The following is a 57,238-nucleotide window of genomic DNA, read 5'->3' as shown; positions in this document are numbered from 1 at the left end:
GGACCTTCGGCGGCCGGCGGAGTTCGCGGTCGCGGAGGGGCGGGACGCGGGCTCCGGCGAACGGTTCGACCTGATCGCCTTCACGGGGCGGATCGCGGACCGCGCGGGCACTACGGAGGACGCGGCCCTGCGGGAGGCGGCCGCCGTGCTGGAGGTGCTGGACGCGGCTCTCGCGCCCGAGCTGATGAACAAGATCGCTGCCGCGCTGCCCGTCGACATCGGAGCGCTGCTGCCGGTCGGGCGGACCAGCGGCGACGCGGGGTGACACGTATCCGCGGAGAACGGGGCGGGTGGGGTGGGAACGGGGAGCGGGCTGGAGAACGGGGTCTCAGGAGGACGGAGAGCGGGAGGGCAGAGAGCGGGGCGGGGAGTGCCGGGCGAAAGCGCCGAGCGGAAGAGCCGGGCGGCGGAGCTGAGAGGAAGGGCATGTCGTGGCCGATCGCGAGCGTGAACCCGTGCTGGTGGCGGACGCCGGGTCCTCCAGCGTGCATCTGACCGTCTTCGCGAACGACGGCACGGCGCTCGCCTCGTACGACGACACGTCCGCGCCCGGTGACAACACGGCCGGACAACTCCGTGACCTGCTCCGCTTCGCGCCCGCGCCCACGGCGGTGGGGCATCGCATCGTGCACGGCGGCCCGGAGCTTCGGCATCACACCCTGGTCGACGACAACGTCAGGGACGCCCTCCAGCGCATGTCCGACCTGGCCCCCTCGCATGTCCCGCCGGCCCTGCGCGTACTGGACGCGGCCCGCGAGCTGCTGCCGAACGTGCCGCACATCGCCTGCTTCGACACCGTCTTCCACACCGGTCTGCCCGCGGCGGCCCGGGAGTTCGCCGTACCCGAGACCTGGCGCGGCGAGTTCGGCGTACGGCGCTACGGCTTCCACGGCCTCTCCTACGCCTGGGCGCTGGCCCGCGCCGCCGATCTGCTCGGGCAGCGGCCGAAGGACCTGCGGATCGTCATCGCGCATCTCGGCGGCGGCTGCTCGGCGTGCGCGGTACGGGACGGCACGAGCGTCGACACCACCATGGGTTTCACTCCGCTGGACGGCCTCGTGATGAGTCATCGCAGCGGCGCCGTCGACCCGGGCGCCCTGACCTGGCTCCAGACCCGGCACGGCCTCTCCGCGCGGGACATCGACGACGCCCTCGACCACCGCTCGGGGCTGCTGGCCCTCTCCGGTACGTCGGGCGACACCCGCGACCTGGTGCGCGCCCGCGCGAACGGCGACGAGCGGGCGGTCCTGGCGCTGGACGTCTTCACCCACCACTGCCGCAGCGGTATCGCGGCGATGGCCGCGTCGCTGGACCGGCTCGACGCGCTGGTCTTCACCGGCGAGATCGGCGAGGACCAGCCGGAGGTACGCGAGGAGATCTGCTCCGGGCTGGGCATCCTGGGCGTCACGGGCGGCCTGCTGATCCCGTCGGCGGACGACGACACGCCCGCCCACCTGGTCAGCGCGCCGGACGCGGAGGTCCCGGTGATCGTCGTACCGACGGGTGAGGCGCGCCAGATCGACAAGGAGACACGCACGTTGCTGGGCGCACGGTGAACGGCGCGGTGCCGGGGGCCTCCTGTGCGCGGGGCCGCGCCGGACTTCGTGAACAGCGCCGTGGACCCGGGCGGTTGGCGGCGGTCCTCTTCGGTCGAGTACGTTGACCGGCGATGACTACCGGGACGGCCTCGCGCCACACACGGATCGGTGACCCGGCGCTCCCCTGAGCGCCGTAAGGGCCTTCGCGGGCCCGGGGTCGGAACGAGGGCCCGACGCTGTCGCGCGGGCTCCGCCTCCTGTTCGTGCTGTTCACAGCTCGACACGTCAACCACGACAGGAGAAACGCATGCCCAGCGAGACAGTGCACATCCCCACCGAGGACGGCTCGGCCGACGCCTTCGCCGCCTTCCCCGAGGGTGCCGGGCGGCACCCGGGGGTGCTGATGTACATGGACGGCTTCGGCATCCGTCCCGTACTGCGGGAGATGGCCCTCGAACTGGCCGGCCACGGGTACTACGTACTCGTCCCCAACATCTTCTACCGGCAGGGCCCGGCACCGGTGATCGAGCTTCCCGAGTACATCGGGGCGGAGGCGCGGTCCGAGGTCCTCAGCAGGGTGATGCCCTTGATCAAGGCGCACACCCGCGAGCGGGCCCTCAGCGACGCCGACGCCTATCTCAGGTTCCTCAGCGCCCGCCCCGAGGTCGCCGCCGGGCCGGTCGCGGTGACCGGCTACTGCATCGGCGGCCTTCTGGCGCTGCGCACCGCCGTGGCCCACCCGGGCCAAGTGGCCGCCCTCGCCGCGTTCCACGCCCCCGTGAGTGCCGACGGGTTCGGCGTCTTCGGCAAGTTGAGGGCCCGGGTCCACTTCGGCCACGCCGAAGGCGACCTGACGCCCGAGGCTCTCGGCGAGCTCAACCGGGCCCTGGACGCCGCCGGGCTCGACCACACCTCCGAGATCTACCCCGGCACCGTCCACGGGTTCACCATGTCCGACACCGATGCCTTCGACCCCGCCGGACTGGAGCGCCACTGGGAACGCCTGCTGGGGCTCCTCAGCGACACATTGAGCGGGAGCTGACGCGCCGGCCCGGAACAGGCACCGGCCCAGGCCCAGGGCCCTCGGCCACGCCCTCCTGCCGGGCGGCTGCTTACTGTCGCCGGGGGCTCTCCGGGGTCGGGGCCGATCCGGGGGGAATCGCGGTGCGTCGATGGGAGGCCTGGCTGGGTGTCGCCGTCGGGAGACTGCGGTGGGGACTGGTCCGGGGGTCGCGCACGCTCGGTGAACTCGGGGCACTTGGGGATGGGGAGTTGTCCGGCGCGGTCTTCTCCCGGGGGATGGGGGTGCCGGGTCCTGGCGACGGTGGCGATGGTGGCGATGGTGGCGACGGGGCGGGGTCCGACGAGGAACTGGTCGCGGGCGGTGGGGCGAGGGGGACCGTCGGGGCCGCCGGTCCGTCGGACGTCGTCGCGAGGTGGAACGGCAGGGCGACCAGGCCGAGGGCGGCACACGACAGGCCGACGCCCGCGGCGGCGCGGAGCAGCCGGCGGCGGGCGGCATTGCGGCGGATCGCCTCGTAACGACGGGGCGGTGGGCCGAGAGGGTCGGGTGTGGGCCGCAGGATGACGGAGAGGGGGTCCTCGGGGTCGAACTCCGGCCTGTCGTCAGCGCGTGTGGTCAAGGCTTCTCCTCAAGTGGGCGCGGAGCAGTTCGCGGGCCGCGTGGAGGTCGGCCTTGACGGTTCCTTCCTTGCGTCCGGTCAGCGCGGACACCTCCCGGATCGGCATGTCGGCGTAGTAGTGCAACAGGATCGGCACACGCAGTCGTTCCGGCAGTGACTGTACGAGCAGCCGTACCGAAGGGTCGGCCTGCTCGGTGTACGGGCTGACCGCGGCTTCGGAGGTGACTCGGCGCATGGCCCTGCGTTCGCGCTCAAGTTTGCGCCAGTGGTCCCGTACGAGGTTGGCCGCGGTGACGTAGAGGAAGCCGCGCGGCTCCTGCACGGACGTCCACCGCGCCCAGAGCCGGGTGAACGCCTCGGACGCGATCTCGTGCGCGGTCTCGTCGTCGTCGACCAGCCGACGGCACCAGCCGGCGAGGCGCGGGTAGAGGGCGGCGAACAGGTCGGACGCTTCCTTGTCGCGGGACCGTTTCAACGCTCTCCATGGTCGTGGCCGCAGTGGGGGGTCGGCGGGGCTCGTCGGCCCACAGGGGAGGAGTCCGGACCGAGGGTTTACGTTCCCTCGGTCCGGGATCGGGTGCCGGGTGTAGGTCGTCGGGGGTCGACCGTCAGCCGTTGCCGGGGGGCGTGTGCGTCAGGGGCCGCTCGCAGCGGTCATCGTCGCGAAGACGATCACGTTGTCGAGGTAGCCCTCGTCATCACGCTGGCCACCGCATGTGATGAGCCGCAACTCCGGCCGGTTTACGTCCCCGTACACGTCGTCCGCCGGGAAGTCCGCCTTGGCGACCTTCCGTACGGAGGTGACCGCGAACTCCGCCGCCGCTCCGTTCTCCAGGCGCGCCGTGACCTTGTCGCCCCGGCGCAACCGCGCGAGGTCCCGGAACACCCCGTCGCCGTAGGAACCGACGGTGACATGCCCGACGACCACCGACGGGCCTGCCTGACCGGGCGTCGGCGAGTGGCGGTACCAGCCCGCGCGGTCGTCCGCCGTGACCGGCGGCACCTGCATGGTGCCGTCCGGGGCGAGCCCCAACTCCATGAGTGGGGTGTCGACCCCGATGGCGGGGATCCGCAACCCGACGGGTACGGAGCGGGCGATCGCCTTCGCGCCGCGCTCCCCGTTCACCGTCGCGGCGGGCGGTGGCGTACCGACGGCACGATCCTCTTCCGTGGCCCGGTCGGGACCCGGGCCGCCGCAGCCCACGAGCAGCGACGCGAGCGCGGCGGCGGCGAAGGCGCGCCTGGAGGGCGGGGTCACGCCCCGGTCGCTCGCCGGCGTACGACGAAGACCACCGCACCGCCCGCGACGAGAGCGGCGGCGCCGGTTCCGACCAGCACGGCGTCGTTACCGGACTCGGAGGCCACGGGAGCCACTCCGGTGTTGGGCGCACCCTCCGGTACGACACGGACCTGACCGGGTGTCCTGGCCGGGGCCGGCGCGGCACTCGGCGTCCGCGCGGGCACCGCCTGCGACGGCTCCTCGGCGGGCGCTTCGGACGGACGGGTGCTGGGCACCGGGCTCGGGGTCGCATCGTCCGCGAACGCGGGCACGGCACCGGCCAACACGGCGGTACCGGCGAGTGCCACGGCACTGAGGACAGTTCGTCGCATGAGTCGCTCTCTCTCGTCGTCCGCCCCCCTGGGGTTTCGCGGGGGCGGGGCTACAGATCGGCAGGAGAGACGAGACGGGGAGGGGCCGGGTTGTAAAGGAATGGCAAAGCCGATGGGTGGTCTTGGCGGGGCGCCTGTCACGGGGACGGCGGCCCGGCGGGGGCGGACGGGGGCGGGCCGCCACGCCGGAACGCGGTCGGGACGCCGGTCACGGGCCAACACGCCTGACTGCGCTCGCGGGTCACCACCCGTGACAGCGGGCAGGATGTCCCTCGCGGGAGTCACGCCTGACGGCGGGCGCGGCCCGGTCACGGAGCGCCACGCGCGAGTGAGGGCGCGGCGCCAGCCACGGATCGCCACACCCAACCGCAGTCGGTACGCCAATCCTCGGCGACCACGCCCCACCACATGGGGGACCTCCCTTGCGGGAGCTACACGGACCGCAGGCGCGGTGCGGGCCATGGACCGCCACGCCCGAAGGCATGCGCGACACCTGCCCTTGGCAACCACGCCCATCGCAAGCTGAACGTCCCTCACGGGAGGCACGCCTGCCTCGGACGCGACCCCGATCACAAACCACCACGCCCGAACGCAACCGAAACGCCGGTCGACCGCCACGCATTACCCCAGGCGCGACGCGGGTCCTTGACCATCACGCCCACCGCAAGACGGACCTCCCTCGCGAGCGCAAGGCGCTACCGCAAGTGGGACCTCGCTCACGCGAGCCACACATGACCGCAGGCGCAGACGGGCCTAGGGCCACCACGCCCTGAAGGCAAGCCAAACGCCAGTCACGGACCACCACGCCCCACCGCAGGCGGGACGTCCCTGGCGGGAACCACACGTCACCGCGTGCACGGCCCGCTGCAAGGGACCCGCGCATGACGACAGGTTGGGACGCCGATCACGGCCCGCCATGCACCCCTGTGGTGACGCCAGCCACGGACCGCCACACCCAACCGCAGTCGGTACGCCATTCCTTGGCAACCACGCCCCATCGCAAGCGGAACGTCCCTCACGGGAGCCACGAATGCCTCGGGCGCAGCCCCGATCACGAACCGCCACGCCCATCGTCAGCCGGACCTCCCTCGCGAGCGCAACGCGCCACCGCGAGCGAGACCTCGCTCACGCGAGCCACACATGACCGCAGGCGCGGACGGGCCAAGGGCCACCACGCCCTGAAGGCAAGCGAAACGCCAGTCACGGACCACCACGCCCCGCGACGCCTGCCGCGCCGTCGTGCCGTGCTGGTTGGACCCCGCACCCGGCCTCATCAGGCCATCACCCCCGCAGCGGTATCTTCCCGCCATGCACACCGTCGCCGTCCTCGCGCTCCATCAGGTCGTTCCCTTCGATCTGTCCACGCCGATCGAGGTCTTCAGCCGGACCCGGCTCGCGGACGGCAGCCCCGGCTACCGGATACGGGTGTGTGCCGAGCAACCCGATGTCGACGCAGGGACCTTCGCCCTGCGTGCGCCCTGGGGGCTGGACGGGCTTCGAGGTGCGGAGACGGTCATCGTCCCCGGTACCGCCGAGCCGGAGACGGCTCTCACGCCCGCCGCGCGCGACGCGCTGTGCGCGGCGGCCGGGCGGGGGGTGCGGATCGCATCCATCTGTTCCGGGGCGTTTCCCCTCGCCGCCACCGGTCTCCTCGACGGGCTGCGCGCCACCACGCACTGGATCGCGGCCGGTCAACTGGCCGCGGCCCACCCCCGTATCGAGGTCGATCCGACCGTTCTGTACGTCGACAACGGGCAGATACTCACCTCCGCCGGCGCCGCCGCCGGCCTCGACATGTGTCTGCACATGATCCGCCGCGACTACGGCTCGGCCGTCGCCGCCGACGCGGCGCGTCTGTCCGTGGTTCCCCTCGAACGCGAGGGCGGCCAGGCGCAGTTCATCGTCCACGAACACATCCCCACCCCCCGGGGCTCCGCGCTCGAACCCCTGCTGACCTGGCTCCAGGGCAACCTGGGCCGCGACCTGACGCTCGCCGACATCGCCGCGCAGGCCGGGATGAGCACCCGGACACTGATACGGCGCTTCCGCGAGCAGACCGGGGACACCCCGCTCCAGTGGCTGCACCGCGCCCGGGTCCGCCAGGCCCAGCATCTGCTGGAGAGCACCCACCACTCGGTCGAACACATCGGCGTCCAAGTCGGTTTCGGCTCGCCCACCGCCTTCCGTGACCGTTTCAAGCGCACCACGGGCGTCAGCCCTCTCACCTACCGGCGCTCCTTCAGCTGAGCGCTGGCAATAATCCGGGCCTGACTGTCACTTTCTCCGGTTCTTCCCGCCCCTTCCTTCTGGCAGATTGAGCGACAACTCCGGTGCGCCTACCGGTATCCGTACGAGAAAGCGGAAAGAAGCCCATGCTCGTTGTCGCGCCCATTTTCATCGGCGTTCTCTACGTATGCCTCATGTCTCTCATCCGTGAACCGCACCGCCGTCGGTTCAACGCCGTCATGGTGGCCGGCGCGGGAGCCGCCTACCTCAGCGGAGGTGGATTCGGAGGCTGGGAATTCGTCTTCACCACCGCCGTGACCTACTGCGCCTACCGCGGCCTTGATTCCTGGACATTCATCGGCATCGGATGGCTTCTGCACACCGGTTGGGACATCCTTCACCATCTCAAGGGGAATCCCATCATTCCTTTTGCCGAGCACTCTTCTTTCGGTTGCGCGATATGCGATCCCGTCATCGCGGTGTGGTGCCTGACAGGCGGGCACTCCGTTTTCGATCTGTTGCGTTCGCGTCGGTCCCGTTCCGAAGTGACTCCGGTCTCGCAGCGGCCGTGAACGAGCCGGCTCCGGTCCGCTCCCGGAGCCGGTTCACCCGCGCCGACGCGCCTGCTTCAATTCCCGGTCGACGGCCCACGCGTCACCGACCGGCCCGACATGGCCGAGCTTGTCGGGGTTGAGGACGACGCGGATCGTCTGGACCCGCCCGTCGAGCACGTCCAGGGCCACGATCTGGATCACCTTGCCGTCGCGGTCGCGGAAGATCGCGCCGGGCTGGCCGTTGATCTCGTGCGGCTCGAACGTCACATCGATCCGGATCAGCCAGGGGAAGAACCCGCCCATCACCCGGGCCACCTTGTCCGCGCCCATGAGGGCCCTCGCCAGCTGCGGCGCCTTTCCACCGCCGTCCCCGACCAGCCGCACGTCGGTGGCGAGCAGGTCCCGCAGTCCGTCCACATCACCGTCCTTCAACGCGTCGAAGAACCGGGTCGCCAGCTGCTGCCGCTCACGCCGGTCCGCCTCGAACCGGGGCCGCCCGGCCTCCATGTGCGCCCGTGCCCGCACCAGCAGTTGCCGGCACGCCGCCTCCGACCGCCCCACCGCCTCCGCGATGTCGTCGAACCCGAAGGCGAACACCTCCCGCATCAGGAACACCGCCCGCTCCAGCGGGGTGAGCCGCTCCAACAGCAGCAGCGCCGCCATCGACACCGAGTCGGCCAGCTCCACCGACCGCGCCGGATCCTCGTACGGATCGCTCAGCAGCGGTTCGGGGAACCACGGGCCCACATAACTCTCCCGCCTAACGCGCGCGGAGCGCAGCACATCGATCGAGATCCGGGTGACCACGGCCGACAGGAAAGCCCTGGCCGACGTGGGCCGGGTAGCCGATCCGTCGAAGCGCAGCCATGTCTCCTGCACCGCGTCCTCGGCCTCGCTCACGCTGCCGAGGATCCGGTAGGCGATCGAGAACAGCAGTGGCCGCAGCTCCTCGAACTCCTCGACCTTGCTCACGCCGGCTCCTTCCCTCCGAAGTCCTCCCGACCGACCGAACCATCCGACCGACCGCACCATCCAACTGACCGACCACACCGACCGACCCAACTGACCGCCCCTACCGGCCGACGGTGGAAGCTCCTGCCGTTCAGTCGAGCTGTCCCGCCTTGTAGTCGCCGAGCGGCTGCTGGGTGATGACGTTGAGACGGTTCACCGTGTTCATGAAGGAGACCAGGATCACCAGCGCGGTGAGCTGCTCCTCGTCGTAGTGCTTGGCGGCGTACCCCCACGTCGCGTCGCTGACGCCCTCGGCCGCGTCCGCGACCCGGGTCCCCTCCTCCGCCACCGCGAGCGCGGCCCGCTCGGCGTCGGTGAACACCGGGCCGGCCTCCCGCCACGCCGCGACCAGACCGAGCCGTACGGAGGTCTCGCCGGCGGCGACGGCTTCCTTGACGTGCATGTCGATACAGACGGCGCAGCCGTTGATCTGGCTCACGCGCAGCGCCACCAGTTCCTGTGTCAGGGGCGGCAGCGCCGAAGCCTTGAGCCCTCTGCCCACCGACATGAATGTCTTGGCGAGCTTGCCGGCCGTCGGGCTGGCGAAGAGGTTCAGTCGCGCGTTCATCGTGTACTCCTCCATGGAGTCGTTGTCACTGGTTACACCCCTGAGACGAGACGGCCCGGCGCCCTGTGACACGGCCGCGTGTGACCTGGGTCTCTCACCACCTGACGGGTCACCCCGTCGCGGTCACGGCCGGGACCGCGTCCGGCAAGGGCAAGGGCACCGGCACCGGCAGCGGCACCGGACGACTACGGGAAATGCCCGGGCTCTTGACAGAACCCGCGCCGGATTACAGCCTATGGCAACGTTGTCAGACGGTCTGTGCAGGCCGTTTGCTCTTGAGGGCTCGCCTGAAATGGATCACGTCACTCATGCCGAACCAGTCATCTCACCCCTCCCGCAGGGCAGTTGTCGCCACCGGCTCGACCCTGCTCGCCGGCTTCGGCCTCGGCGTCGCGCTCCCCGGAACGGGTCACGCCGCCGGTCCGGCGCTCACCGCCGACGCCGCCCGGGGCCGGGGCGAACTCGCCGCGTACCGCCCCGTCCAGGTGTCGTCGGTCGACTACGCGCCCAACCCCGCCGAGTTCGTGGTCGACAAGCTCAACTCCCCCGGTGTGAAGGGCAGCGGCTGGCGCGCCGCCGCCGGCGACCCGCAGTGGATCTCCGTCGATCTCCAGGCGGAGTGCACCGTCGACAGTGTCCGGCTCACCTTCGAGGCCACCGCGGACGACCCGGTGTTCACGCCCTCGCCCACCGGCAGCCCGCGTGACAACACGACCGGGCAGGAGATCCTCTCCAGTTGCGCGGTCGCCTTCACCATCGAGACCTCCCGCGACCGCCGTACGTGGACCACGGTCCACCGCACCACCGACGGCGTCGGCGGAGTCGTCGGGATCACGCTGGACAAGGCCACCACCGCGCGCTGGGTGCGGATGACGGTGACGAAGCGCTCGAACGCCAACCCGCTGGGACTCAGCGGTTTCGAGGTGTACGGCACGGCCAAGGGCCACCGCCCCGCCGCGACCGGGTGGACCGACTGGGGCACCCACGACCACCGTGCCCCCGCGCTGAAGGTCGCCGACGACGGCACCGTGCCGCTGGAGTCCGGCTGGACGCTGACCATGGACGACTGGGCGGGCGCCGAGGGCGCCGAGCTGTCCCGTCCGTCCGTCGACACCAGCCGGTGGCTGCCCGCGACCGTCCCCGGCACGGTCCTCGGCTCGCTGGTGGAACAGGGCCATCTGCCCGACCCGGTCTCGGGAATGAACAACCTGCACATCCCGGAGGCGCTGTCCCGCCACTCCTGGTGGTACCGGCGCGGTTTCCGGCTGCCGCACGGTCTGCGCACCGGCTCCGGGCGGCATGTCTGGCTGGAGTTCGACGGGGTGAACCACCAGGCGGACATCTGGCTCAACGGGGAGCGGGTCGGCGGGCTGACGTACCCCTTCGCCCGGTCCTCCCACGACGTGACGCCCCTGCTGGCGGCCGACGGCGAGCAGGCGCTGGCCGTACGGATCACGCCCATGCCCTTCCCCGGCAGCCCCGGTGACAAGAGCGAGGCCGGTCTGGCCTTCGTGGACGCCGGCGCCAACATGATGAACCGCAACTCGCCCACGTATCTGGCCGCTTCGGGCTGGGACTGGATGCCCGCCGTACGCGACCGGGTCTCCGGCATCTGGAACCACGTCCGGCTGCGCTCCACGGGCCACGCCGTCATCGGCGACCCGCGCGTCGACACCACCCTGCCGGATCTGCCGGACACCTCCACCGCCGAGGTGACCGTCGTCGTACCGGTGCGCAACGCCGACACCGCCGAGCAGCGCGTGACCGTCACCGCGTCCTTCGGCGACGTACGGGTCTCCCGCACCGTGACCGTGCCGGGCGGCGGGAGCACCGATGTCGTCTTCGCGCCGGCCGACCACAAGAGCCTGCGGGTGCGCAACCCGAAGCTGTGGTGGCCCAACGGTTACGGCGAGGCCGCCCTGCACGACCTCACGCTCGTCGCCGCGGTCGGCGGCAAGGAGAGCGACCGGCGCTCCGTCCGCTTCGGCATCAGGCAGTTCGGATACGAGTACGCGATTCCGCTGCCGTTCGGCGGCGGGACCGACGCGTACACGCAGTCGGTCCCGGTGGGGGCCAGGACGGCGCGGTACGTACGCGTCCGCTGTCTGACGCGCGCGACCGACTGGGGCTCCTCGCTGTGGGGGCTCTCGGTGGTCGACAGCTCCGCGCCCGGCACCGACCTGGCGCTGCGCAAGAAGGCCACCGCCTCGTCGGTGGACGAGCCGGGTCATGAGCCCGGCAACGTCACCGACGGAGACGCGACGACGCGCTGGGCCTCCGCGTTCGAGGACGACCACTGGATCCAGGTGGACCTCGGCGCGTCGGTCTCCTTCGACCGGGTGGACCTGACGTGGGAGCAGGCGTACGCGAAGACGTACGTCGTCCAGGTCTCCGACGACGGCGAGGCGTGGACGGACGCGGAGTCGGTCGACAACTCGGCGGTGCCGCTGCCGTTCAAGAACGCCAACGCCAGTCTCCAGAGCGTCGACACGGGCGCCCGGGAGGCCCGCTACGTGCGGATCAACGGCGGTGAGCGGGCGACCAGTTGGGGCAACTCGCTCTGGACCCTGTCGGTGATCGACAGTGCGGAGCCGGGCACCGACCTGGCGCTGCGCAAGAAGGCCACCGCCTCCACCGAGGACGGCGACAGCAAGGCGGCCAACGCCACCGACGGCAGGGCCGACACCCGCTGGTCGTCCGCCTACGAGGACAACCAGTGGATCCAGGTGGACCTCGGCGCGTCCGTCTCCTTCGACCGGGTGGTCATCGTCTGGGAGCCCGCGTACCCCAAGACGTATGTCATCCAGATCTCGGACGACGGCGAGACGTGGACGGATGTGAAGTCCGTCGACAACACCCCGGAACCGCTGAAGATCAGTGTGAACGGTGTACGGGTCTTCTGCCGGGGCGGCAACTGGGGCTGGGACGAACTCCTGCGCCGGATGCCCGCCGAGCGGATGGACACGGCGGTGCGGATGCACCGGGACATGAACTTCACCATGATCCGCAACTGGCTCGGCAGCAGCGACCGGGAGGAGTTCTTCGCCAGTTGTGACGAGTACGGGATCCTGGTGTGGAACGACTTCCCGAACGCGTGGGGCATGGACCCGCCGGACCACGACGCGTTCAACAGCCTGGCGCGCGACACCGTACGCCGCTACCGCACGCACCCCAGCGTCGTCCTGTGGTGCGGGGCCAACGAGGGCAACCCGCCGGCGGCGATCGACAACGGCATGCGCGAGGCTGTCATGTCGGAGGCGCCCGGGATCTTCTACCAGAACAACTCGGCTGGCGGCATCATCTCCGGCGGCGGTCCCTACGGCTGGGTGGAGCCGGACCGCTACTTCTCCAAGTCCACCTACGGCGGCGGCCACTTCGGCTTCCACACCGAGATCGGCATGCCGGTGGTCCCCACGGCGGAGAGCATGCGCAACCTGGTCGGCGACGAGCCGGAGTGGCCGATCGGCGAGGCCTGGTACTACCACGACTGGAGCACCCGGGGGAACCAGGCCCCGCAGAACTACCGCGCCGCCATCGAGGCCCGGCTGGACACGGCCGGGAATCTGGAGGACTTCACGCGCAAGGCGCAGTTCGTCAACTACGAGAACGCGCGCGCCATGTTCGAGGCGTGGAACGCCAATCTGTGGAAGGACGCCAGCGGTCTGATGCTCTGGATGTCCCACCCGGCCTGGCACAGCACGGTGTGGCAGACGTACGACTACGACTTCGACGTCAACGGCACGTACTACGGCGCCCGCAAGGCGTGCGAGGCCGTTCATGTCCAGGCGGATCCGCGGAAGTGGGACGTCGTCGCGGCCAATCACACCGGGCGTGAGCTCAGGGGAGTGACGGTGACGGCCCGGCTGTACGACCTGTCCGGCCGGCAGCTCGGCTCGACCCGTCGTACGACGGTGGACGTCCCCGCGTCGGGCACCGCTTCCGCGTTCACGGCCGCTTTCGGGGAGGACCTGCCGGACCTGCATCTGCTGCGGCTCGTCCTGGAGGACGGCAGGGGCAGGCCGCTGTCGGAGAACACCTACTGGCGCTACCGCGAACCGGCGGACATGCGGGCGCTGAACAAGGTCAGGCCGGTCAAGGTGACGGCCGACCTCGGCCATGTCTCCCGGTCGGGCGAGCAGCGCACGATGACGGTGACGGTGCGCAACCGGGGCGCGGCGGTCGCGTCGATGCTCCGGCTGTCGCTGCTGGACGCCAAGGACGGCCGGCGGGTGCTGCCCACGCTGTACGGGGACAACTACCTGTGGCTGCTGCCCGGTGAGTCGCGGACCGTGACCCTTAGCTGGCCCGCGCGGGCGCTGGAGTCGGGGCGCCCGGCGCTGCGCATCGAGGGGTACAACAGCGCGGAGACGGTGGTGCGGGCGTAACTCCCCGGCGGTCGAGGGGTTTTGAGGCGACGGGCTCCGGTCGCGGCGTGTGCCGTGGCCGGGGCCCGCGCGTGTACCGGGAGGGCGGGGGTGTTCAGGCGTCTGCGTCCGGACCGGGCCTCCCCGCGCTCGGAGGGGCCTGGTGGCCCCGCGGGAGGTCGCGGGTCAGGGTGGGGACGGGTCGGGGGATCGTGCCGAAGTCGTGGTCAGGGTCGACGGGGAGACGGTTGATGACCGCTTCCAGCCGGGCCGGGAGGGTCGGGCGGCTGCCGGAGTGGCACTGGGTGAGGAGTTGGTGGCGGATGCTCTCCGGCAGCAGCGGACGGGCGGCCGGTGCGCGCGTGGCGCCGTCCGGGGCGTTCAGCCGCCGGGCCTCCGCGCGCCAATGCCTCGCGTCGCTGAATTCGGCGCGCCGCCCGTGCGCGAGGGAGAGACAGAAGGCCGCGGTCCTGTTGCCTCCGCCGGCGGCGAACTGCCACCAGAACTGGGCCGCGTCATGAGCGCGGGCCAGGTGCAGCAGGGCGGCGAAGACGACCGCGCCCTCCGGGTCGGGCCGGTCGTCGTCGGCGAACCGCTCCAGGGCCGCCGCCGCCTGGGGGGTGTCGACGATGAGGGCGACCGCGAGGTCGAGATCCCGGGCGGCCTGCTCGTGCGCGGCGACGGGGGGCCGCGGGGTGGCCCGGTCGCCGGGATCCGTGCGGTCGGCCCGGGTGCTGACGCGCTGCCGGGCGGCTTCCGTGTCGTAGTCGTCGTAGTCCTCGGCGAGGACCTCCGCCTGGTTCAGCAGGTCGCCGATGGAAGCGTGGTCGTTGGTGCGCACGTCTAGTCTTCCGTCTCGCTCGGGCCGGTGTTCATGTTGAGCTCGCGTGCCAGGCGCCGGCGGGCGTGCCGTACATGGGAGCGTACGGTGGCGAGTTCGATGCCCAGGTACTCCGCGACCTGCTCCTCGTCCATGCCCAGGACGAATCGTAGGACGACGACGTCGTACTGGCGCTCGGGGAGGCCGGCGATGGCCCCGTACAGGCCGAGTTCACCCTCCAGGACGGCGAACTCGTCGCGCAGCTCGTGCAGGAGGAGTTTTCCGATGGCCGCGTGGAAGGCGGCCGTGCCCACCAGGAGCGGTTTGAGACCGCGTTCGTCCAGCCACCGCCGGATCTCCTCCTTCAGCAGCGACCACGCGTACCGGGGCACGGACTCCTGGGCCAGGACGTGCTTCCAGTCGCTCTTCAGGCGTGCGCACGCCGCGTCCACGACGGTCTCGGCCGCGGGACGGCCGCCGACCTGGGTGTGGGCGTAACGCATCCAGAGTTTGCGGTGGTAGTCGTGGAAGGCGTCGAAGGTCAGGCCCAGCACTCCCTGTCGGGTGTCCGGATCGTCCCGGGCGTCGCGGGCGCTCGGTCCGTCACCGCGTGTCTTGGGGGAAGGAGACGCCATTACGCCCCGCTCTCGGTTGCCGGGCCCGGCTCGTCCCGTCTCGAGCGAGCGCCCGACGGCGCACCGGGGGCGCAGTGCCGATGGCAGGGGTGGTGCACCCCGGCGCGTAACGCGGGGGCCGGGAGAGGGCGGGTTCCGGTCCGTATGGCGCCGGGGAAGATCCGGGCCGCGGTTCCCCGAACCACCGGATCCTCCATGTCGAGTTCCACGAGTGTCCTTGCGTGACTGGGCACCGCGCCGCTCCAGGGCGGAGGGCGTCGGTGAAGACGTGGTGTCTCATTGATCAGCCAACCGGAGGAAGGGCTTTCTTGTGCAGCCCCTCCCCAAAGATTTTCACCGACAGCAATAGTATGACTACCCAAGCGTTCGAGTGGTGGTCTCGACCGTGCGTTCTCTGTTCGCTCGAACACGGCGCCGAACGTCCGTACGGAAGGGCCACCGCTCCCGCGATTGTCGCGGGCGGGCGGTGGGAAGTGAACTGCGGTGGTGAAGGGGGGCGTTCGAGTGGCGCGCACCCGGCGCCCGTTCAGACGACGAGGAACCCTGGGGGCGTGGCATGGCGGACGACAGCACGGTGGACCTGAAGCTGGATCAGGCGCATTCGGCCCGTATGTACGACTATTACCTCGGCGGCACCACCAACTTCCCCGCCGACCGGGAAGCCGCCGGCAAGGCCCTCGCCGCCTTCCCCTCCATCCTGGCCACCGCCCGGATCAACCGGCGTTTCATGCGGCGCTCCACCCGGTTCCTCGCCCAGCAGGGCATAACCCAGTTCTTCGACATAGGCACCGGCATCCCGACCTCCCCCAACCTCCACGAGGTCGCCCAGGAGGTCACACCGTCGGCCCGGGTCGTCTACACGGACAACGACCCGATCGTTCTCGCCCACGCCCGGGCGCTGCTCCACAGCCATGCCGAGGGCCACACCGCGTACGCCCACGCCGATGCCACCGACCCGGCCGCGCTCCTGGCGGCACCGGAGATATCGGCCACCCTCGACTTCACCCGGCCGATCGCCCTGAGCCTCAACGCCCTGCTGCACTTCATCACCGACGATCGTGTCGACGGCGGCGCCCAGGGCGTCGTCGAACATCTCAAAGCGGCGCTCCCGTCGGGAAGCACGCTCACCATCACCCATGTCACCCCGGACTTCGACCCGGAGGGAATCGCCCGTCTCACCGGTGCCTACCGCGCCGCCGGGACTCCCGGACAGGCCCGCCCGCACGCGGACATCGCCAAGCTCTTCGACGGCTGGGAGCTTCTCGACCCCGGTGTCGTCCCCACCCAGCGCTGGCGCCCGGCCCCCGAGGACCAGTCCGAGAACGTCACCGACGCGGAAGCCGCCTGCTACGCCGGAGTCGCCCGCAAGCCCTGACCGGCGGGGTGGGCGCGCCGGCGCCGGCTACTCGTCGGCCCCCGGAGTGATGAAGCCCGACTCGTACGCGGCGATCACGGCCTGGACGCGGTCGCGGGCACCCAGCTTCGCAAGCACCCCGCTGACGTGCGTCTTCACCGTCTCCGTGCCCAGATGCAGCCGCGCGGCGATCTCCGCGTTCGTCAGACCGCGGGCGAGCAGGCGCAGCACCTGGCCCTCGCGTTCGGTGAGTGCTGCCCTCTCCAGTGCGCGTCGCGAGGACTCGTCGCCGTGCGCGGCGGCGAGTGAGCGCAGCGCCGGGGGAAAGAGCAGCGACTCGCCCTCGGCGACGATCCGCACGGCGTGCACGATCTCGGTGGGCCGGGCGCGCTTGAGCAGAAACCCGTCGGCCCCGGCGCGCAGCGCCTCGTAGACGTACTCGTCCTCCTCGAACGTGGTGATGACGAGGATCCGCGGAGGGTCGGCCACGGTCCGCAGCACCGCCCGGGTCGCCTCGATGCCGTCCATCAGCGGCATCCGTACGTCCATGGCGACGACATCCGGAGCCAGCTTCCGCACCAGGGGAATGACGGCGGCGCCGTCCGCCGCCTCGCCGACGACCTCGATGTCGGGCTGCGTCTCGAGGATGGCGCGCAGACCGGCCCGGACGAGCGCGTCGTCGTCGACGAGGAGAACGGTGATCGGCATGCCGGTCACCGTAGCGGCAGGGAGACATGGACCCGCCACTCTCCTCCGTCGGGCCCGTACTCGGCCACGCCGCCGAGCAGCCGGGCCCGTTCGCGGAGCCCGCGCAGCCCGGAGCCACCGTCGCGGAAGTCCGGGGACTCGGCGGACAGTTTGTTGCGGACCTCCAGCTCCAGCCGGCCGTCGCGTATCTCGATCCGCACGGTCACCGGGACCGAACCCGCGTGCCGCAGCACATTGGTGAGGCACTCCTGGAGCATTCGGTACCCCTCGCGTGAGACCGGCGCGGGCAGGGCGTCGACGTCCCCTTCCGTCTCCGCGGTCACGGCGGCCCCGGCCCCGCGCGCGGACTCCAGCAGCCGTTCGGCATGGGCGAGCGTGAGCCGCTGCCCCGCCGGGTCGGCGTCCTCGCGCAACAGCCGGAGCACCCGGTCCAGTTCGCTCAGCGCCTCGCGCCCGGTGGACTCGATGGCGGCCAGCGCCCGGTCGGTGAACTCCGGTGTCCCGGCCGCGCGCGCCGCGCCCGCCTGCACCACGGCGATGGTGAGCGCGTGCCCGATGGTGTCGTGCAGCTCGCGGGCGAGCCGCGTACGCTCCTGCAACCGCTCGGTGCGCTCCTCCAGTTCCGCGAAGCGCTCGGCGGGGGACGGACCGAGCAGCCGGGGCGCGAGCGCGGCCATCAGCGCGCCGGCCCCCGAGGTGAGGGCGAGCAACGCGGGCACCGTCACCAGACCGAGCGGGGTGAACCACCACGTCCACCGCCCGGGCAGCAGCGGGGGCGCGTATCCGAACCGCGTCCAGAGATAGGGCGTGAGCATGCCCAGCGCCAGCGCGAGTCCGTTGATGGTGATCGCGGTGACTCCGAAGCCGAGCCACAGCCGCGAGGTCAGCCAGACGAAGACGCGCCACCGGTCGCCCCACGAGGCCGAGGGCGTACGGGATATGCCCAGGTCCGGTCTGTCGTGCGGCCCGCTCGGCCTCGGGAAGACCAGCAGTTGCACCTGCATCGTCTCGGCGACCCGGGTGCCGGGGACGAGCGCGGCGATCGCGAGCAGCGGCAGGGGCGTGACGAGGAGCAGCCACTGGCTTCCGCCGGAACCGTCCAGCCCCGGATAGACCAGCCCCACGACCGGCGCGGCCACCGCGCCGACGAACAGGTGCAGCCACCGGGTGTAGGTGACCGTACGTGTCGCCGTACGGATCGCGGGCCGCACCAGCCGGGGTAGACGCTTCATGGTGTCCATGGTCCCAGCGGCGCGGGGCGGAAAGCCTCCCCTACGTGGGGGAACTCGCTCCCCTCGCCGGGGGAAGTGCTCCGCCCGCTCCGGGCGGCACCGTGGTCCCCATGACAGCCATCGAAGTGAAGGACCTGACCAAGGTCTACGGCCGGGTCCGCGCGGTCGACCGGATCACCTTCTCCGTCCGCCCCGGTCAGGTCACCGGGTTCCTCGGCCCCAACGGCGCGGGCAAGTCCACCACCATGCGCCTCGTGCTCGGCCTGGACCGCCCGAGCTCGGGGACGGCGACGATCGGTGGCCGGCCCTTCTCAGGGCTCAAGGAGCCGCTGCGGCAGGTGGGGGCCCTGCTGGACGCCCAGGCGCCGCACGGGTCCCGCACCGCCCGCGCCCATCTCCTCGCGCTCGCCGCGAGCAATCGCCTTCCGGACCGGCGGGTGGACGAGGTCCTCGAACAGACGGGCATCGCCGGCGTGGCCTCCCGCCGCGTGAAGACGTTCTCGCTCGGCATGCGCCAGCGCCTGGGCATCGCCGCGGCCCTGCTCGGCGACCCGCGGGTGCTGCTCCTCGACGAGCCGTCGAACGGCCTCGACCCGGAGGGCATCATCTGGATGCGCGAGCTGCTGCGCGGTCTCGCGCGGGAGGACCGCACCGTGCTCGTCTCCAGCCATCTGATGGGCGAGACAGCCTCGTTCGCCGACCATCTGATCGTCCTGGGCAGGGGCAGGCTGCTGGCGGACACACCGACGAAGGACTTCATCGCGGCCCGCGTCAAGCCGCGTGTCCGCGTCCGCGCAACTGAGCCGGCACGCCTGCGTGACGTACTGCTGCGGCACGGCCACACACCGGTCGAATCGGACGGCGGGCGGCTGCTGATCGACGACGTCGAGATCGACGCCATCGGGCCCCTGGCCGCGGGGGAAGGCATCACCCTTCTCGAACTCGCGGCCGAGGAGGGCACGTTGGAGCAGGCCTATCTCGACCTCACCTCCGACGCCGATGCCACGGAATTCTCCGCACGAACCCCGCAGGAGGCCTGACCATGTCCACCTCAGCCGTACTCCGCTCCGAGTGGATCAAGACGAGGACTCTGCCCGGCAGCGCGTGGTCGCTCCTCGCCTGCTTCGTCCTGTCGGTGGGCTTCGCCGTCGCGGCCAACGCGGCCTTCGGCGAGGACGAGGCGGACAACGCCGACTTCGACGCCCTCTACTCCGTCTTCATCGGCCTCAACCTCGGCCAGATCGCGCTGATCGCCTTCGGCACGATGGCCATGTCGTCCGAGTACCAGGGCGGCGCCATCCGCGCCTCGCTCGCGGCGGTCCCGAACCGCGGCCTGTTCTACGCGGCGAAGCTCGCGAACGTGGCGGGTCCGGCACTGGTGCTCGGCCTGTTGACCACGCTCGCCTCGTTCCTCGGGGGCAGCGCAGCCATGGGTGACGCGGCGCTGAGCCCCGGCGACGGGGACGCGATACGCGCGGTCCTGGGCGGGGCCGTCTACCTGACACTGATGGCGCTCCTCGCGGCCGGTCTGACGGCGGTGCTGCGCAGCGGAGTCGCCGTCCTGAGCATTCTGATCCCGTTCATCCTCGTTCTCTCCATGGTCCTCGGCCCGGCATCGGGCTCCGTCGCCGACCTCCTCCCCGACCGGGCCGGCCAGCAGGTCCTGTACGTGGACCCGCCGGGCGACCTCGCCCCGCTCACGGGCCTTGCGGTGACTGCGCTGTGGACGGGCGCGGCGCTGCTGGCGGGCTGGTGGTCCCTCCGGCGCAGGGACGCGTAAGGGCTCTCCGGTCCGCGCTCCCCGTCCGGGCGGCGTCGCAGGGACCGGGTCTGCCCGAAAGAGCCACGCTTGAGCGGGACTTGAGCGCCGCGGTGTGTGATGGGGTCCATGGTGACGATGATCAATCAGATGACGGTGCACGGCGACGAGGCGCGGTTCCTGGCCGCCCTGGACGCGATCTGCGCCCATATGCGCGCCCAGCCCGGCTTCCTGGACCTGCGGCTGCACCGCGCGACCGCCCGCCCGGAACGGTGGGCGATGACAGCCAACTGGTCGGACGCGGACGCTCATCGCGCCGCCGCGACGGCGCCCGGGGTCGCGGCCCTCCTCGACCGGCTGCGGGCGGAGGCGACGACGGCCCCCGAGGTGTACGAGACGGTCGAGGTCCGGCACGGGGACCGGGTCCCGCCTCGTCCAGTGTGAGTCGAGCGCGACTCCAGCCGCGCGGGACAGGTTCGTGCCGGAGGTGGTGAACCATGACCGAGCACATCACGACAACGAGCCCTGTCCCGGCGGCCGTTCTCTCCGGTGCGGCGACCGTCGCGGAGGTCGCGGCGGACCGTGCGAAAGCCGGGGAGGAGGATCGGCGGCTCGCCCCCGAGGTGGTCGCGGCCCTGGTCGAAGCGGGCTTCGCCCGTCATTTCGTACCGGCCGTCCACGGGGGCTCCGAAGGCGGTTTCACCGAACTGACGGAGGCGGTGGCCCGCGTGGGCGAGGGCTGCGCCTCCGCCGCCTGGGCCGCTTCGCTCGCCGCGTACGCCGGGCGCTACGCCGCGTATCTGCCGCCGGCCGCCCAGGAGGAGATCTGGGGCGGCGGGCCCGACGTGCTGCTGGCCGGCGCGCTGGTCCCGTCGGGGAAGGTGGAGCGCTCCTCGCGCGGCTGGCGGCTGACGGGTGCCTGGCCGTACATCAGCGGTGTGCACCACGCGGACTGGGTGCTGGCCTGCGCGGCGGTGCGCGGTGACGACACCGGCGAGGACGACGAGGTGCGGTTCTTCGCGGTCCCGCGCGCCGAGCACCGTGTCGAACGCACCTGGTCGACGTCCGGGATGCGGGCCACCGGCAGCGACACGCTCGTGCTGGACGGGGCCGTGGTGCCGGAGCACCGTTCGTTCCCGCGCGCCACGGTGCTGGCCGGCCGCGCCCCGCGGTCGCTCGCCCGCTGCCACACGGTGCGGATGGCGGAGGTCGGGGCGCTGCCGTTCGTCGCTCCGCTGATCGGCGCGGTACGGGGCGCGTTGCGCGCCTGGACCGCGCGCACCTCGCTGCGGGTGGACGCCAGGGGTCGGGCGGTGGCGGCCTCGCCGCTGGTCCGGTCGACGCTGGCGCGGGCGGCCGGGGAGGTGGACGCGGCCGAGTTGCTGGTTCTGCGCGCTGCGGCGGTCGCGGACGGTGACGCGCGGGTGTCCGGGGTGGACGCGGCGGTACGGGGTCCGAGGGACACCGCGCTGGCGGTGGAGTTGCTGGTGGCGGCGGTGGGCCGGATCATGCGGGCGAGCGGTACCTCCGGGCAGACCGAGTCCGATCCGGTGCAGCGCTTCTGGCGGGACGTCAACGCCGCCGCCTCGCATGTGGCGCTCTCCTTCGACACCGCCGGTCCCGCCTACGGCGCCTGGGCTCTGGAGGAGGCACGGTGACGGCCGCGACGACGGGCACGGTGCTCGTGACGGGGGCGACCGGGGCCGTTGGCGGTCGCCTGGTGCGCCGGTTGGTGGCCGGGGGGAGCCAGGTCCGGGCCCTCGTACGCAATCCCGAGCGGGTTCCGGCGCTCGCCGAGGCCGGGGCGGAACCGGTGCTCGGCGATCTGCACGACGTGCCGTCCTTGGAGGCGGCGCTGGCCGGGGTCGACCGGGCCTTCCTGCTGCTGGAGACGGACGCCGGCCGGTCGTTCTCCCAAGCGGCGGCCCGCGCGATCGGGTTGCGGCAGATCGTCGTGCTCTCGGCGACGGCCGCCGCCGACCCGGCGTACGACAACCCGATGTTCCGCAAGCATGTGCTGGGTGAGCGGCATGTGCGGGGGTCGGGCGTGCCGTGGGTCTTCCTGCGGCCGGGGGCCTTCGCCTCCCTCGCGCTGCACTGGGCACCCGCGCTGCTCGGGGACGGGATCGTACGCGTACCGCATCCCGAACTGGCCGTGCCGCTCATCGACCCCCGGGACATCGCCGACGTGGCGGCCGTGGTGCTGACGTCTCCGATACGTGACTGGGTGGGCCGCGCCGTACCGCTGTCGGGTCCCGAGGTGCTGACCCTGCCCCGGCGGGCCGAGATCCTCTCCTCCGAACTGGGCCGTCCGCTACGGGTGGTGGGGGTGCCCGAGGAACAGTGGGTGGCGCTTGCCGCGCGGGGGATCGGGGAGGAGTACGCGCGGGCGCTGGCCGGGGTGGAGCGGTACTTCACCGAGCATCCGCCGAAGGCGCTGCCGACGGTCCAGGAGATCACCGGCAGTCCGGCGCGAGGTTTCCGCACCTGGGTGCGGGACCACGCCGGGGCGTTCGGGATCGGCGAATCGGTACCCGCTCCGAGCTGATACGCCACGGTGCGACGTACGACGGGCGGGCTCCGGTCGAGGGACCGGGGCCCGCCCGCCTTCCCGCGCGCGGTCCCCTCGCGCGCGGCCTTCCCACGCGCGGTCCTCTCAGGCGTGGCAGAGCGGCACGTGCCCTCCGTTGAAGGCGACCATGTCCTCGAAGACACCGATCACGTTCAAGGGCGCGCCCAAGGGACCCGGCTCCAACTCGGCGTAGGCGCGGTGCAGGTTGGCGACGAGACGTTCGGGCTCCCGCCACTGCTCGAACGGTCCCGGGCCCGCCTCCCGGGCCGCTTCCAGAGGGGTCAGTCCGGCCGCGGACGCCTCGGCGGCGACCGATTGGAGCCATCGCAGATACCGCTCGGTCTCCTCGATCACCTCCGGTCCCGCGAGCGGTCCGTGTCCACCGACGACGGTCCGGGGGCCGAGGCGCCGCAGCACCTCAAGGGTGCGCAGGGAGCCCGCCACCGACCCCATCAGTACGAAGGGTGTGCGGCCGGGCAGCAGGATGTCGCCCGCGAACAGGACGCGTTGACCGGGCAGCCAGACCAGGGTGTCGTTGGTGGTGTGGGCGGGACCCGGATGGAACAGCTCCACCTGGAGGTCCCCGTGGTGCAGGGTGAGGCGTCGTCGGTAGGTGAGTTGAGGCAGGGTGACGTCGATCTTCCCCCAGTTCACGTCCGGCCAGAGCCCGGTGAGGCCGAGTCCGGCATCGGCCATCTCGGTCCGGGTGCGTTCGTGGGCGACGATGACGGCGTCGGGACCCACGAGCGCGTTGCCGAAGCTGTGGTCACCGTGGAAATGGGTGTTGACCACGAGGCGGACGGGTTCCGGGCTGAGCGTGTGGACGGTGTCGCGCAGCGCCAGGGAACGGGATTCGGTCGCGGCGGTGTCGATCAGCGCGACCCGGTCGGGGGCGAGCAGGATGCCCGCGTTGCTGAGGCACCAGCCGCCGTCGGGCTGGATGTGGGCGAAGACGTTCTCCGCGATCTCCTCGGTGTGCGGCGCGCCCGCGGTCATCGCGCGTTCACCGCCCCTGCCCCGGCCGTCGCCTCGGTGTGCGCGCGGGCGTGTTCCAGGGTGTGTCTGCTGTTTCCGCCGAGCAGTTCACGGACCTTTTCCCGGGCCGTACGGAGAGTGGCGCCCGGCCCGAAGCGGGCGGCCAGGGCGTCCGGGTCCAGCGCGACACGGTGCCGTGCGGTGACCCGGGTGCCGGAGGCGGTGGGGGTGAGGGTCCAGGCGCCCGCGTGGCCGAGGAGGGGCGGGGGCACGATGGTCTGTTTGTAGACGATCAGCTCGTCGGTGAAGCAGAGACGAATCGAGCGTGTCCGATGACTCGTGCCGTCCGCCGCGCGGGTCTCCATCGCCATCCGCTGGATCTCGGCCCCGGCGGTGGTGGGGCCGGCGGGAGCGCTGTCGAGGTCCAGACCGGCGACGTGCGGCAGCCGCCCGGGCCAGAGATCGGCCCGGTGGAGGAAGGCGTAGACGTCGGCGGCCGGGGCCGCGATGTCCAGGGTGTCGGTGAAGGAGAAGATCAACTCTCCTGCCCCGCCCGCCGCTTCGGCGCGCTGCGCCCAGTCGGTGACGGCGCCGATCTCGGCGGCGCTGTTGCGGTCGAGGGCGTCGGTCACCCAGCGGTGGGCCTCCTCCCCCGGCGACGACATGCTCCAGTCGTGGGCGAGAACGAGTCGGGTGCCGTCGCCGCCGTCGCCGTCGCCGTCGCTCTTCGCCTCGAACCGCCATTCTCCGCCCATGTCGGCGAGCGGCGGCGCGCTGTCCTCCTGCCGGAAACCGATCCGCAGCGAGGCGGGGTCGAGCGTACGGCGTGAGGTCCAGCTGCGGATCTCGTCCCCGGCCAGGGCCCACAGCCGGACGCGTTCGGTGCCCGGTCCCGCCTCCAGCACTTCGGCGTGCAGGCAGGGCGGGAAGAGGAGTGGCCAGCGGCGTACGTCGGCGATCAGGTCGTAGGCGCGTCCGGCCGGCGCGGCGAGACGCGCGGTGTGCTCCGCGTACCGCCGTTCCGCCCCCGTGCCACCCGCCCCGGTGAGCTCGGTCTCGGCGCCCCCGGCCCCGCTGCCGTCCTGTCCTGTCGGCGTCGTCATCAGTAATTCCCCAGTCCACCGCAGACGTTGAGCGCCTGGGCCGTGACGGCCGCCGCCGCGTCGGTGACCAGATACTCGACGAGCGCCGCCACCTCCCGGGGCTGGGTGTAGCGGCCGAGCGGGATCTTCGCCTCGAAACGGCGCAGCACCTCCTCCTCCGGGATGTCCCAGATGTTCGCGTAGTGCTGACGGACGTTGCCGGCCATCGGGGTCTCGACGTAGCCGGGGCAGACCGCGTTGACGGTGATGCCGCTCTTGGCCAGCTCCAGCCCGAGGGCCTTGGTGAAGCCGACCACTCCGTGCTTGGACGCCGAGTACGGGGCGCCGAAGGCGACGCCCTGTTTGCCGCCGGTGGAGGCGATGCTGATGATCCTGCCGTGGCCGCGCGCCGTCATGCCTCCGGTGGTGAGGACCTCCTTCGTCACGAGGAAGACACTGGTGAGGTTGGTGTCGATGACGTCCTGCCAGAGGGATTCGTCGAGCTGGCTCGTGACTCCGCCGCCGCTGCGGCCCGCGTTGTTGACGAGCACCTCGACGGGGCCAAAGCGGTCCACCGCCGTTTCGACGAACGCGCGCACCGAGGCCGTGGACGTGACGTCGCAGACGACGCCGTCGGCGCGGTGGCCGCGCTCGGTCAGCTCCTTGACGGTCTGCCGGACGGCGTCGGCGTCGCGGGCGCAGACCACGACGGGATAGCCGCGTGCGGCCAGGCTCTCGGCGACGGCCAGGCCGATGCCACGGGTACCTCCGGTGATCAGCGCGGGGCCCCGGGCGGTGCCGGTGCCCGGTTCCTGGAGTTCCGGTACGGATGCGGTCATGGTTGCCTTCCTCGTCACTGGGTGGTGCTCGCGCTGCCGTGCCCGGGGTACGGGGTCTCCCGGGCTTCTGCCACCTTCACCGCGCCTGCTTGAGGAGGGCTCAAGGAGGCGTCGAGCCGGTCCATCGAAGCTGAGGCCGCCCGGCCGGCGCGGTCGGCGCACCGTTTGGAGGGGACGCCCATGACCACCACCATCCCGTCGGCCGACGCCGTCGGCACCGGCCTCTACACGGAGGTTCAGCAGTTCTACGCCCGCCAGGCGCACCGTCTCGACTCGGTGCGGGCCGAGGAGTTCGCCGCGACCTTCGCCGAGGACGGTGTGTTCGCCCACTCCCCCGATTCCCCGCCGGCCAGGGGCCGGGCCGCCATCGCCGAGGAGGTGCGCGGTTTCAACGAGCGGCGTTTCGCCGAGGATCCGGTGCAGCGCAGGCACTGGTTCAACATGCTGGACGTGCGCCCGCAGCCGGACGGCAGCGTGCACACCGAGTACTACGCCCTGGTCGTGGTGACCCGGCCGGGGCAGCCGCGGCCCGTCATCGCGCCGAGCTGTGTCGTACGGGACGTACTGGTGCGGGAGAACGGTGAACTGCGCACGCTCTCACGGCAGGTGACGCAGGATCACACGCTGCTGTGACGGCGACGCCGAAGGGCCGGACGGAGACCTCGTGGTCTCCGTCCGGCCCTTCACCGTTGTCCGCCCGGCAACGTTCCCGCCCAGCGAGATCCGGACGACAGGACCCGGGGCCCGATCCAGGCGAGGGACCCTAGGGCCGCAGTACGGCGGTGGGAGCCCGCCGCGCGCCGTTCACCTCGTCGAGCAGGTGCCGGGGTGTCTCCAGCCGGCTCACGGTCTCGTCGGACAGTTCGACGCCGAAGCGCTGGGTGAGGGCCGCCGCCGTCTCCAGGAGGGCGAGCGAGTCGTAACCGAGGTCGGCGAACGACGTGTCCAGCGAACCGTCGAGATCGACGTCCTCGTCCTCCCCCGCGCATTCGGCGAGGATCCGCTTGAGGTCGTCGGGGGTGATCGTGCTCATGATGAGTCCTTGGGGTCGTGGGGAGGGGAGGGTGGTGCGGTCGCGGGTGGGGGTGTCACGTCGCTCAGTCGCGCGGCGCGCGTAGGACGACGGCGGCGTTGAAACCGCCGTGCCCCCGGGCGAGTACCAGGGCGGTACGCACCCGTAGCTCTCTGGGCAGGTCTCTGACCAGGTCGAGCCGGTGTCCGGGCACCGGTCGGTCCAGGTTGGCCGCAGGGGGGACCACGCCGTCCCGTACGGCGAGGAGGGCGGCTGCCACGTCGAGCGCGGGGCTGCCGGAGGAGAGCCGGCCGGTGAGCGTCTTGGGAACGCTGACGGGCACGCCGTAGGGCCCGAACAGGTTCCGCAGGGCGGTCGCTTCCGCGTCGTCGCGGGCGGGTGTCCCGGCGGCGTCGGGGAAGACCACGTCGATGTCCTCGGGGCCGGCGCCCGCGTCGGCCAGGGCGAGCCGGGCGGCCCGTTCCAGGCCGGGAGGGCGCGGGGAGCCGGGCGGCGGGTCGAACGTGGCGGCGTACCCGGCGAGTTCGCCGTAGACCTGCCGGGCTCCGCGCTCCCCGGCGTGCGCGGCGTCCTCCAGGATGAACAGGGCGCCGCCCTCCCCGGGGACGGCCCCCGAGGCCCGGCTGTCGAAGGGCAGGAAGGCCGTGCGGGGATCACTGGAGCGGCTGTGGTCACCGGAGGAGAGGTGCGCCGCGAGCCCCCAGGGGTCGAGGGCCGACTCCAGCGCGCCGGCGACCGCCAGCGAGCCGCCCTTGCGCAGCGTACGGCGGGCGTGGCCGAGTGCGTCGAGACCGCCGGCCTGGTCGCTGACCAGGACGCCGCCCGCGCCGCGCATACCGTGCCGGATGGAGATCTGGCCGGTGTTGACGGCGTAGAACCAGGCGAAGGACTCGTAGACGCTGACCCGTTTCGGTCCCTCGGTCCAGAGTTTGCGGATCTCCCGGTGGGTGAATTCGAAGCCGCCGGTGGCGTTGGAGGTGACGGCGCTCATCGCGTACTCGGGGAGGTCGGCGGGATCGGCCCCCGCGTCGGCCAGCGCCTCCTGGGCGGCGACGAGCGCCAGCCGGGTGACCCGGTCGGTCTGCGGCAGCAGCCGGCCCGGGAGCAGTTTCTCCGGCTCGAAGCCGGGGACGCGGCCGACCAGCACCCCGCCGTGTCCCGAGGCGTCGAAGTCCGTCACGGGCCCGATGCCGCTCTCGCCCCGCAGGGTGGCCGCCCACCACTCCTCGGTACCGAGGGCGCCGGGCGCGGCGACGCCGATCCCGGTGAAGACGGCCCTGGCCCGGGTGCGGGAGGCGGTGCCGGAGGCCGTACGTGTCGTCGTGGTCCCGGTCATCGGCCGCCTCCGGCCGGCGCGCCCGCTCGCACGCAGGGGTCGCGCGTGAGCACCATCGCGCTCTGGAAACCGCCGAATCCGCTGCCGACGCTCAGCACCGTGTCGACGGTGGTCTCCCGGGCCTCGTGCGGCACGTAGTCCAGGTCGCACTCGGGGTCGGGCACGTCCAGGTTCGCGGTCGGCGGTACGGCGCCGTACTCCATGGCCAGTGCGCAGGCCGCGATCTCGAGCGAGCCGATGGCGCCCAGCGAGTGCCCGATCATGGACTTGATGGAGCTGACGGGGACCCGGTAGGCGTGTTCGCCGAGCGTGGTCTTGAAGGCGGCCGTCTCATGGCGGTCGTTCTGTTTGGTGCCCGAGCCGTGGGCGTTGACGTAGTCGACGGTGGCGGGGTCGGTGCGGCTCTCGTCGAGTGCGTGCCGGATCGCCTCGGCCATCTCCCGGCCGTCGGGCTTCAGTCCGGTCATGTGGTAGGCGTTGCAGCGTGTCGCGTAGCCGGACAGCAGGCCGTAGACGTGGGCGCCACGGGCGCGGGCGTGCCCCAGCTCCTCCAGGACCAGCACGGCGGCGCCCTCGGCGAGTACGAAGCCGTCGCGGTCGCGGTCGAAGGGCCGTGAGGCGTGCGCGGGGTCGTGGTTGCTGGGCGACGTGGCCTTGATGGCGTCGAAGCAGGCGACGGCGATGGGGGAGATCGGGGTGTCGGCCCCGCCGGCGATCATCACGTCGGCGCTGCCCTCGGCGATGAGGTCCCGGGCGTGGCCGAGCGAGTCGATGCCGGAGGTGCAGCCGGTGGAGATGACGGTGGCCGGTCCCTCGGCGCCCGCGTCGACCGCCACCTCGCGCGCCAGCGAGCTGGGTACGAAGGCGTCGTAGAGGTGCGGGGAGAGATAGGACAGGTCGAGTTCCCATTGGCGTCCGCTGTCGCTGAGGGCCAGGTACTCGCGCTCCAGCGAGGTGGTGCCGCCGACGGCGCTGCCGATGCTGACGCCGATCCGGTGCGGGTCGAGCTCGGTCGACGCGAGGCCGCTGTCGGCGAGGCTCTCGCGGGCGGCGACGACCGCGAACTGCGCGGCCCGGTCCATCCTGCGGATCTCACGCGGGCTCAGTCCATGGGCGACGGGGTCGAAGTCCACCTCCGCCGCGATGCGTGAGCGGAACGGCGAGGCGTCGAAGAAGGAGATGGCGCGGGTGGCGGTACGGCCTGAGGTCAGGAGTTCCCAGAACGCCTTTCTGCCGACCCCTCCCGGGGCCACCACACCGATGCCGGTGATGGCGACATGTCGGTTCACTGCACAAACCCCCTCGGGCTTCCGGACGACGGAGTGCCGTACACGGTCCTGCCGACGATCCTGGGAGCCGCTGCTCGAAAGGGACTTGAGGATCGGTGGCGCCCCGGTGCCGCCGTGCCCGGGTGCTTCTGGAGCGGGAATCGACCGGTGGTCGAGCGAGGGCCGCGATCGTCGCGGGAGCAGTGGCCCCGACGGACCGAGCCCCGGGGCCCCGGCGGACGGAGGCTGCGGTGCGGAGCACGGTCGAGGTCGGCACAGACGGCGGCGGTGGTGGCGGTGGCGGCCCGGACGCCGTGCCGCGGACGGTCCTGCTGCTTCCTGGGCAGGGCGCCCAGCGGGAGCGGATGGCGGCGGGACTCCATGGCCGGATACCGGAATTCACGGAGGCCGCCGACGAGTTCCTCGGGCTCCTCGGCGCAGAGGGGGAGAGGTTACGGGAGGTGTGGCTGCGCCCCGGTACGGGGCCGGCTCTCGACGGGGCGGCGACGGCGCAGCCGTTGCTCTTCGCGGTGGGGTACGCGCTGGGTCGGGCCGTCGCCGCGCGGGTGCCCGGCGCGCCCGCGGTCCTGCTCGGCCACAGTGTCGGTGAGCTGGCCGCGGCCTGCCTCGCCGGGGTGCTGCCGCTGACGGGAGCCGCGCGGTTGATGGCGGCGCGGGGGCGGGCACTGCGGACGGCGCCGCCCGGCGGCATGCTGGCGGTGGCCGCCTCCGTCGCCGGCGTCGGTCCCTTCCTCGGGGGCGGGGTGACGGTCGGCGCGGTCAACGGGCCCCGGCAGACGGTTCTCTGCGGCCCCCGGGAGCCGTTGGCCCGCGCCGCGGAACGAGCGGGCGCCGCGGGACTGACCGTCCGGCCCCTGCGCTCGGACGTCGGCTTCCACGGCCCCTCCCTGGCGGGGGCCGCGCACGCCCTGCGGGCGGCGCTCGATCCGGAGCGGGCGCGCTGGCGCGCGCCCCGGCTGCCGGTGTACTCGTCGCGTACGGCCCGTCCCGTCACCCCCGCCGAGGCCGTACGGCCCGACTTCTGGTGCGACCAGGTGGCGCTGCCGGTGCTGTACTGGCCGGCCCTGCGCGCGCTGCTCGCCGCCGAGGCGGCGGCCCCGGAGCGGAAGCTGCTGCTGTTGGACGCGTCGCCCGACCGGAGCCTGGGCGCACCGGCCCGGCGCCACCCGGCGGTCCGGGCGGGGCGGGCGGCCGTCGTCGGGCTCCTCCCGCCCCGTACGGCGGGCACGGACGAGGACCCGCGTGTCTTCGAGACGGCCATGGAGAACCTGACCGCCGCACGGGCCGGCGTCCCGTCCCGGGGGCGGGGCGTAGTACGGGGCGCTAGGTACGGGCCCGTGTGATCCGGCCGTCCACGTACGCGATGAGCGCGCCGGGTGTGTCGAGCGCGTCCAGGTCCTCGTCGGGCACGGTCACCCCGTAGTCGTCCTGGATGCGGGTGACGAACTCGTAGACCGTCAGCGAGTCGTAGCCGAGGTCGGTGAACGTGGTGTCCAGGGCGGCGGCGTCGAGTGCGTCGGCGGCCTCGCTCTCGTAACTCAGCCCGACGATCTTCTTGAACTCGGTGAGGGTGAAGGCGCTCATGGTCCGTCCTTTTCTCGTGGGCTCGGGTCGGGGGGCTCCCCCGGCGCGTGGCCGGGTGATGCGGACAACCCTGCGCGCGGTGGCTCGATCCCGGCTCGATCCGGGCTCAAGACGCGGCGCCGACGCTGTGGCCGGGGTCCCGCCGGGGCCCGGCGGACCGGAGGGAGCAGGGGTGAGCGGCAACATCAGGGTGGCGGCACGCGCCACGTACAGCGCGGTTCTGGGGGTGGGCGGTTACCGGCCGCGCCGCGTGGTGGGCAACGAGGAGCTGTGCGTGGGGATCGACTCCACGCCGGAGTGGATCGAGTCCCGCAGCGGCATCCGGGAGCGGGGGTTCGCGGCCCCGGACGAGACGCTGCCGATGATGGCGAACGCGGCGGCGGAGAAGGCGCTGGCGCGGGCCGGGACCGCCCCGTCGGAGGTGGATCTCGTCCTGGTCGCGAGCATGTCGCGGCTCGTGCAGACACCGCCGCTCGCCGTGCTGGTCGCCGACGGTCTCGGCGCGCGCGGCGCCGCGGCCGTGGATGTGTCGGGGGCCTGCGCGGGGTTCTGCCACGCCTTGGCGCTCGCGTCGGACGCGGTCGTGGCGGGCAGCGCGCGGCAGGTGCTGGTGGTGGGCGCCGAGCGGATGACGGACATCGTGGATCCGCTGGACCGCTCGGTCTCGGTGCTGTTCGCGGACGGGGCGGGCGCGGTCGTCGTCGGTCCCTCGGCGCGGCCCGGTATCTCGCGGGTGGTGCGGGGCGCCGACGGGCGGTACGCGGACGCCCTGCGGATGAGCGGGAGTTGGGCGCGGTTCGCGGCGGACCCGGAGTCGGGCCGGCCGTGGATGCGGATGGACGGGCGCCGGGTGTTCCGCTGGGCGATGGAGGAGGTGGCCCCGGCGGCGGGCCGGGTGCTGCGGGAGGCGGGGCTGACGGCGGACGGTCTGGACGCGTTCGTGCCGCACCAGGCCAATCTGAGAATGATCGGGCTGATGGCCGAAAGGCTGGGGCTGACGGGTCGCACGGTGGTGGCGCGCGACGTGGTGCGGGCGGGCAACACCTCTGCCGCATCTGTGCCGTTGGCGCTGGAGGCGCTGCTGGACTCGGGGGCGGTGGGCACCGGCGGCACGGCGCTGCTGATGGGGTTCGGCGCCGGGCTGAACTACGCGGGACAGGTGGTGGAGCTGCCGTGAAGGAGCCGACGGGAGCGGGGACCGTGGGCCGGGTGACGGCGGTGGAGTTCCGTGCGGCCATGGCCCGGTTCGCGGCGGGGGTCGTGATCGTCACCACCCGGGAGGACGACGGAACTCCCCGCGGATTCACGGCGAGTTCGTTCTGTTCGGTCTCCCAGGACCCGCCGCTCGTCCTGGTCTGTCTGTCCACGGCCGCCGACTCGCACGAGGCGTTCCTGGGCTGTACGGAGTTGGCCGTGAGCGTGCTGCGGGACGAACAGCGCGCGCTGGCCGGGCTGTTCGCGACCAGGGGCGCCGACAAGTTCGCCGCGGGCGGCTTCGCGCCGTCGCCGGGGGGTCTTCCGGTGGCCGTCGGCGCGCTGGTGACGCTGGAGTGCGCGGTACGGGACCGTCATCCGGCGGGCGACCACACGATCCTGGTCGCCGAGGTGCGCGGGGTACGGCTCGAAGAGGGCTCACCCATGGTGTATTACGGCCGGGCCTTCCACGGCCTCGTCTGACCCGGCCCGGAACGGCCCGGCCCGGCTCCGGTCCCCCCGACTCCTTCGGCGGACGAACCGGCCGGGTGGTGGCTCAGGTCAGGGCCGCGAAGTCGGCGCCCTGGGCCCCTCTGAGCTGGGTCGCGTGCGGGGTGCCGGAGCGGCGCCCGCTCTCCTCCACCTCGCCGCTGAGGACGTCGTACTGAAGGCGGTGCAGCCGTCCGCCGGGTTCGAGCCCCAGGTCCTCGATCATCCGCTCGCGCAGACTCCGGAACACGGCGAGCGCGTCCTGCCGTCTCCCGCTGCGTACCAGCGCGATCATCAACTGGGCGGCGAGTTCCTCGTGGTAGGGGTACTGGGCGATCAGTGCGGACAGCTCGCTGACCGCCTCCCGGTGCCGGCCGAGGATGAGGTCTCCCTCGACGCAGCGCTCGATCAGCGAGAGTCTGCACTCCTCCAGCCGTACGGCCTCCGCGCGCAGCACCGGCCCGTGCTCGATGTCGGCGAACAGCGGTCCACGCCACAGCCCGAGCGCCTCACGGAAATGGCTCACCGCTGTCATGATGTCGCCCTCGCGCTCCGCCGACCTGCCCACGTCCGTCAACCGACGGAATTCGGACAGATCGGATGTCGCGTCGTCGGAAACACGCAACAGGTAACCGCACGGCCAGGTGACAAGCGTGTTTCTGGAAATGCGGGACAGCCCTTGACCGCTCATGGCCGCGAGGCATTTCCGAAGCTGGAGAATGTACGTCTGAAGCGTGGTCAGGGCACTGCGCGGGGGGTCTTCCCCCCACAGCTCGGTGATCAGCGAACCGGTGGTGACCGGCCTCTTCTCGTTGAGCAGGAGCAGCGCGAGCACCGTACGCGGCTTGCCTGCCGAGGGTATCTTCTCGCTGCCGTTCCAGCGCAACGAAAGTTGACCCATAAACTGTATCTCCATTGGTTCCTCCCTGGACGAAAACGCATGGGCGGAATCAAGCCGGATAGCATATTCGGACCGACTTCCGCCCGAAGCGCAGCCAGGATAGGCAGCCGAATATTAACGCCAGGCGAAAAGTGGCACAGGTCACAATGGCGTCACGCCTTTCCCGTCAACCATATGAAAAGCGGCCCGCCGGTGTTTCCGACGGGCCGCACCAGGGAAATCGGGAATTCACTCGGCCGCGAGGCCCTTCGGCGCCGGCGGCCTGCCGGGCGCGGCGAACGAGGCCAGCAGCCCGACCAGGGCAAGGGCCGCCGCCACCCCGAAGGCGAGCGCGTAGCCCGAGGCGTAGGCGTGGCGGGCGAGTTCGGCGGCGGGCCGGCCGCCCTCGCCGACGACGGTGTCGATACGGGACGTGGCCACCGCCGCGAGGACCGCGAGGCCCAGCGCGCCGCCCAGTTGCCGGGTCGCGTTGAGCAACCCCGAGGCGAGACCGGCCTGTTCGGGAGCGACACCCGCGACCCCGGCGATGGCGGACGCGGACATCGAGATGCCCTGGCCCGCGCCGAGGATGATCGTGGGGCCCAGCAGTCCGCCGGCGAAGGTGGACTCCTCGGTGATCCGGGAGAGCCACAGCAGCCCTCCGGCGGTGAGGGCCATACCCGCGAGCAGCGTGGCGCGGGGACCGACCCGGCGGACGAGGGCGGCCGAGAACTGCGCGGCCACCATGATGGCGAAGGCCAGCGGGAGATACGCGAAGCCGGTGCGCAGCGGGCTGTAGTCCCGTACCTGGCTGAGGAAGAGCGTCAGGAAGTAGAACATGCTGAACAGCGCGGCACCGCTGGTCATCGCGACGATGTTGGCGGCGGTGACGGACCGGGAGCGGAAGATCCCGAGCGGCATCAGCGGCTGGGCGGCGAACTTCCCCTCGACCAGCAGGAAGACGCCCACCAGCGCAAGACCGGCCAGCAACGGCACCAGCGTCCGCGCCGAGTCCCAGCCGTGCGGTCCGCTCTGCACGATGCCGAGCACCAGGGCGAGCAGGCCGACGGTGACGGTGACCGCGCCGGTCACGTCCAGCCGACGGCCCTGCCCGTCGTGCCGCAGCTCCGTGATGGCCCGCAGGACACCGAGGATGAGCAGCAGGCCGATCGGGATGTTCACGAACAGGATCCAGCGCCAGGACAGGCTGTCGGTGAGTACGCCGCCCGCGAGCGCGCCGAACGCACCACCCGCGCCGGACACGGCGCCCCAGGCGCCGAACGCCTTGTGCCGCTGGTGCGGGTCCTTGAAGGTCGTGCCGAGCACGGCCAGTGTGGTGGGCGCGATCACGGCGGCCGCCAGCCCCTGCACGGCACGGGCCACGACCAGGGTGCCGGCGTTCTGACTCAGTCCGCCGGCCAGGCTGGCGAGGGTGAAGAGGGCGACGCCGGCCAGGAAGATCCGGCGCCGGCCGAAGAGATCGGCGATCCGCCCGCCGAGCAGCAGGAAGCCCGCGAAGGTCACCGTGTAGGCGTTGACCACCCACTGGAGGCTGCTGGCGTCGAAGCCCAGGCTGCTCTGGATGCTGGGCAGGGCGACGTTGACGATCGCCACGCTGAGGGTGACGAGGAACTGGGCGAGACAGCAGACGGTGAGAACCAGTCCGAGCCGGGGCTCATCGGCGGGGCGGAGGGCCGAGGCCGGGCTCGCGGAATCGGAGCGCGCCGTGGGCGTACTCATGAGGGGGACTCTCTTCTCGGGGCGTGGTGGGGACGGGAGGCCGACGGCCGTGCGGGGCGCGTGCCGTGGTCCACGGTGGTCGTGAGGGCAGCCGCGGTCCTGGTCGCGGCGGGCGCGTCGGGCGGCACCCCGGGCGATCGGGGAGGTGCCGGGGTACCGCCCGTCGTGTCAGGCGGTACGGACGGTGGCGCGGTCCAGCAGTCCGGCGAGGACCTCGACGGGCTGCGCGCCCGAGACGGACCACTGCTCGGCGATGACGAAGGAGGGCACTCCGGAGACGCCGAGGCGGGCGGCCCGGTCCTCGTCCGCCCTGACGGCGTCGGCGTACGCGTCACCGGCGAGCACGTCGCGTACCGGGCCGGTGGCGAGGCCCGACTCCTCGGCGAGCGCGACCAGCGTGGGGTGGTCGGCGACCGACGCGCCCTCGGCGGTGTAGGCGCGCATGAGCCGTTCCTGGAAGCGTTCGGCCAGTCCTTCGGTGTCCGCGTGGTGGACCAGCCGGTGGGCGTCGAAGGTGTTGACGGGACGGGCCCGGTCCAGGTGGTACTCCAGGCCCTCGGCCGCGGCCTGCTCGCTGACCCCGGCGAGCAGTTGGGCGGCCCGCTCCGGCGGGATGCCCTGGCGCCTGAGCATGCGTTGGGGGATGGTCTCCTCGGTGTCGCGCAGGGCGGCCGGGTCCAGTTCGAAGCTGCGCCAGCGCACGCGCACGGCGTCCCGTTCCTCGAACTGTGCGAGGGCCTTCTCGAACCGGCGCTTCCCGATGAAGCACCACGGGCAGACGACGTCGGTCCAGATCTCCACACTGATCTCGTTCACGCTCCGGAGCCTAGAGGGGGAACATTCTCCGAGTAAGCCCCAACCTGGAAGTAAGCCCCAACCCTCCACGTAGGCATGCAGGCCCTCCGATCGGGACGCCGTAGCGGTGTGACGCACATCACCCCGCCCGGCGAGTCGTGGGTCGTACGGCCTCCGCGTCGAGGAGTTCCCTGGTGTACGGGTGCCGAGGGGTCTCCAGCACGTCGGCGCTCGAGCCCGACTCCACCAGCCGCCCGGCCCGCATGACGGCCACCCGGTCGCACAGCTGACGCACCACGTGCAGCTCGTGGGAGATGAACAGGCAGGTGAGCCCCAACTCGGCGCGCAGCCCGGTCAGTAGCTCGACGACGCGGCGCTGCGCGAGGGGGTCCAGCGCCGACACCGGCTCGTCGCACACCAGCAGCCGGGGTCCCGGCGCCAGAGCACGGGCGAGCGCGACGCGCTGGCGCTGGCCGCCGGAGAGCTCGGCCGGGCGCCGGTTCAGCAGGTCGCTGTCGAGCGCGGTCAACTCCAGCAGGTCCCGCACCCGTTCGCGACGGCGGGCGGCCCCGTCGCCCCTGGCGCGCAGCGGCTCCTCGATGAGACGGCGCACGCTCCAGCGGGGGTCGAACGCCGCGTACGGGCTCTGCTGGACGAGTTGCGGGCGGACCGGCGACGGCGCGTGCTCCAGCCTGCCCGAGGTCGGCGGGGTCAGACCGGTCACCAGCCGGGCCGTGGTCGACTTGCCTGAGCCGGACTCGCCGACCAGTCCGAAGAACTCGCCCTCCCGCACGGTGAATCCGACCCCGTCGACCGCGCGCAGCGGCTGCCCCCGGCCGGACCGGTACTCCTTCACCAGGTCCTCGGCAACGAGGACGGGCGCGCCCTCCGGCTCGGTACGCGCCGCCCGCCGCGCCGGCCGGGCCGCCGTGACGAGGCCGCGGGTGAGGTGGTGGGCGGGAGCGTCCAGCACGCTCGCGGCCGGGCCGGTCTCGACGACCCGGCCCCCGGAGAGCACCGCCACCCGGTCGGCCCGCTCCCTGGCGAGGGCGAAGTCGTGCGTGATCAGCAGCAGCGCGGTGCCACACTCCGCCACCACCTCGGCGAACCGGTCCATGATCCGGCGCCGTACGGTGGCGTCGAGCGCGCTGGTGGGCTCGTCGGCGACGACCAGCCGGGGCCGGGCCGCGAACGCCGCGGCGATCAGGGCCCGTTGGCGCTGTCCGCCGGAGAGGGTGTGCGGATAGGACCGCGCCACCCGCACCGGATCGTCGATGCCCGCCTCGGCGAGCAGGTCCACCGCCCGTTCGCGCGCGGCGCGCCGTCCGGCGAGACCGTGGGCGCGCAGACTCTCCACGACCTGGTCCCCCACCCGTACCAGCGGGTCGAAGGAGGCGGCGGGGTCCTGGGGCACGAGCGCGACCACGGCGCCGCGCAGGGCGCGCAGTTCGCGCGGGGAGCGGCCGGTGACCTCGGTGCCCGCCACGGCGATACGCCCCGACGCCACCCTGCCGCCGACGGGCAGCAGCCCCAGCACGGCCTGGGCCAGGGTGCTCTTGCCCGAGCCGGACTCCCCGAGCACGGCGAACACCTCCCCCGGCGCGACGCTCAGCGCGACGTCCTGAAGGACCGTCCGGTTCCCGTACGTCACGTGCAGCCCGCTCACTTCGAGGGCCGGCGGGACCACGTCGGACACCGCCGTCCCCGGCGGTTCGGGCGCCGGCTCGGAGGAAGGTTCGCAGGACGGCGCGGACGCCGCTTCGGACGCCGCCTCGGACGCCGCTTCGGACGCCGGTTCGCAGGGATACCGCTGTGAAGACGTCATGAGCTCCGCTCCCGTTCCTCCCGCTCCAGGGCACGGCCCACCCGTTGCAGGGAGGTCACCAGCGCCACGAGTACGAGCCCCGGCAGTGTGGTGAGCCACCACGCCGCCGTCAGATAGTCACGGCCGCCGGAGATCAGCGCGCCCCACTCCGGGGCCGGCGGCGGAGTGCCGAAGCCGAGGAAGCCGAGCGCCGCGACGCCGAGGACGGCGGTGCCGCACTCCAGGACGGCCAGGACCAGGACCGGCGGGGCCGCGTTCGGGACGACGTGCCGCAGCAGGATCAGCGGGCCCGGTACGCCGGCCAGCCGGGCGGCGTCCATGTAGTCGGCCGCCGCGACGCGCAGCACCTCGGCCCGGGTGACCCGGGCGATCCCCCCGACGCCGCCCGCGCCGACGGCGACGGCCACCTGGACGGTGCCGAAGCCGAGGGCCGAGACCACGGCGAGGGACAGCAACAGGCCCGGCACCGCGAGCAGGACGTCCACCAGCCGCATCACCACCGTGTCGACGGCCCGCCCCGCCGTGCCCGCGACCGCGCCGAGCACTCCGCCCACCAGCAGGCTGAACCCCACGGCAAGGAGCGCGGCGGACAGCGAGAGCCCGGTGCCGTGCACCACCCGGGCGTACAGGTCGCGGCCCAGATGGTCGGTGCCGAAGGGGTGTCCGGCCCCGGGCGGCAGCAACCGGTGCGCCGGGTCGGCCCGCAGGGGGTCCGCCCCGGTGAAGAGACCGGGCGCGAGGGCCCAGGCGAGGGCGACCGTGAGGACGAGCACACAGAGGAGGAGCCCGGGGCGGCGCAGGATCCGGTACGGCCCGAACCGGCGCCGCGCGGGCTCCGCGTCCCTCTCCCCGCGCGCCCCGGGGGCGGTTCCGCCCGGTCCGGCGGGCCCCTCGGGCATACGGTCGGCCACTGCGGCGGGACCGGTGAGGATGCGGTCGAGCGCGTCACCCCGCATGGGGGACCTCCGTCGCCGTGCGGGGATCGAGCAGCGGGATCGCCAGGTCCACGGCGAGGTTCGCGAGCGCGGTGACGGCGGCGGCCAGCGCCACCACGCCCTGCACCACGGGCAGATCCTGATGGGTGACCGCGTCCACCGCGACGCGGCCCACCCCGTCGCGCGCGAACACCGTCTCCACGAGTACGGCGCCGGCGAGGAGCTGTCCGCACACGACACCGAGCATCGCCACGGCGGGCACCGAAGCGGTGCGCAGCGCGTGCCCGAACAGCAGCCTCGCCCGCCCCGCGCCCCGGGCCCGCGCGACGTCGGCGTACGGCTGCGCCAGCGCGTACCGCAGCCCCCGCCCGAGGATCTGGGCGAGCACACAGCCGACGGGGACGGCCAGGGTGAGGGCGGGGAGCAGGGTCTCGGCGGGCGAGCGCCCGCCGCCGGTCGCGGGCAGCAGCCCCCAGCGGAAGGACACCCACTGCATGAGCAGCAGCCCGAGCCAGAAGCTGGGGACGGCGGTGCCGAGGGAGGGCAGTGCGGTGGCGGCGCGCCGCAGCGCCGCCGACCGGGGCCAGGCGCCACCCACGGCGAGGAGCAGCGCGACGAGCACGCTGAGTGGAAGGGCGAGTCCGGCGACGGCCAGCGTGTCCGGCAGGGCGTCGGTGAGGGTGGTGGTGACCGGCGCGCCGCTGCGGATCGACACCCCGAGGTCGCCGCGCAGCGCGTGCGTGAGCAGCGACACGTACTGCTCGGCGACGGGCCGGTCGAGGCCGAGTTGGTGCCGTAGCCCGGCGGCCTGTTCGGGGTCCACGGCGCTCCCGCTTCCGGAGGCGCCGCTGAGCATCGTCTGCACCGGGTCCCCGGGGAGCAGGAACAGGACGACGAAGGTCAGCGTGTAGGAGGCCCAGACCACGAACAGCACCCGTCCGGTCCGGCGCAGGGCGTACCGCGGCATCAGCCGATCCAGGTGTCGTGCAGCAGCAGCCGGTTGGAGGCGTCGAGCCCCAGGCCGTGCACCCGGTCGCTGCGGGCGACGGTCACCTCCACCTCGTTCAGAGGCAGTACGTGGGCGTCCTCGACGAGCCGGGTCTGGACCCGGCCGAAGATCCGCTCGCGCTCGGCGTCGTCGGCGGAGGCCGACGCCCGGCGCAGATCGGCGCGCAGGGCGCGGTCGGGGACGGGGTTCTGCTCGGTGAAGACCGTGGTCAGCACGTCGGGGTCGGCGCGGTTGGCGCTCTGCAGACTGAGGTCGTACTCGCCGGAGCCGAGCACCTGCGGGAAGCGGGAGACGGTGAGCGGCCGCAACTCCAGCCGCACACCGATCTCCTTGAGCTGCTGCTGGACCAGTTCCAGGCTCTGCTGGCGTACGAAGACGGCGTCCAGACGCAGTTGTTCGCCCTCCTTGACGCGAACACCGTCCGGTCCGGGGCGCCAGCCGGCCGCGTCGAGCAGACGTTTCGCGCCGTCCGGGTCATGGCCGAGACGGGCGCCGAGGTCGGTGTAGTCGGGTGTGGTCGAGGACAGGACGCCGCTCGCGGCAAGTCGGGGAGAGCTGAGGAAGGCCAGGGCGATCGCCTCGCGGTCGATTCCCTTCTGGAGCGCGCGCCGGACCCGGACGTCGCCGAGCGCCGGGCGGGCGGTGTTGACGTGGAGAGCGAGCGGGACGCCGGGACCGGTGCGGCGCAGCAGCGCGAACCCGCCGCCCTCGAACCGTGCCGTGTCCTGGGGCGCGACGGCCGTCGCCACGTCGAGCTGGCCCGAGGACAGGCTCCCGGAGCGGGTGGTGTTCTCCGGTACAACGCGGTACTCGACGCTCTTCAGGTACGCGCCGCCCCGCCGGGCCCACAGCGGAGAGCCCCAGTCGTATCCAGGGCGTCGGTTCAGCGTGACGGAGGTGTTGGCGCGGTAGGTGTCGAGCGTGAAGGGGCCGGTGCCCCGGATCTCCCCCGTGCACCGCTCGCGCGGGCTGCGGGCCAGCGAACGCGGGGAGAGCAGTCCGAGGGAGACGGTCGATGTCCCGCGCAGGAACTGGGCGTTGGGCGTGGCGAAGAGGACCGTGGCCGTACGAGGTCCTTCGACCCGGGTCTCCCGGTAGCCGGAGAGATGGACGGCTCCGCGCGACAGGGCGGGGCCCAGCCGGTGCACGGCGTCGAAGTTCGCCTTGAGCGCCTTCGCGTCGAGCGGTTCGCCGTCACTGAAGGTGACCCCGGGGCGGAGGGTGAAGGTGAAGCGGGTGGCCCGTTCGTCGCTCTTCCAGGAGGTCGCGAGCCAGGGCACGGTCTTGCCGGTGCGCGGGTCCTGGTCGGTGAGGGAGTCCACCACCTGGCGTCCGATGTCGAGACTCTGCCCGAGCGCGGACTGCTGCGGGTCCAGACAGACCGGGTCGTGGTCGAGACCGAGTCGGAGGGTGCCGCCGTCACGGGGCTGTCCCGGGCGGGCGCCGCCGTCGGCGCCGCCCGAACAGCCGGTGAGCGCGATCAGGGCCGCGACCGCGACGGGGACGGGTGACCTGGACAGGCGTGGGCGCATGGGTGGTGTCCTCGCTTTCTCGCATGTGCGTGGTCGGTGTCCGTGCGGGCCGTGGGCCGGGGCGTCCGCGTCCGGGCCGGGGGCCGGTGACGGTCAGAGCACAGGGGTGAGTTCGCCCGCCTCCACGGCGATGGGCAGGGTGTTGCCCGTGGGCGGCAGGGCGCAGGAGGCGTACGGGGTGAAGGCGCACGGCGGGTTGATGGCGCGGTTGAAGTCCAGGACGACCTCCTGCCCGTCGCGCAGCGCCCCCGCGGGCCTGCGGGCGTACAGCACCCGGGCCGCGCCGTAGGTCGTGGCGCCGCTCGTCAGATCCCGGAAGGGGATGTTCAGCAGGTCCTCCCGGCCGCCGTAGGGCTCCAGGGCCAGTTCACGTCCCGCCAGCCGGAAGAGCAGCCGGCCCGGGATGGAGAACTCCCTGCGTACGGTGTCCAGCGCGGTGGCCAGCACCTGGCGCCGGGGCTGCGGGTAGGAGGCGAAGACGGCGCGCGTGACCCATTCGGGACGGGGCGGCAGGGCCGGTACGTCACGGAAGCGGCGCAGCGCCGGGGAGCGGGGGGAGCGGGGGCGCAGGGCCCAGCGTGTCTCCTGTCCCCCGGTCTCGGGGAACGCGAGTACGTCGACGCGCAGTTCGCCGCTGGTCACCTGGACGGCGCCGCCGGGCGGGGGCACGATCCCCTCGGACCGTACGGGCACCTCGCCGTCGACCAGGACACCGTCGACCCGCAGTGCCTCGGCGGCGGTGGCACGCGCCCGGACTCCGCCGGCCGTCACCCACCACAGCCCGGGCACCCCCGGATGGCTCTGGGGTTGGGTGCCCAGCCAGTGCAGTCCGACGGGCGACAGGATGCCGTAGGGCTCGCGCAGTTGGGTGAGACGGGCGACGCGCCACTGCTCCCAAGAGGCGAGGAAGGCGTCCTGGGCGGGGGCGGGGGCGGCCGGGTGGGTGCGCGGCGATTCGCTCACGCCCGGCCCTCGGCGCGCAGGGCGGCGATGACCGCGTTCTGCCGTCGGTCGCGGCGGGCGGCCAGTTCCGGGTACGGGTGGCGGGCGAAGCCGCGTTCGGCCTGGGCGAGGATCGTCTCGACGGTCTCCTCGTCGGCCGGGGGCCGGCCCAGTGACTCCCAGCCGCGTTCGAGTCCGGCGCCCAGATGCGCGAACCAGTGGCGCAGTCCGCCGGGGCCGCCGCCCAGATGGAAGGCCTCGAAGGGCCCGACGACCGCCCAGCGCTGGCCGATGGACGAGGTGACGACCGTGTCCAGCTCGTCCACGGTCACCACGCCTTCGCGGACGAGGTGGACGGCTTCGCGCAGGAGCGCCGCCTGGAGGCGGTTGGCGACGAACCCGGGCAGTGCCCGGCGCAGCACCACGGGGCTCTTGCCGAGGCCTCGGTAGAAGTCGACGGCCCGGGCCACGAGGGCCGGGTCGGAGCCAGGGGAGCCGACGACCTCGACGAGCGGCACGATGTGCGGCGGGTTGAAGGGGTGGCCGATGACGACCCGGCCGGGTTCGGCGAGTTCGGCGCCCAGTTGGTCGGGCAGAAGAGTGGAGGTGGACGACAGCAGGAGCGCTCCGGACGGTGCCGCGTCGGCCACGCGCGCGAACAGCTTCTGTTTCAGCGGCAGGTCCTCGGGTGCGTTCTCCTGTACGACGTCGGCGTCGCCGACCGCGTCCCGTACCTCCGGCACGAAAGTGATCCGGTCGAGGAGCGCCGCGGGGTCCACCGCCCCGTCGGGCAGCGTGGCCGCGTATCGCGGGATCGCCCCGGCGACGTACTCCGGCGCGTCGGGGCGGGTGCTGCTGACCCGCACCCGCAGGTCCCGGGCGGCGAACAGGGCGATCCAGCCGAGCGCGATGGTGCCGGTGCCGATGACCACCGCGGTCCGGGGTGTCTGCGTGCTCATTGTCCGCTCCCGCCTGCTGAGGAGAACCTCCGGTCCCCCCGAGCATCGGGAGGCGGCCTCGAAAGCGGCTCAAGGGTCGGTGGAGGAGCCCCGTTGGAGGCGGATTCGACCGGCGCTCCAGTGCCGGGGAGAAGGATCGGCGGTGCACGGCGCCAGGCCGTGGGCGCCAGGAACGTACGACGGGAAGGGAGTTGGCCATGGCGGCGAACGAGACACGGCGGACGGCGACCGGTCGGGCGGCACATCGGGCGCCCCGGCCCCCGGATCAGGTGGCCCATTCGGACCTGGCCCTGCGGCTCGCGGGGGCGCTGCTGGTCTGCCGTGATCCCTCGGTCCTGTGCGGGCTGCTGGGCCTGGACCCCGAGCCGGACGAGCCCGGAAGGCCGTCCGCTCCGGCGAACCTCTGAGTGCCGCCCCGGCTCAGGAAGCGGTGTCGTGGGCGCGCTGCGCCTCCACGATCGCGGGCGTGCGGGCCGAGATCCAGTCGATCAGGCTCTGGAGCGGATGCGCCAACTCCTGCCCCAGGGGCGTCAGGGAGTAACTGACCTTGGGCGGCAGCGCGGGCTCCACCTCGCGGGCGACGAGCCCGTCCCGGCCCAGGATCCGCAGGTTCTGCGAGAGCATCTTCTCGCTGATCCCGCCGACCCGGTCCCGTACCTCGTAGAAGCGCAGCGGCCGCTCGCGCAGCGAGGCGAGGATCAACACGCCCCAGCGGCTGGTCACATGGTCGAGCACGACACGCCCCGGGCAGTCCACCCGGAACGCGTCGCCCGCGCCCTCGGGGAGCCGGGACGTCGCGGAGTTCTCAGCGGCCATGGTGCGAGCTTAAGCGACTCCGGCGCCGGCCCCCGGCCCGGAGCCGGACGGCGGGCCTCTACCACGGCGAGACGAGGGCCACTTTCTCCCTACTCCATACGAGTGATGTGGCGTGTCCGCGGCCGGGCGGCTGGGGAGTAACGGGCCGACGAAATGAGGTCCGGCACCGTGTGGGAACCGAGCGAAGCACCGCCCCGCCCCCCGACGGGGGCATCGTGACGTACCCGCCGAGCGGGCGCGGCCCCCGGCCCGGGCCGGCGCGTGCCGCCACGGCGGCTCCCCCGGGGAGCTGGCGCCCGGCGCCCGGGATGCCGTACGCGGGCTTCTGGGCGCAGCCGGCCGACGCGGCGGCGCCGGTCGGTGACGGCGACGTCCTGCTCGCCGGTGGTGAGGACGGTCGGCGGATGCCGACCGACGCGAGCGCGGTGTTCGCCCCGGCGACCGGGCTCTGGACCTCCAAGCGACCGCTGGGGCAGGCCCGGCGCCTGCACACGCTGACCCGGCTCGGGACCGGCCAGGTGCTGGCGGTCGGCGGTCTCGGGGAGGGGCCCGGAGTTCCCACGACCGGCCTGGCGTCGGCGGAGGTGTACGACCCCGGCAGCGGCGGCTGGTCGCCCGTGGGCGAGCTGAGCCAGCCCCGGTTCTCCCACTCGGCGACGGCCCTGGAGGACGGCCGGGTCCTGGTCGCGGGCGGCTGCACGGGCCGTGACGCGCACACGTTGCGCACCCTGCGGTCCGCGGAGTTGTACGACCCCGACAGCAGGCGGTGGACCACGGTGCGGGCCCCGATGACGGACGCCCGCTTCGGCCACCCGGCGCTCCGGCTGAGGGACGGGCGGGTGCTGCTGGTGGGCGGGGCCCTCGCGGTCGGCCGCGGGAGCTACGCGGCGCTCGGCCACTGCGAGCTGTTCAACCCCGACGACTCCACCTGGGCACCGACCGGCACGCTCGCCTCGGCCCGCAAGGGGCACCAGGCCACGCTCCTCCTCGATGACGACGTGCTGGTCACGGGAGGGGACATGAAGGGGTTCCGGGAGACGGACTGGCTGTACGACCCGTACAGCCAGTGGACCACCGAACGGTACGACCCGGACTCCGGGAGATGGACCGCGGACGCGGACATGCCCTGGGGCCGCAGTCATCACCGCGCCCTTCTCCTGGAATCGGGCGCCGTGCTCGTCCTCGGCGGCACGGACGACTCGTCGCTCGCCGTCGGATATCAGAACGCCGTCCGCTACGACCCCGACGCGCGGGCCTGGTCCGCCGAGATCCCCATGGTCGAGGGCCGTTGGGCCCCGGCCGCGATCGCTCTCGGCGGCAGCCGTGTCCTGGTCCTCGGCGGTCTCACCCACTCCGGGGCGGCGGCGCCGGTCCTGGGCGAGGACCGGGTCACCGCCACCACCGAGATCTACACGCCCTGACCGCACGCCCCACCGGCGCACGGTTCGAGAGGAGGGGAGGAGTGGGAGTGCGCGACCTACTGGCGGGCGGAGCGGGCGCCGGGCCGGGAGCGGGCGCTGTGCCGGGAGCGAACGCTGGGGCGGGAGCCGGCACGGGATCGAGGGCGGGTGCGCCGATGGAGGCCCCGCCGGAGGTCCGGGGCGCCTGGACGGACGCCGGGGAGCTGTCCGTACCGCTCGTCTACCGGCACGGACAGTACGAGGGACCGGTCACGCTGCGGGACGGCCGGGCGCTCGCCGCGGGCGGCGCGGGGCGGCTGCTGCTCTCGCTGGACACCTCCAGCCTCTACAACCCGGTCGGGAACACCTGGACATCGACCGCCCCGCTGCTCCAGGACCGGCGCATGCACTCCCTCACCGCGCTGTGCGACGGCCGCGCGCTCGCCGCCGGGGGTATCCCCGGGCCGCAGGCCTTTCCGCAGCCGGCGGTGGACCACGCGGAGTTGTTCGACCCGGTCGGCGAGGCGTGGACGGCGACGGCGCCCATGGGAGAGACCCGTCAGGGTCACGCGGCGACGGTGCTCGCGGACGGGCGCGTGCTCGTGACGGGCGGTCAGCGCCCGCGTCCGCCCCGTGGCATGGGCACGCTCGCCACGGCCGAGGTGTTCGACCCGGAGCGGGAGGTCTGGGAGCCGACCGGCGCGATGGCCCTGCCCCGCTGGCACCATCTGACGGTCCTGCTGCCCGACGGCCGCGTCCTCGCGGTGGGCGGCCTGACCGCCACCGGACAGCACGGCGCGAGCCCGGCGCTCGGGCTGTGCGAGCTGTACGACCCGGACACGGGGACCTGGTCGCCGACAGGTTCAATGCGCGCCGCCCGCGCCACCCACCAGGCGGTGCCCCTCCCCGACGGTTCCGTTCTCGCGGTCGGCGGCGCCCACACCGACAGGGCGGACGACGCCCGCTTTCACCCGTTCAGCCTGGCGGGCACGGAGATCTACGACGTCGCCGCCGGGCAGTGGCGCGACGGGCCGTCGCTGCCGTGGGGGCGCGGCTACCACCGCGCGCTGCCGCTGGGCACTGGTGAGGTGGTGGTCTGCGGAGGGACGGAGAACTCCTGCCTGGACGTGGGGTTCGCGAGCACACTGCGATGGAGCCCCGGGACGCGCCACTGGCGGCCGGCGGGCCCCATGGCCACCGGCCGCTGGGCGTTCGGCGCGACGGTGCTGCTCGACGGACGGGTGCTCGCCATCGGGGGTGTCTCGCGGACAGGCGCCCCGGCTCCCCGACCGGGCGAGGACGTACCGGCCGCGAGGGCGGAGGTGTTCACGCCATGAGCGGGGGGAGCTGGGCGCCGACCGGCGAACTGCCCTGGGAGCGCAACCTGTTCGGCGCCCAGAGCGGAGCCGTACTGCTCAGGGAAGGAAGCGTCATGATCGCGGGCGGCGGGGACGGCCGGCTCACCGCGCAGGACGGCGCCGCGCTCTACGACCCGCGTGCCGGGGTCTGGCGGACGGCCACGCCGCTCCCGGAGCCGCGCAGAATGCACTCGACCACCGCGCTCGCCGACGGACGCGTCCTGGTCGCGGGCGGGTACGGCTCGTCGGGCTTCCCGGTCCCCGCGCTGGACACGGCGGTGGTGTACGACCCGGTGGAGCGGAGCTGGTCGCAGACCGGTCCGATGCACGGGGGACGGTACGGGCACTCCGCGACGCCGCTGCCGGACGGCCGGGTGCTCGTCGCCGGCGGCAGCGCGGCTCGCTCGTCGGACAGTGAACGCGCCCTCCTCTCGGCCGAGATCTTCGATCCGGAGAGCGGTGCCTGGACGCCGACCGGGCCGATGGACGACGCCCGCTCCTTCCACCCCGCCGTGCCGCTGCCCGACGGCGGTGTGCTGGTGGCGGGCGGCTGGGTGGTGACGGGCCGCGGCTGGCCGGGTGGCGCCGGCCTCGCCGGCTGCGAGCGGTACTCCCCCGCGACCGGCCGCTGGACCTCCACGGGTGCTCTCACCACTCCCCGTACGGGACACCGGCTCACCGCGCTGACCGACGGCACGGTCCTCGCCACCGGGGGCGGTGACCCGGACGGCGGGGTCCAGGGACGCCCCGACCCGTACAGCCGGGCCACCGCCGAACGCTTCGACCCCGTCGCAGGTGTGTGGAGCCGGACGGCCGACATGCCGTTCGGCACGGCGATGCACCATGCCGTACTGCTCCCGACCGGGGAGGTGATGGTCGTCGGCGGCACCAACGGCGCCCTTGGCGAGGCGGGTCTGCGCGCTGCCGCGCGCTACCACCCGGGCGTCGGGGCCTGGACCCGGGAGCGGGGAATGGCGGTGGGGCGTGTCGACTTCGCCGCGACGCTCCTCGCCGACGGCCGGGTGCTCGTCGCGGGCGGGGCGGAGCGCACCGGCCCGGCCACCCGCGCCGGCGGATACCACCAGCTCACCTCCACCAGCGAGTTGTTCCTGCTGCGGATGTGACCCACCGCCCCATGCACCCACCCACCCGACGACGGGCAGCCCCCGGGACCGTCACGACCCGGCCCGGCACGCACTTCCGACACCCCGACCCGACCGACCACGAACAGCCGAAGAGGAGTGCGTCATGACCGACGCCACCGTCCACCGCCCCGACGCCGAACCACCGCCGGCGCCTCACGTCGTCACCGGCACCGTCACCGACGAAGGGCGCCCGGCGCCCGCCGGCACCCGGGTCGCCCTCGCCTCGTGGCGGCTCCGCTCCACCAGCGGGCTCGGTGAGACACGGACGGGCAACGACGGCCGCTACCGGCTGGAGTACCGGCCGCCCGACGGCCCGGCCGGTCTGGTCGCGCGGGTGACGGCGCCCGACGGCAGGACCGCCGAGGTGATCCGTCCGGCTCCCGGCCCCCGGGAGGTCGTCGATGTCGCCCTGCCCGCCGATCCCCGCAGCGAGTACGCCCGCCTCCTCGCGGCGGTGACACCCCGGCTCGACGGGGCCGACCCGGCCGGGCTCAGCACCGACGACGTGGGGCTCCTCGCCCACGCGACCGGCCGTTCCCCGGAGCACATCGGCCATCTCTCGACGGCGGCCCGTCTCGCCGCCGCCACGGGCGAGTCGCCGGAACTGTTCTACGGCGCGCTGCGGCGCGGCCTGCCGTCCGATCCCGGTGATCTCGCCCTGCTGCCCGCCGACACGGTCCGGGCCGCGCTCGTCACCGCCGCGGAGGCCGGGCTCATCGGATCGGCGGAGGGCGCGGACGGTCTGGTGGCCGCCGTGCGCGCGCGTCAGCTCAGCCCCGGGGACGGTACGGGCGGGACACCGGCGCCCGCCCTGGCCCGTCTGTTCACGATGACGATCACGGACCCGGAGGTACGGCTGCGGCTGTTCTCCGCCCATCTCGACCACGCGGGGCCCGACGGCATCGCCCGACGGGCCCCGGCCGACGCCGGCGCGCCGCCGGCCGAGGCCGAACGCCTGCGGCTTGCCCTCGAACTCAGCCGCGTGACGGACGGTCACCCCGAGTTGGTGGGCGCGCTCCTGGAGCGTTTCGACAGCGGAGAGCTGCACCACCCCCGGGATCTGGTACGCCTGGACGGGCAGTGGGAGGGGATCGTGGCGGAGGCGGGCGGCCCGCCTCCGGAATCCGCCCGGTCGTCCTCGCCCTCCGCTCCGAGGTCCTCGTCCCCGTCCCCGTCGTCCTCTGCCCTGTCCAGGTCCCCGTCCGCGTACGCGGCGGAACTGCGCGCCCGGGTCGAACGGAGCCATCCCACCCCGTACATCGCCCATCGACTCGCCACCGCTCCGGGGCCGGACACCGCTCCCGCCGCCCGGTTCCTCGCCGAGAACCCGGACTTCGACCTGATCGGCACCCCGGTCGACGCCCGCGCCGTCCCGGACGCACTGGCTCGGCCGGAGCTGGCGGCCATCCAGCGCGTCTACCGGGTGGCCCCGCGCTTCGACGCCGTACGGGCGCTGCGGGACCGGGGCTTCGCCTCGTCGGCAGCCATCGCCGGGCTGGCCAGGGAGACCTTCACCGAGCGGATGGCGGAACACCTCGACGAGCAGGAGGCGCACGCGATCCACGGGCGGGCGCTGCGCGTCCACGCCGCCGCCGTCAACCTGGTGGCGGACCTGCGAACCGCCGGACAGTTCGACGTGCCGTGGCTGCCCGCTCTCGAACCGCAGACCTCGCTGATCCCGGACTGGGTGGAGCTGTTCGGGTCCGCCGACAGCTGCGCGTGCAGGGAGTGCCGCACCCTCTACAGCCAGCCCGCCTATCTCGTGGACCTGCTGTACTTCCTGAAGCGAGCGGCCTCCTCGGGCCCCTTCGGTGAGCTGGGCGAGAGCCCCATGGCGGACGCCCTCCACGCCAGGCGCCCCGATCTCTGGCATCTGAAGCTCAGTTGCGACAACACCGACCTCAAGCTGCCGTACATCGATCTTGTGAACGAGGTGCTGGAGAGCGCCGTGGCGTGGGATCCCGCCACGGAGGCCCCTCTGCGGCAGAGCAGCGGCGACGCCGCCCATCTGCGGGTCCAGCCGCAGTGGACCAACCACACGGCGTACAACCGGCTCGGCGCCGCCGTCTACCCGTGGACGCTGCCGTACGACCTCTGGTCGGACCGGGCCAGGACCCATCTCGGGCTGCTCGGTGTGCGGCGCGAGGAGCTGATGGCCACACTGCGCCCCGCCATGGCGGACTCCGACGACGTGGTCGCGGAGACGCTGGGCACGACCCTGGACGCGATGCGGATCATCACCGGCGAGACCCCGGCGACGGTCCACACCCTGGCCTCCCTCTACGGCAAACCCGCGGACCTGCCACCGGACCGGCTCCTGGACTCCGTCTCTACGGTGCGGGCGATGCTCGACACCGCCCGGCTGGACTACGCGGAGCTCGAATCGGTCCTCGACACCCGTTTCATCGACCCGGCGGGGAGCGTGGCGATCGAACCGGTCGATCCGGACCACCCGTGCGACACCCGTCTGCTGCGGATCACCGGCCTCAGTACGGAGATCCTCGAACGGCTGCACCGCTTCGAGCGCCTGCGGTCGCTGCTCGGCTGGCCCGCCCACCGGCTCGACGCGGCCATCGCCACCTGTACGCCGGGAGAGCTGACCTCCACGACCCTGGCCTGTCTGGTCGCGGTGCGCCGCCTCGCCGAGCGGTTCGGACTGCCGGTGGACCGGGTCCTGTGTCTGTACGGGGTGGTGGACACCCATCTGTACCGGACGGGCGACGAACTCCCGCTGTACGACCGGCTGTTCCTCGACGACACGGTGATCGCCGCCATGCCGGGCGACCCGAACCCCTTCGCGCTCAACGCGGAGCGTACGGAGATCGCGGGCGCGGGAGACCTGCGCTCCTGGCCCGTGTCGGCCGCCCTGCTCGGGGTCCTGGAGGTGACCGACAGCGAGCTGGCCCTGCTCGTCGACGGGCCCCTCGCCGTGGTCGCGGACAGCCGGCTGACGCTGGCGAACCTCTCCGCCCTGCTGCGGACGGTGACGCTGGCGCGCGCCGTCCGGCTGCCCGTCGCGGATCTTCTGCGGCTCTTCGAACTCCGGGGCCGTGGCCCGCTCCCCCACGGCGGACCGGCCGGGAGCGCCGCCCACGACGGGGAGACCGAACTGCCCGCCGGCCGGCCCCTGCGGCTGCGGCCCGTACCTGACGAGGACCCGGGACGGCGCGGGACACCACTGGCGGACGGCCGCCCGATCGGCGAAGCACCGCGCGCCGGCGACTCCGGCGCGTCCGTGCGCGCGTCGCTCGCCGACACGGTCCGCTTCGCCGACGAGGTGGAGTCGATCCTGGCCGCCGGCCTCACCGTCGCCGAAGCCGACGCCGTACTGACCGCGACGACCGGGCCCGAGGGCACGGCCGTCCCCTCCGACGCCACCCTCGGCTCGGTGCTCACCGGCCTGCGCTCGGCGGTGCGGGCCGTGTACGAGCAGACCGCCCGGACCACCGACGACAAAGGCGGGCTGACGGGCAGGCAGCTGGCGCTGCTCGGCTGGGACGCGGCCCGGGTGGAGCAGGCGGTCGACACCCTCCTCGGCACCGCCGTCTACTCCGCCCCGATCGCCAACGACGTCGGCGCCCGCCCGTATCCGGCGGATCTCCCCCTCCGTTTCGAGCCCGGTCCCGACGGGCAGGGCATGCTCCGCTTCACCGGTCCCATGACGCTCGGCCAGAGGGAGCGGATGTACGCGCTGGGCTCCGGCGAGCTGTGGGGCATCGCCGTGCGGAAGCTGTTCTCCGGGCCACGCCAGTTCGTGCTCACCCAGATGAACGCCTATCGGATCCCCGTGTACACGACCCCCCTGAGCGCCCTGCCGGCCGATCTGGTGATGCCTCCCCAACTCGTGGGCAAGGTCTTCCACGATCCGTCGGCGGGCGCGCTCTGCTCGCACGGCCAGCTCGTCCAGGAGGAGATCGACGCGCTGCTCGCCGCCTCGGAGGACGGGGACTTCCTCAGGGCGGTGAGCCTTCTCCAGCGCGTACCCGCCGAACAACCCCCGGAGGAGGAGAACCGGTTCCTGGACCAGGCGCGGGCCGACGCCCTGTTCGACCAGCCGCTGGCCGCCGCCGACCGGTTCCATCTCGTCCTGTCGGTGCTCGTGCCGGAGCTGCGGCGCAGGCTCGGCGAGACGACCGTGAAGCTCCAGCTCGGGCAGGCGGTCGGCGTCGACGCGGCCGCCGCCGACGCCCTCCTCGGCGGATGGCTCCGGGCCCTGTCGGTGACGGGACCGCTCGTACTGGACTTCCTGGCGCCCGCGTTCGTCGGCAGCGACCAGGCGGTGCCGCTCACCCGTCAGGGGTTCCCCGTCCAGTTCACCGCGCTGTCGCTGCTCCACCGGGTCGCGCTGGCCCTGTCGCGGCTGCGGGTCACGGGCAAGGAACTGCCGTGGGTGATCGGTTACGCCACGGGCGCCGGCTGGCTGGATCTGACGGCGCTGCCGCCCGAGCGGGTCACCGGCGCCTCACCTCTGTACCGGCCGTTCCTGCGACTGCTCGATCTGCTGGCCCTGCGCGGCCCGGTCCCGGGCGGCTCGCCCACGCTCGGTGCCGCGCTCGCGGCGGGCCGGGGCGCGGGGGCGTCCGGGGACCGGGTGCTGGGTGTGCTGAGCGAGCGGACCGGCTGGAACCATGAAGACCTCGCGGTGCTCTGCGCCGCCGGCATGGTGGAGATCACCGTGCCGGGGGAACTCGCCGACGAACGGGGCCTGCGCAAGGTGGCCGCGGCGGTGTCGCTGCTGCGCCGGCTCGGCGTCTCGGCGGCCCGCGCCGCCGCCTGGATCCCCTCGCGCCTGCCGATGGACATGGTGCAGTCGGCGATGATGGCGGCCAAGTCACGGTTCTCGCCCGAGGACTGGCTCACCGCCGCCCTGCCCGTACAGGACGCGCTGCGCGAGCGTCAGCGGGCCGCGCTGGTGGCGTATCTGCTCGGAAACACACCGCGCGGCGGTGACGGGACCCCGCTGTGGGCCGACACCAACGACCTGTTCGACCATTTCCTGCTCGATGTCGAGATGAGCGGCTGTCTGCTCACGACCCGTACGGCGCAGGCGATCAACACGGTCCAGCTCTTCGTCCAGCGGGTGCTGCTCGGACTGGAGGCGCCGGTGCTCCCCGGGGGCGACTCCACCTGGGAGCAGTGGGAGTGGATGAAGCGCTACCGACTGTGGGAGGCGAACCAGAAGGTCTTCCTGTACCCGGAGAACTATGTCCAGCCCGACCTGCGGGCCGGCGCGTCCCCGTTCTTCACCGGCCTGCAGAACGAGCTGATGCAGAAGGAGGTGATCGCCGAGAATCTCGACGAGGTCTTCCGCAACTACGTCGAGCGGCTCGACACGGTCTCCCGCCTCCAGCCCTGCGGGATCTACCACGACCGTTCCACCGGCACCGAGATCGTGCATCTCTTCGCGTGCACCGATTCGGCCCCGCGTACCTTCCACCACCGCCGGTGGATCAAGAACCGGACGGTGTGGACGCCCTGGGAGAAGATCGAACTCGACATCGACACACCGGCCCTCGTCCCCGTGGTCTGGAACAACCGGCTGCATCTGCTGTGGCCGACCTTCGTCAAGTCGGGAGACTCCAAGGCGATCACAGACCTGCCCAGCGAGAACACGCCGATCCAGACCCCGCCGACGTACTGGAAGATCCAGCTCAACTGGACCCAGTACGCGAACGGGGCGTGGCAGGCGAAGCGGATCACCAAGCAGACCATCGACACCTTCAAGTACGCGCTGCCCCTGAGCGAGGAGGATCAGGCGAAGGCGGACGCGGACCCCTTCGCGGGTACGGGCCGCTACCGCTTCTATCCGCAACTCAACCCGGCGATCGGGGAGTTGACGGTGTGGAGCGTGCTGAACCTGCGGGAGTACGTCAACCCCGACCCGCGCCCCGGCGTGGTCTCCGGCGCGTTCCGCTTCAGTCCGCGCGCCGGGTCGGTCAGCGTCGATCCCACCAGGTGGGTCGAGTGGGAGACCCCTGAGGCCGCGACCCGGGGACAGATCCTTTTCCCGCCCGAGGACTCGCTCAGCCTCAACAACGAGTTCGTCCAGTACCGGCTCCCCGGGACACCCCCCGACCGGCGGGAGAAGTTCCACGTACCCGAGGTGACACAGTTCCGGGGAAGTGTGCTGCTGCTCGACAACCCCCAGGGTGCGCAGCCCTTCCGGCTCCAGCTGCCCGTCGCCTTCTCCGCGCCGGGGAGCTGGCTCTACGACTCGGCCGCCTTCACCGACGGGGCGCGCAGCTACCTGATCACGCCGGACACCCGGCTCAGCCGACCACGCTATCTCTTCACTCCCATGTACCACCCGCACGTCGACCTGTTCGTGAGTATCCTCAACCGCTCCGGCACGGACGCGCTGTTCGACCGGGCGGTCCAGCTCGCACCGGGCGACAAGTGGCCTCTGTTCGACTTCGGCTCGTACGCTCCCAAGGACGAGGTGTCCCCGGAGCGCCCTTCCGAGGCGGAGGTGGACTTCACGCCGGAGGGGACCTACGCCGACTACAACTGGGAGCTGTTCTTCCATGTCCCGCTGCTGATGGCGCAGCGGCTGAGCGCCAATCTCCGGTTCGCCGAGGCCCAGCGGTGGTTTCACAAGATCTTCGACCCGACCACCCGGGACGGAGGTGAGTCGCCGGCCCGGTACTGGATCACCAAGCCCTTCCATCTGCAGAAGCACTACCAGCGGGACCGGATCGAGGAGATTCTGGAGCGGCTCGCCTCGGGGAACGTGGAGGAGCGGCGCCGGGTCGAGGAGTGGCTGGCCAACCCCTTCGAGCCGCACGTGATCGCCAAGTTCCGCACCACCGCGTATCAGAAGGCGGTGGTGATGAGGTATCTGGACAATCTGATCGCCTGGGGTGACCAGCTCTTCCGCGAGGGAACGCTGGAGTCGGTGAACCAGGCGACCCAGATGTACGTCCTGGCGGCGGAGTTGCTCGGACCGCGCCCCGAGACGGTCTCCGCGCGGGAGGAGCCGGCGCCGCTGAGCTACGCCGAACTGCGGGCCCGGGACGGGAGGGCACCGGATCCGGTGACGGCCGCCGAGCATCTGATCCCGGCCGGCGGGGAGGAACCGCCGTCCCCGACGATCTCGCCCGGTCTCGGTCTGGGCTGGCTGGACTACTTCCGTATCCCGCCCAACGACCAGCTGCTCGGCTACTGGGACACGGTCGAGGACCGGCTGTTCAAGGTCCGGCACTGCCAGGACATCGACGGTACCCGGCGGGAGCTGGAGCTGTTCGGTGCCCCGATCGATCCGTCCCTGCTGTCCCGCGCCGCCGCGTCCGGGGCCGACCTCCAGTCCGTACTGGAGGACATCGGCGGCCCACTCCCCCACTACCGCTTCGCCACCATGATCGCGAAGGCCCGTGAGTACAACGCCGAGGTGAAGTCCTTCGGTTCGCAGCTCCTCGCCGCGCTGGAGAAGCGCGACACGGAGGCCCTGGCCCGGCTGCGCGCCACGCACGAGACGGCCCTGCTCGACGCGGTCCGGGACGTGCGGACGGCACAGGTCGACGAGGCGGCCCAGACGGTGGCAGGGCTGCGGGAGGCACGCGCGGGGGCGGCCGGGAAGCGGGAGTACTTCACCACCCGCGAGGCGATGAACTCCGGCGAGAAGGTGCACGAGGTCCTCAGCCATCTGGCCATCGGCCATCAGTTCGTCGCGGCGGCGATCGACATGACGGTGAGCGTCATGCGGCTCCTGCCGGAGTTCAAGGTCGGCTCGCCGACGACGATCGGTGTGACCTGGGGCGGCACCAACCTCGGCGAGGCGCTCAAGGGCCTCTCGGGCTCGCTGTCGCAGATCGCCGGCACCCTCAACTCCGGGGCCTCGCTCGCCGCGACGCTCGCCGGGTACCAGCGGCGCTCCGAGGAGTGGGAGTTCCAGGCGGGGCAGGCCGATTCGGAGATGGCCAACCTCGACGCCCAGATCGCGGCCGCGGTCGTGCGCCACGACATCGCCCGGCGGGAGCTGGCCAACCACGATCTCCAGACGGCCCACACACGGGAGGCCGACCGGTTCCTGTACGACAAGTACACCGGACAGGAGCTGTACGACTGGATGGTGGGGCAGCTGTCCACCACCTACTTCCAGGCCTACCAGCTCGCGTACGAGACGGCCAAGCGGGCCGAGCGCGGGATGCGGCACGAGCTGGGCGGCGACGGTTCGCCCCTCGTACGGTTCGGTCACTGGGACACCCTGCGCAAGGGCCTGCTCGCGGGTGAGCGGCTCGCGGCGGACCTGAACCGGCTGGACGCCGCCTATCTGGAGTCGAACGCGCGTGAGTTCGAACTGACCAAGGCGGTCTCACTGGCCCAGCTCGACGCGAACGCCCTGCTGTCGCTCAAGGAGACCGGCAGTTGCTACGTGTCGCTGCCGGAGGCGCTGTTCGACCTCGACGCGCCGGGCCACTATCTGCGGCGGATCAAGACGGTGAGCTTCACGGTGCCCTGCGTCGGCGGCCCGTACACGAGTGTGAATCTGACGGCCACTCTGACCCGGAGCAGTGTGCGCGCCGACCCCCGGCTGCCCGGCAACCGCTACGCGCGGCAGGCTGCCGACGCCAGGTTCCGAGACTACGCGGGTCCCGCCCAGTCGATCGTGACCAGCACGGGCCAGGACGACAACGGGATGTTCGAGACGAATCTGCGGGACGAGCGCTTCCTGCCCTTCGAAGGGGCGGGTGTCATCAGTGAGTGGAGGCTGAGCCTCCCGGACGAGTTCCGGCAGTTCGACTACGAGTCGATCGCCGATGTCGTGATGCATCTGCGCTACACGGCGCGGGAGGGCGGGGTCGAACTCGCCGGGCGGGCCACGCTGGAGCTCCGGGAGGGCCTGAACGGCTGGCTGCACGCCCATGGCGGAAAGGGTCTGCTGCGGGGCTTCAGCGCACGCCGGGAGTTCGGCGACCAGTGGTACCGGTTCGTGAGCGGAACCGCCCCGTCGCTGCGGTTCACCGCGTCCAAGCGGTTCTTCCCGCGGCTGTTCGGCGACGACACGATCACGCTCGCGGAGCCCCAACTGGCCCTGGTGCTCTCCACCGATCTCGTCCCGGGCGGCACCGAGAGGTACGTGGACTGCTTTCACGAGGAGGGTAGGGCCGATCCGACCGTCACCCTGACCTCCCCGGGCGGGGTGGCCACGGAGGCGGCCCTCTCCGCCGATCCGCAGCTGAAGGGCCAGCCGCGCGCCCGGTTCACCGGCGCGGGCGGGCCGGTCGCCGAACGCGACGAGGACTGGCTGGTGACGGTGCCGCTCGCGGAACTGGACCCACGGCTGCTCAAGGACGGCGGACTCGACCCGGACGCGGTGGTGGACCTGCTGCTCGTCTGGGAGTACACGGTGTCGCGGGTGTCCTGACGGCCGGACGGGGGGCGGGGGGGGGGGCGGGGGACCCCCCCCCCCCCCCCCCCCCCAAACCCCCGGGGACCAATTAGGTTTGACGATTGCCCCAAATAAACCAGGGGATAGTTAGAAAGTTA

At 72.6% G+C, this 57,238-nt stretch carries 47 protein-coding genes (1 of these 47 only partly in view); 21 read left to right on the top strand and 26 right to left on the bottom strand.

Annotated features, from left to right (window positions below):
* The 3 genes from ACFWU9_RS24365 to ACFWU9_RS24355 all read left to right on the top strand — a co-directional run.
* A protein-coding gene (locus ACFWU9_RS24365) for a DUF2267 domain-containing protein (protein ID WP_384321790.1) crosses the window boundary here: on the top strand, positions 1-265 show its 3' portion. It extends 164 nt beyond the left edge of the window; the window shows 265 of its 429 coding nt (coding positions 165-429); its start codon lies off the left edge, out of view; its stop codon occupies positions 263-265.
* A 166-nt stretch (positions 266-431) separates the two neighbouring features.
* A complete protein-coding gene (locus ACFWU9_RS24360) occupies positions 432-1,556 on the top strand; it encodes an acetate/propionate family kinase (protein ID WP_384321788.1) in 1,125 nt (374 codons plus the stop codon).
* A 289-nt stretch (positions 1,557-1,845) separates the two neighbouring features.
* Positions 1,846-2,580, top strand: coding sequence for a dienelactone hydrolase family protein (locus ACFWU9_RS24355; RefSeq protein ID WP_384321786.1), 735 nt, complete (start codon positions 1,846-1,848; stop codon positions 2,578-2,580).
* Positions 2,581-3,164: 584 nt separating this feature from the next.
* Here ACFWU9_RS24355 and ACFWU9_RS24350 read toward each other — a convergent pair.
* From ACFWU9_RS24350 to ACFWU9_RS24340, 3 genes are all read right to left on the bottom strand, one after another.
* Positions 3,165-3,656, bottom strand: a complete 492-nt coding sequence (locus ACFWU9_RS24350) for an RNA polymerase sigma factor (RefSeq protein ID WP_384321784.1) — start codon at positions 3,654-3,656, stop codon at positions 3,165-3,167.
* A gap of 159 nt (positions 3,657-3,815) precedes the next feature.
* Positions 3,816-4,439 carry a class F sortase gene (locus ACFWU9_RS24345; protein WP_384321782.1) on the bottom strand — a complete coding sequence of 208 codons (624 nt, stop codon included), beginning with the start codon at positions 4,437-4,439 and terminating at the stop codon, positions 3,816-3,818.
* Positions 4,436-4,792, bottom strand: a complete 357-nt coding sequence (locus tag ACFWU9_RS24340) for a sortase-dependent protein (RefSeq protein WP_384321781.1) — start codon at positions 4,790-4,792, stop codon at positions 4,436-4,438. The genes ACFWU9_RS24345 and ACFWU9_RS24340 overlap by 4 nt, the downstream gene beginning before the upstream one ends.
* Before the next feature lie 1,308 nt (positions 4,793-6,100).
* Between ACFWU9_RS24340 and ACFWU9_RS24335 the strand changes: the two genes are divergently transcribed.
* Positions 6,101-7,039 carry a GlxA family transcriptional regulator gene (locus ACFWU9_RS24335; RefSeq protein ID WP_384321779.1) on the top strand — a complete coding sequence of 313 codons (939 nt, stop codon included), beginning with the start codon at positions 6,101-6,103 and terminating at the stop codon, positions 7,037-7,039.
* A 125-nt stretch (positions 7,040-7,164) separates the two neighbouring features.
* Positions 7,165-7,590, top strand: a complete 426-nt coding sequence (locus tag ACFWU9_RS24330) for a DUF6010 family protein (protein WP_384321777.1) — start codon at positions 7,165-7,167, stop codon at positions 7,588-7,590.
* A gap of 33 nt (positions 7,591-7,623) precedes the next feature.
* Here the strand turns inward: ACFWU9_RS24330 and ACFWU9_RS24325 are convergent, their stop codons facing one another.
* Together ACFWU9_RS24325 and ACFWU9_RS24320 are read right to left on the bottom strand one after the other, a co-directional pair.
* Positions 7,624-8,544, bottom strand: a complete 921-nt coding sequence (locus ACFWU9_RS24325; protein ID WP_384321774.1) for an RNA polymerase sigma-70 factor — start codon at positions 8,542-8,544, stop codon at positions 7,624-7,626.
* A 130-nt stretch (positions 8,545-8,674) separates the two neighbouring features.
* Complete coding sequence (locus ACFWU9_RS24320; RefSeq protein WP_384321772.1) at positions 8,675-9,151, bottom strand: carboxymuconolactone decarboxylase family protein; 477 nt, start codon at positions 9,149-9,151, stop codon at positions 8,675-8,677.
* Positions 9,152-9,459: 308 nt separating this feature from the next.
* Between ACFWU9_RS24320 and ACFWU9_RS24315 the strand changes: the two genes are divergently transcribed.
* Positions 9,460-13,536, top strand: a complete 4,077-nt coding sequence (locus ACFWU9_RS24315; protein WP_384321770.1) for a discoidin domain-containing protein — start codon at positions 9,460-9,462, stop codon at positions 13,534-13,536.
* Positions 13,537-13,630: 94 nt separating this feature from the next.
* Here the strand turns inward: ACFWU9_RS24315 and ACFWU9_RS24310 are convergent, their stop codons facing one another.
* Positions 13,631-14,356 carry a hypothetical protein gene (locus tag ACFWU9_RS24310; RefSeq protein ID WP_384321768.1) on the bottom strand — a complete coding sequence of 242 codons (726 nt, stop codon included), beginning with the start codon at positions 14,354-14,356 and terminating at the stop codon, positions 13,631-13,633.
* Between the two features lie 2 nt (positions 14,357-14,358).
* Complete coding sequence (locus ACFWU9_RS24305) at positions 14,359-14,970, bottom strand: sigma-70 family RNA polymerase sigma factor (protein WP_384321766.1); 612 nt, start codon at positions 14,968-14,970, stop codon at positions 14,359-14,361.
* A 556-nt stretch (positions 14,971-15,526) separates the two neighbouring features.
* On the opposite strand from ACFWU9_RS24305, the gene ACFWU9_RS24300 reads away from it, so the two are divergent.
* Positions 15,527-16,345, top strand: coding sequence for an SAM-dependent methyltransferase (locus tag ACFWU9_RS24300; protein ID WP_384321764.1), 819 nt, complete (start codon positions 15,527-15,529; stop codon positions 16,343-16,345).
* 27 nt (positions 16,346-16,372) lie between these two features.
* Here ACFWU9_RS24300 and ACFWU9_RS24295 read toward each other — a convergent pair whose 3' ends face one another.
* Complete coding sequence (locus ACFWU9_RS24295) at positions 16,373-17,032, bottom strand: response regulator (RefSeq protein ID WP_384321762.1); 660 nt, start codon at positions 17,030-17,032, stop codon at positions 16,373-16,375.
* A 5-nt stretch (positions 17,033-17,037) separates the two neighbouring features.
* Positions 17,038-18,264, bottom strand: a complete 1,227-nt coding sequence (locus ACFWU9_RS24290) for a sensor histidine kinase (RefSeq protein WP_384321760.1) — start codon at positions 18,262-18,264, stop codon at positions 17,038-17,040.
* Between the two features lie 110 nt (positions 18,265-18,374).
* Here ACFWU9_RS24290 and ACFWU9_RS24285 point away from each other — a divergent pair, with 110 nt between their 5' ends.
* The 5 genes from ACFWU9_RS24285 to ACFWU9_RS24265 all read left to right on the top strand — a co-directional run bounded on the left by ACFWU9_RS24285 (position 18,375) and on the right by ACFWU9_RS24265 (position 22,571).
* Entirely contained in the window at positions 18,375-19,304 is a 930-nt protein-coding gene (locus ACFWU9_RS24285) for an ABC transporter ATP-binding protein (protein ID WP_384321758.1), read from the top strand.
* 2 nt (positions 19,305-19,306) lie between these two features.
* Positions 19,307-20,044 (top strand): ABC transporter permease, encoded by a 738-nt coding sequence (locus ACFWU9_RS24280; protein WP_384321757.1) that lies wholly within the window; start codon positions 19,307-19,309, stop codon positions 20,042-20,044.
* 108 nt (positions 20,045-20,152) lie between these two features.
* Positions 20,153-20,467: an antibiotic biosynthesis monooxygenase family protein gene (locus tag ACFWU9_RS24275; protein WP_384321755.1), complete on the top strand. Its 315-nt coding sequence runs from the start codon at positions 20,153-20,155 to the stop codon at positions 20,465-20,467.
* 53 nt (positions 20,468-20,520) lie between these two features.
* Entirely contained in the window at positions 20,521-21,681 is a 1,161-nt protein-coding gene (locus tag ACFWU9_RS24270) for an acyl-CoA dehydrogenase family protein (RefSeq protein WP_384321753.1), read from the top strand.
* On the top strand, positions 21,678-22,571 hold the full coding sequence (locus ACFWU9_RS24265; protein ID WP_384321751.1) for an NmrA family NAD(P)-binding protein: 894 nt from the start codon (positions 21,678-21,680) through the stop codon (positions 22,569-22,571). Before ACFWU9_RS24270 ends, ACFWU9_RS24265 begins: the two co-directional genes overlap by 4 nt.
* 108 nt (positions 22,572-22,679) lie before the next feature.
* Here the strand turns inward: ACFWU9_RS24265 and ACFWU9_RS24260 are convergent, their stop codons facing one another.
* The 3 genes from ACFWU9_RS24260 to ACFWU9_RS24250 are packed head-to-tail and all read right to left on the bottom strand — an operon-like array spanning position 22,680 to position 25,491.
* Positions 22,680-23,591, bottom strand: a complete 912-nt coding sequence (locus tag ACFWU9_RS24260; protein WP_384321749.1) for an MBL fold metallo-hydrolase — start codon at positions 23,589-23,591, stop codon at positions 22,680-22,682.
* Positions 23,588-24,673, bottom strand: coding sequence for an aromatase/cyclase (locus ACFWU9_RS24255; RefSeq protein ID WP_384321747.1), 1,086 nt, complete (start codon positions 24,671-24,673; stop codon positions 23,588-23,590). Before ACFWU9_RS24255 ends, ACFWU9_RS24260 begins: the two co-directional genes overlap by 4 nt.
* A complete protein-coding gene (locus ACFWU9_RS24250; RefSeq protein ID WP_384321746.1) occupies positions 24,673-25,491 on the bottom strand; it encodes an SDR family NAD(P)-dependent oxidoreductase in 819 nt (272 codons plus the stop codon). The genes ACFWU9_RS24255 and ACFWU9_RS24250 overlap by 1 nt, the downstream gene beginning before the upstream one ends.
* A 180-nt stretch (positions 25,492-25,671) precedes the next feature.
* On the opposite strand from ACFWU9_RS24250, the gene ACFWU9_RS24245 reads away from it, so the two are divergent.
* Positions 25,672-26,124 (top strand): nuclear transport factor 2 family protein, encoded by a 453-nt coding sequence (locus ACFWU9_RS24245; protein ID WP_384321744.1) that lies wholly within the window; start codon positions 25,672-25,674, stop codon positions 26,122-26,124.
* A gap of 130 nt (positions 26,125-26,254) precedes the next feature.
* Here the strand turns inward: ACFWU9_RS24245 and ACFWU9_RS24240 are convergent, their stop codons facing one another.
* The 3 genes from ACFWU9_RS24240 to ACFWU9_RS24230 form a co-directional block, all read right to left on the bottom strand.
* Positions 26,255-26,524, bottom strand: coding sequence for a phosphopantetheine-binding protein (locus tag ACFWU9_RS24240; RefSeq protein WP_384321742.1), 270 nt, complete (start codon positions 26,522-26,524; stop codon positions 26,255-26,257).
* A 64-nt stretch (positions 26,525-26,588) separates the two neighbouring features.
* Positions 26,589-27,860, bottom strand: a complete 1,272-nt coding sequence (locus ACFWU9_RS24235) for a ketosynthase chain-length factor (RefSeq protein WP_384321740.1) — start codon at positions 27,858-27,860, stop codon at positions 26,589-26,591.
* On the bottom strand, positions 27,857-29,290 hold the full coding sequence (locus ACFWU9_RS24230) for a beta-ketoacyl-[acyl-carrier-protein] synthase family protein (protein ID WP_384321823.1): 1,434 nt from the start codon (positions 29,288-29,290) through the stop codon (positions 27,857-27,859). Before ACFWU9_RS24230 ends, ACFWU9_RS24235 begins: the two co-directional genes overlap by 4 nt.
* 89 nt (positions 29,291-29,379) lie before the next feature.
* Between ACFWU9_RS24230 and ACFWU9_RS24225 the strand changes: the two genes are divergently transcribed.
* Positions 29,380-30,492 carry an acyltransferase domain-containing protein gene (locus tag ACFWU9_RS24225; protein ID WP_384321737.1) on the top strand — a complete coding sequence of 371 codons (1,113 nt, stop codon included), beginning with the start codon at positions 29,380-29,382 and terminating at the stop codon, positions 30,490-30,492.
* On the opposite strand, the gene ACFWU9_RS24220 is transcribed toward ACFWU9_RS24225, so the two are convergent.
* Positions 30,473-30,733: an acyl carrier protein gene (locus tag ACFWU9_RS24220; RefSeq protein ID WP_384321735.1), complete on the bottom strand. Its 261-nt coding sequence runs from the start codon at positions 30,731-30,733 to the stop codon at positions 30,473-30,475. The two genes, ACFWU9_RS24225 and ACFWU9_RS24220, sit on opposite strands and share 20 nt — an antisense overlap.
* A 172-nt stretch (positions 30,734-30,905) precedes the next feature.
* Between ACFWU9_RS24220 and ACFWU9_RS24215 the strand changes: the two genes are divergently transcribed.
* On the top strand, positions 30,906-31,910 hold the full coding sequence (locus ACFWU9_RS24215) for a beta-ketoacyl-ACP synthase 3 (protein WP_384321733.1): 1,005 nt from the start codon (positions 30,906-30,908) through the stop codon (positions 31,908-31,910).
* A gap of 59 nt (positions 31,911-31,969) precedes the next feature.
* Entirely contained in the window at positions 31,970-32,410 is a 441-nt protein-coding gene (locus tag ACFWU9_RS24210; protein WP_384321821.1) for a flavin reductase family protein, read from the top strand.
* Between the two features lie 73 nt (positions 32,411-32,483).
* Here ACFWU9_RS24210 and ACFWU9_RS24205 read toward each other — a convergent pair whose 3' ends face one another.
* From ACFWU9_RS24205 to ACFWU9_RS24165, 9 genes are all read right to left on the bottom strand, one after another.
* A complete protein-coding gene (locus tag ACFWU9_RS24205) occupies positions 32,484-33,317 on the bottom strand; it encodes a BTAD domain-containing putative transcriptional regulator (protein WP_384321731.1) in 834 nt (277 codons plus the stop codon).
* A gap of 228 nt (positions 33,318-33,545) precedes the next feature.
* Entirely contained in the window at positions 33,546-35,036 is a 1,491-nt protein-coding gene (locus tag ACFWU9_RS24200) for an MFS transporter (RefSeq protein ID WP_384321729.1), read from the bottom strand.
* Between the two features lie 168 nt (positions 35,037-35,204).
* Complete coding sequence (locus tag ACFWU9_RS24195; RefSeq protein WP_384321727.1) at positions 35,205-35,852, bottom strand: DsbA family oxidoreductase; 648 nt, start codon at positions 35,850-35,852, stop codon at positions 35,205-35,207.
* Positions 35,853-35,970: 118 nt separating this feature from the next.
* Positions 35,971-37,656, bottom strand: coding sequence for an ABC transporter ATP-binding protein (locus ACFWU9_RS24190; RefSeq protein ID WP_384321725.1), 1,686 nt, complete (start codon positions 37,654-37,656; stop codon positions 35,971-35,973).
* A complete protein-coding gene (locus tag ACFWU9_RS24185; RefSeq protein ID WP_384321723.1) occupies positions 37,653-38,612 on the bottom strand; it encodes an ABC transporter permease in 960 nt (319 codons plus the stop codon). Before ACFWU9_RS24185 ends, ACFWU9_RS24190 begins: the two co-directional genes overlap by 4 nt.
* On the bottom strand, positions 38,602-39,558 hold the full coding sequence (locus ACFWU9_RS24180) for an ABC transporter permease (protein WP_384321721.1): 957 nt from the start codon (positions 39,556-39,558) through the stop codon (positions 38,602-38,604). Before ACFWU9_RS24180 ends, ACFWU9_RS24185 begins: the two co-directional genes overlap by 11 nt.
* On the bottom strand, positions 39,558-41,132 hold the full coding sequence (locus ACFWU9_RS24175; RefSeq protein ID WP_384321719.1) for an ABC transporter substrate-binding protein: 1,575 nt from the start codon (positions 41,130-41,132) through the stop codon (positions 39,558-39,560). Before ACFWU9_RS24175 ends, ACFWU9_RS24180 begins: the two co-directional genes overlap by 1 nt.
* Positions 41,133-41,225: 93 nt before the next feature.
* Positions 41,226-42,095, bottom strand: coding sequence for a DUF1684 domain-containing protein (locus ACFWU9_RS24170; protein WP_384321717.1), 870 nt, complete (start codon positions 42,093-42,095; stop codon positions 41,226-41,228).
* Positions 42,092-43,033 carry a 3-hydroxyacyl-CoA dehydrogenase NAD-binding domain-containing protein gene (locus ACFWU9_RS24165; protein WP_384321715.1) on the bottom strand — a complete coding sequence of 314 codons (942 nt, stop codon included), beginning with the start codon at positions 43,031-43,033 and terminating at the stop codon, positions 42,092-42,094. Before ACFWU9_RS24165 ends, ACFWU9_RS24170 begins: the two co-directional genes overlap by 4 nt.
* A 269-nt stretch (positions 43,034-43,302) precedes the next feature.
* Between ACFWU9_RS24165 and ACFWU9_RS24160 the strand changes: the two genes are divergently transcribed.
* Positions 43,303-43,440 (top strand): hypothetical protein, encoded by a 138-nt coding sequence (locus ACFWU9_RS24160; RefSeq protein ID WP_384321713.1) that lies wholly within the window; start codon positions 43,303-43,305, stop codon positions 43,438-43,440.
* 13 nt (positions 43,441-43,453) lie between these two features.
* Here ACFWU9_RS24160 and ACFWU9_RS24155 read toward each other — a convergent pair whose 3' ends face one another.
* Entirely contained in the window at positions 43,454-43,849 is a 396-nt protein-coding gene (locus tag ACFWU9_RS24155) for a winged helix-turn-helix transcriptional regulator (RefSeq protein ID WP_384321711.1), read from the bottom strand.
* 170 nt (positions 43,850-44,019) lie between these two features.
* Here ACFWU9_RS24155 and ACFWU9_RS24150 point away from each other — a divergent pair, with 170 nt between their 5' ends.
* The 4 genes from ACFWU9_RS24150 (at position 44,020) to ACFWU9_RS24135 (ending at position 57,116) form a co-directional block, all read left to right on the top strand.
* Positions 44,020-45,270 carry a Kelch repeat-containing protein gene (locus tag ACFWU9_RS24150; protein WP_384321709.1) on the top strand — a complete coding sequence of 417 codons (1,251 nt, stop codon included), beginning with the start codon at positions 44,020-44,022 and terminating at the stop codon, positions 45,268-45,270.
* Between the two features lie 155 nt (positions 45,271-45,425).
* Positions 45,426-46,586, top strand: a complete 1,161-nt coding sequence (locus tag ACFWU9_RS24145) for a Kelch repeat-containing protein (RefSeq protein ID WP_384321707.1) — start codon at positions 45,426-45,428, stop codon at positions 46,584-46,586.
* Entirely contained in the window at positions 46,583-47,731 is a 1,149-nt protein-coding gene (locus ACFWU9_RS24140) for a Kelch repeat-containing protein (protein WP_384321705.1), read from the top strand. Before ACFWU9_RS24145 ends, ACFWU9_RS24140 begins: the two co-directional genes overlap by 4 nt.
* Before the next feature lie 124 nt (positions 47,732-47,855).
* The gene (locus tag ACFWU9_RS24135) at positions 47,856-57,116 is read left to right on the top strand and encodes a neuraminidase-like domain-containing protein (RefSeq protein WP_384321703.1); all 9,261 of its coding nucleotides are present in this window, start codon (positions 47,856-47,858) and stop codon (positions 57,114-57,116) included.
* The last annotated feature ends 122 nt before the right edge of the window (positions 57,117-57,238 follow it).

Origin of the sequence: Streptomyces sp. NPDC058653 (assembly GCF_042716895.1) — a bacterium.
In the GTDB taxonomy this organism is placed as follows: Bacteria; Actinomycetota; Actinomycetes; order Streptomycetales; family Streptomycetaceae; genus Streptomyces.
The sequence above is the reverse complement of the archived record's forward strand: the minus strand, read 5'-3'. Positions and strand labels throughout refer to the sequence as shown.

Coding starts and splice junctions, on each gene's coding strand:
- ACFWU9_RS24135 (WP_384321703.1), top strand. CDS start 47,856: ATGACCGACGCCACCGTCCACCGCCCCGACGCCGAACCACCGCCGGCG.
- ACFWU9_RS24285 (WP_384321758.1), top strand. CDS start 18,375: ATGACAGCCATCGAAGTGAAGGACCTGACCAAGGTCTACGGCCGGGTC.
- ACFWU9_RS24190 (WP_384321725.1), bottom strand. CDS start 37,656: ATGACGTCTTCACAGCGGTATCCCTGCGAACCGGCGTCCGAAGCGGCG.
- ACFWU9_RS24300 (WP_384321764.1), top strand. CDS start 15,527: ATGGCGGACGACAGCACGGTGGACCTGAAGCTGGATCAGGCGCATTCG.
- ACFWU9_RS24260 (WP_384321749.1), bottom strand. CDS start 23,591: ATGACCGCGGGCGCGCCGCACACCGAGGAGATCGCGGAGAACGTCTTC.
- ACFWU9_RS24255 (WP_384321747.1), bottom strand. CDS start 24,673: ATGACGACGCCGACAGGACAGGACGGCAGCGGGGCCGGGGGCGCCGAG.
- ACFWU9_RS24340 (WP_384321781.1), bottom strand. CDS start 4,792: ATGCGACGAACTGTCCTCAGTGCCGTGGCACTCGCCGGTACCGCCGTG.
- ACFWU9_RS24335 (WP_384321779.1), top strand. CDS start 6,101: ATGCACACCGTCGCCGTCCTCGCGCTCCATCAGGTCGTTCCCTTCGAT.
- ACFWU9_RS24270 (WP_384321753.1), top strand. CDS start 20,521: ATGACCGAGCACATCACGACAACGAGCCCTGTCCCGGCGGCCGTTCTC.
- ACFWU9_RS24220 (WP_384321735.1), bottom strand. CDS start 30,733: ATGAGCGCCTTCACCCTCACCGAGTTCAAGAAGATCGTCGGGCTGAGT.
- ACFWU9_RS24185 (WP_384321723.1), bottom strand. CDS start 38,612: ATGCGGGGTGACGCGCTCGACCGCATCCTCACCGGTCCCGCCGCAGTG.
- ACFWU9_RS24295 (WP_384321762.1), bottom strand. CDS start 17,032: ATGCCGATCACCGTTCTCCTCGTCGACGACGACGCGCTCGTCCGGGCC.
- ACFWU9_RS24305 (WP_384321766.1), bottom strand. CDS start 14,970: ATGGCGTCTCCTTCCCCCAAGACACGCGGTGACGGACCGAGCGCCCGC.
- ACFWU9_RS24245 (WP_384321744.1), top strand. CDS start 25,672: ATGACCACCACCATCCCGTCGGCCGACGCCGTCGGCACCGGCCTCTAC.
- ACFWU9_RS24320 (WP_384321772.1), bottom strand. CDS start 9,151: ATGAACGCGCGACTGAACCTCTTCGCCAGCCCGACGGCCGGCAAGCTC.
- ACFWU9_RS24315 (WP_384321770.1), top strand. CDS start 9,460: ATGCCGAACCAGTCATCTCACCCCTCCCGCAGGGCAGTTGTCGCCACC.
- ACFWU9_RS24240 (WP_384321742.1), bottom strand. CDS start 26,524: ATGAGCACGATCACCCCCGACGACCTCAAGCGGATCCTCGCCGAATGC.
- ACFWU9_RS24290 (WP_384321760.1), bottom strand. CDS start 18,264: ATGAAGCGTCTACCCCGGCTGGTGCGGCCCGCGATCCGTACGGCGACA.
- ACFWU9_RS24205 (WP_384321731.1), bottom strand. CDS start 33,317: ATGGGTCAACTTTCGTTGCGCTGGAACGGCAGCGAGAAGATACCCTCG.
- ACFWU9_RS24210 (WP_384321821.1), top strand. CDS start 31,970: ATGGCCCGGTTCGCGGCGGGGGTCGTGATCGTCACCACCCGGGAGGAC.
- ACFWU9_RS24140 (WP_384321705.1), top strand. CDS start 46,583: ATGAGCGGGGGGAGCTGGGCGCCGACCGGCGAACTGCCCTGGGAGCGC.
- ACFWU9_RS24330 (WP_384321777.1), top strand. CDS start 7,165: ATGCTCGTTGTCGCGCCCATTTTCATCGGCGTTCTCTACGTATGCCTC.
- ACFWU9_RS24235 (WP_384321740.1), bottom strand. CDS start 27,860: ATGACCGGGACCACGACGACACGTACGGCCTCCGGCACCGCCTCCCGC.
- ACFWU9_RS24250 (WP_384321746.1), bottom strand. CDS start 25,491: ATGACCGCATCCGTACCGGAACTCCAGGAACCGGGCACCGGCACCGCC.
- ACFWU9_RS24155 (WP_384321711.1), bottom strand. CDS start 43,849: ATGGCCGCTGAGAACTCCGCGACGTCCCGGCTCCCCGAGGGCGCGGGC.
- ACFWU9_RS24165 (WP_384321715.1), bottom strand. CDS start 43,033: ATGAGCACGCAGACACCCCGGACCGCGGTGGTCATCGGCACCGGCACC.
- ACFWU9_RS24145 (WP_384321707.1), top strand. CDS start 45,426: ATGGAGGCCCCGCCGGAGGTCCGGGGCGCCTGGACGGACGCCGGGGAG.
- ACFWU9_RS24180 (WP_384321721.1), bottom strand. CDS start 39,558: ATGCCGCGGTACGCCCTGCGCCGGACCGGACGGGTGCTGTTCGTGGTC.
- ACFWU9_RS24175 (WP_384321719.1), bottom strand. CDS start 41,132: ATGCGCCCACGCCTGTCCAGGTCACCCGTCCCCGTCGCGGTCGCGGCC.
- ACFWU9_RS24280 (WP_384321757.1), top strand. CDS start 19,307: ATGTCCACCTCAGCCGTACTCCGCTCCGAGTGGATCAAGACGAGGACT.
- ACFWU9_RS24275 (WP_384321755.1), top strand. CDS start 20,153: ATGGTGACGATGATCAATCAGATGACGGTGCACGGCGACGAGGCGCGG.
- ACFWU9_RS24355 (WP_384321786.1), top strand. CDS start 1,846: ATGCCCAGCGAGACAGTGCACATCCCCACCGAGGACGGCTCGGCCGAC.
- ACFWU9_RS24200 (WP_384321729.1), bottom strand. CDS start 35,036: ATGAGTACGCCCACGGCGCGCTCCGATTCCGCGAGCCCGGCCTCGGCC.